This window comes from Paenibacillus sp. VMFN-D1, from assembly GCF_003386155.1.
GTDB lineage: Bacteria > Bacillota > Bacilli > Paenibacillales > Paenibacillaceae > Paenibacillus_AQ > Paenibacillus_AQ favisporus.
The window spans coordinates 115,344-171,564 of sequence record NZ_QRDU01000004.1 but is presented as its reverse complement, the minus strand read 5'-3'; the positions used below and the strand labels follow the sequence as shown (position 1 = coordinate 171,564).

The 56,221-nt window shown below is 53.7% G+C and carries 56 protein-coding genes (2 of these 56 only partly in view); 17 read left to right on the top strand and 39 right to left on the bottom strand.

Annotated features, from left to right (window positions below):
• A protein-coding gene (locus C7820_RS24680; RefSeq protein WP_181909187.1) for a methyl-accepting chemotaxis protein crosses the window boundary here: on the top strand, positions 1-1,359 show its 3' portion. It extends 195 nt beyond the left edge of the window; the window shows 1,359 of its 1,554 coding nt (coding positions 196-1,554); its start codon lies beyond the left edge, outside the window; its stop codon occupies positions 1,357-1,359.
• Positions 1,360-1,516: 157 nt separating this feature from the next.
• Here the strand turns inward: C7820_RS24680 and pdxA are convergent, their stop codons facing one another.
• From pdxA to C7820_RS24625, 11 genes are all read right to left on the bottom strand, one after another.
• Positions 1,517-2,524: a 4-hydroxythreonine-4-phosphate dehydrogenase PdxA gene (gene pdxA / locus C7820_RS24675; RefSeq protein ID WP_116233544.1), complete on the bottom strand. Its 1,008-nt coding sequence runs from the start codon at positions 2,522-2,524 to the stop codon at positions 1,517-1,519.
• Between the two features lie 2 nt (positions 2,525-2,526).
• The gene (locus C7820_RS24670; protein WP_116233288.1) at positions 2,527-2,940 is read right to left on the bottom strand and encodes a nucleotide-binding domain containing protein; all 414 of its coding nucleotides are present in this window, start codon (positions 2,938-2,940) and stop codon (positions 2,527-2,529) included.
• Complete coding sequence (locus C7820_RS24665) at positions 2,870-3,823, bottom strand: four-carbon acid sugar kinase family protein (RefSeq protein ID WP_116233287.1); 954 nt, start codon at positions 3,821-3,823, stop codon at positions 2,870-2,872. Before C7820_RS24665 ends, C7820_RS24670 begins: the two co-directional genes overlap by 71 nt.
• 39 nt (positions 3,824-3,862) lie before the next feature.
• The gene (locus C7820_RS24660; RefSeq protein ID WP_076172238.1) at positions 3,863-4,825 is read right to left on the bottom strand and encodes a 2-keto-3-deoxygluconate permease; all 963 of its coding nucleotides are present in this window, start codon (positions 4,823-4,825) and stop codon (positions 3,863-3,865) included.
• 177 nt (positions 4,826-5,002) lie between these two features.
• The gene (locus tag C7820_RS24655) at positions 5,003-6,697 is read right to left on the bottom strand and encodes a sigma-54-dependent transcriptional regulator (RefSeq protein WP_116233286.1); all 1,695 of its coding nucleotides are present in this window, start codon (positions 6,695-6,697) and stop codon (positions 5,003-5,005) included.
• Between the two features lie 211 nt (positions 6,698-6,908).
• Positions 6,909-7,400 carry a GNAT family N-acetyltransferase gene (locus C7820_RS24650; protein ID WP_116233285.1) on the bottom strand — a complete coding sequence of 164 codons (492 nt, stop codon included), beginning with the start codon at positions 7,398-7,400 and terminating at the stop codon, positions 6,909-6,911.
• The gene (locus C7820_RS24645) at positions 7,381-7,755 is read right to left on the bottom strand and encodes a MerR family transcriptional regulator (protein ID WP_116233284.1); all 375 of its coding nucleotides are present in this window, start codon (positions 7,753-7,755) and stop codon (positions 7,381-7,383) included. The genes C7820_RS24650 and C7820_RS24645 overlap by 20 nt, the downstream gene beginning before the upstream one ends.
• Positions 7,756-7,818: 63 nt before the next feature.
• Positions 7,819-8,559: an SDR family oxidoreductase gene (locus C7820_RS24640; RefSeq protein WP_116233543.1), complete on the bottom strand. Its 741-nt coding sequence runs from the start codon at positions 8,557-8,559 to the stop codon at positions 7,819-7,821.
• A 64-nt stretch (positions 8,560-8,623) separates the two neighbouring features.
• Positions 8,624-9,028 carry an ester cyclase gene (locus C7820_RS24635; RefSeq protein WP_116233283.1) on the bottom strand — a complete coding sequence of 135 codons (405 nt, stop codon included), beginning with the start codon at positions 9,026-9,028 and terminating at the stop codon, positions 8,624-8,626.
• Positions 9,029-9,075: 47 nt separating this feature from the next.
• A complete protein-coding gene (locus C7820_RS24630) occupies positions 9,076-9,426 on the bottom strand; it encodes an ester cyclase (RefSeq protein WP_116233282.1) in 351 nt (116 codons plus the stop codon).
• Positions 9,427-9,541: 115 nt separating this feature from the next.
• Entirely contained in the window at positions 9,542-10,093 is a 552-nt protein-coding gene (locus C7820_RS24625; RefSeq protein ID WP_116233281.1) for an NADPH-dependent FMN reductase, read from the bottom strand.
• Between the two features lie 193 nt (positions 10,094-10,286).
• Here C7820_RS24625 and C7820_RS24620 point away from each other — a divergent pair, with 193 nt between their 5' ends.
• Complete coding sequence (locus C7820_RS24620; RefSeq protein WP_258875383.1) at positions 10,287-11,057, top strand: ArsR/SmtB family transcription factor; 771 nt, start codon at positions 10,287-10,289, stop codon at positions 11,055-11,057.
• Between the two features lie 185 nt (positions 11,058-11,242).
• Positions 11,243-11,485, top strand: coding sequence for a hypothetical protein (locus tag C7820_RS24615; RefSeq protein ID WP_116233279.1), 243 nt, complete (start codon positions 11,243-11,245; stop codon positions 11,483-11,485).
• Between the two features lie 92 nt (positions 11,486-11,577).
• On the opposite strand, the gene C7820_RS24610 is transcribed toward C7820_RS24615, so the two are convergent.
• The 8 genes from C7820_RS24610 to C7820_RS24575 form a co-directional block, all read right to left on the bottom strand.
• Positions 11,578-13,458, bottom strand: a complete 1,881-nt coding sequence (locus tag C7820_RS24610) for a bifunctional diguanylate cyclase/phosphodiesterase (protein WP_309545782.1) — start codon at positions 13,456-13,458, stop codon at positions 11,578-11,580.
• 322 nt (positions 13,459-13,780) lie between these two features.
• Positions 13,781-14,206 carry a DUF1801 domain-containing protein gene (locus C7820_RS24605; RefSeq protein ID WP_116233277.1) on the bottom strand — a complete coding sequence of 142 codons (426 nt, stop codon included), beginning with the start codon at positions 14,204-14,206 and terminating at the stop codon, positions 13,781-13,783.
• A 70-nt stretch (positions 14,207-14,276) separates the two neighbouring features.
• Complete coding sequence (locus tag C7820_RS24600) at positions 14,277-16,052, bottom strand: DUF5050 domain-containing protein (protein WP_116233276.1); 1,776 nt, start codon at positions 16,050-16,052, stop codon at positions 14,277-14,279.
• Positions 16,053-16,186: 134 nt separating this feature from the next.
• Positions 16,187-16,552: an MmcQ/YjbR family DNA-binding protein gene (locus C7820_RS24595; RefSeq protein WP_116233275.1), complete on the bottom strand. Its 366-nt coding sequence runs from the start codon at positions 16,550-16,552 to the stop codon at positions 16,187-16,189.
• A 14-nt stretch (positions 16,553-16,566) separates the two neighbouring features.
• Positions 16,567-17,232, bottom strand: coding sequence for a YdeI/OmpD-associated family protein (locus tag C7820_RS24590; protein WP_116233274.1), 666 nt, complete (start codon positions 17,230-17,232; stop codon positions 16,567-16,569).
• A 203-nt stretch (positions 17,233-17,435) separates the two neighbouring features.
• On the bottom strand, positions 17,436-19,979 hold the full coding sequence (locus tag C7820_RS24585; RefSeq protein ID WP_116233273.1) for a carbohydrate-binding domain-containing protein: 2,544 nt from the start codon (positions 19,977-19,979) through the stop codon (positions 17,436-17,438).
• 19 nt (positions 19,980-19,998) lie between these two features.
• Positions 19,999-20,679, bottom strand: a complete 681-nt coding sequence (locus C7820_RS24580; RefSeq protein ID WP_116233272.1) for a DUF4956 domain-containing protein — start codon at positions 20,677-20,679, stop codon at positions 19,999-20,001.
• Positions 20,676-21,425: a polyphosphate polymerase domain-containing protein gene (locus C7820_RS24575; RefSeq protein WP_116233271.1), complete on the bottom strand. Its 750-nt coding sequence runs from the start codon at positions 21,423-21,425 to the stop codon at positions 20,676-20,678. The genes C7820_RS24580 and C7820_RS24575 overlap by 4 nt, the downstream gene beginning before the upstream one ends.
• 299 nt (positions 21,426-21,724) lie before the next feature.
• Between C7820_RS24575 and C7820_RS24570 the strand changes: the two genes are divergently transcribed.
• Both C7820_RS24570 and C7820_RS24565 read left to right on the top strand, forming a co-directional pair.
• Complete coding sequence (locus C7820_RS24570) at positions 21,725-22,402, top strand: response regulator transcription factor (protein WP_076172272.1); 678 nt, start codon at positions 21,725-21,727, stop codon at positions 22,400-22,402.
• A complete protein-coding gene (locus C7820_RS24565) occupies positions 22,402-23,793 on the top strand; it encodes an ATP-binding protein (protein ID WP_116233270.1) in 1,392 nt (463 codons plus the stop codon). The genes C7820_RS24570 and C7820_RS24565 overlap by 1 nt, the downstream gene beginning before the upstream one ends.
• A gap of 177 nt (positions 23,794-23,970) precedes the next feature.
• Here C7820_RS24565 and C7820_RS24560 read toward each other — a convergent pair whose 3' ends face one another.
• Complete coding sequence (locus tag C7820_RS24560) at positions 23,971-24,258, bottom strand: alpha/beta-type small acid-soluble spore protein (protein WP_076172276.1); 288 nt, start codon at positions 24,256-24,258, stop codon at positions 23,971-23,973.
• Between the two features lie 128 nt (positions 24,259-24,386).
• A complete protein-coding gene (locus C7820_RS24555) occupies positions 24,387-25,286 on the bottom strand; it encodes a LysR family transcriptional regulator (protein ID WP_116233269.1) in 900 nt (299 codons plus the stop codon).
• 158 nt (positions 25,287-25,444) lie between these two features.
• Between C7820_RS24555 and C7820_RS24550 the strand changes: the two genes are divergently transcribed.
• Positions 25,445-26,536, top strand: a complete 1,092-nt coding sequence (locus C7820_RS24550; RefSeq protein ID WP_116233268.1) for an oxidoreductase — start codon at positions 25,445-25,447, stop codon at positions 26,534-26,536.
• A 57-nt stretch (positions 26,537-26,593) separates the two neighbouring features.
• Here the strand turns inward: C7820_RS24550 and C7820_RS24545 are convergent, their stop codons facing one another.
• The 4 genes from C7820_RS24545 to C7820_RS24530 all read right to left on the bottom strand — a co-directional run bounded on the left by C7820_RS24545 (position 26,594) and on the right by C7820_RS24530 (position 30,835).
• Positions 26,594-28,072 carry a protein adenylyltransferase SelO gene (locus C7820_RS24545; protein ID WP_116233267.1) on the bottom strand — a complete coding sequence of 493 codons (1,479 nt, stop codon included), beginning with the start codon at positions 28,070-28,072 and terminating at the stop codon, positions 26,594-26,596.
• A 293-nt stretch (positions 28,073-28,365) separates the two neighbouring features.
• Positions 28,366-28,575: a twin-arginine translocase TatA/TatE family subunit gene (locus C7820_RS24540; protein ID WP_076172284.1), complete on the bottom strand. Its 210-nt coding sequence runs from the start codon at positions 28,573-28,575 to the stop codon at positions 28,366-28,368.
• A gap of 66 nt (positions 28,576-28,641) precedes the next feature.
• The gene (locus C7820_RS24535; RefSeq protein WP_116233266.1) at positions 28,642-29,202 is read right to left on the bottom strand and encodes a RidA family protein; all 561 of its coding nucleotides are present in this window, start codon (positions 29,200-29,202) and stop codon (positions 28,642-28,644) included.
• Positions 29,203-29,230: 28 nt separating this feature from the next.
• Positions 29,231-30,835: a flavin monoamine oxidase family protein gene (locus tag C7820_RS24530; protein ID WP_116233265.1), complete on the bottom strand. Its 1,605-nt coding sequence runs from the start codon at positions 30,833-30,835 to the stop codon at positions 29,231-29,233.
• A gap of 279 nt (positions 30,836-31,114) precedes the next feature.
• Here C7820_RS24530 and C7820_RS24525 point away from each other — a divergent pair, with 279 nt between their 5' ends.
• Positions 31,115-31,366, top strand: coding sequence for a MerR family transcriptional regulator (locus C7820_RS24525; protein ID WP_105445415.1), 252 nt, complete (start codon positions 31,115-31,117; stop codon positions 31,364-31,366).
• Positions 31,367-31,398: 32 nt separating this feature from the next.
• Positions 31,399-32,169, top strand: a complete 771-nt coding sequence (tatC, locus tag C7820_RS24520) for a twin-arginine translocase subunit TatC (protein ID WP_116233264.1) — start codon at positions 31,399-31,401, stop codon at positions 32,167-32,169.
• A 147-nt stretch (positions 32,170-32,316) separates the two neighbouring features.
• Here tatC and C7820_RS24515 read toward each other — a convergent pair whose 3' ends face one another.
• From C7820_RS24515 to C7820_RS24500, 4 genes are all read right to left on the bottom strand, one after another.
• Positions 32,317-33,345 (bottom strand): SMI1/KNR4 family protein, encoded by a 1,029-nt coding sequence (locus tag C7820_RS24515; protein WP_116233263.1) that lies wholly within the window; start codon positions 33,343-33,345, stop codon positions 32,317-32,319.
• A gap of 271 nt (positions 33,346-33,616) precedes the next feature.
• On the bottom strand, positions 33,617-34,117 hold the full coding sequence (locus C7820_RS24510) for a DinB family protein (RefSeq protein WP_116233262.1): 501 nt from the start codon (positions 34,115-34,117) through the stop codon (positions 33,617-33,619).
• Positions 34,118-34,330: 213 nt separating this feature from the next.
• Positions 34,331-36,433: a TerD family protein gene (locus C7820_RS24505; protein WP_116233261.1), complete on the bottom strand. Its 2,103-nt coding sequence runs from the start codon at positions 36,431-36,433 to the stop codon at positions 34,331-34,333.
• 311 nt (positions 36,434-36,744) lie between these two features.
• Positions 36,745-37,824: an ankyrin repeat domain-containing protein gene (locus C7820_RS24500; RefSeq protein WP_116233260.1), complete on the bottom strand. Its 1,080-nt coding sequence runs from the start codon at positions 37,822-37,824 to the stop codon at positions 36,745-36,747.
• Positions 37,825-37,979: 155 nt separating this feature from the next.
• Here C7820_RS24500 and C7820_RS24495 point away from each other — a divergent pair, with 155 nt between their 5' ends.
• Entirely contained in the window at positions 37,980-38,360 is a 381-nt protein-coding gene (locus C7820_RS24495; RefSeq protein WP_258875382.1) for a hypothetical protein, read from the top strand.
• Between the two features lie 198 nt (positions 38,361-38,558).
• On the opposite strand, the gene C7820_RS24490 is transcribed toward C7820_RS24495, so the two are convergent.
• Positions 38,559-40,067 carry a malate:quinone oxidoreductase gene (locus C7820_RS24490; protein ID WP_116233259.1) on the bottom strand — a complete coding sequence of 503 codons (1,509 nt, stop codon included), beginning with the start codon at positions 40,065-40,067 and terminating at the stop codon, positions 38,559-38,561.
• A gap of 454 nt (positions 40,068-40,521) precedes the next feature.
• Here C7820_RS24490 and C7820_RS24480 point away from each other — a divergent pair, with 454 nt between their 5' ends.
• A complete protein-coding gene (locus C7820_RS24480; protein WP_089549529.1) occupies positions 40,522-41,013 on the top strand; it encodes a pyridoxamine 5'-phosphate oxidase family protein in 492 nt (163 codons plus the stop codon).
• A gap of 104 nt (positions 41,014-41,117) precedes the next feature.
• On the opposite strand, the gene C7820_RS24475 is transcribed toward C7820_RS24480, so the two are convergent.
• The 6 genes from C7820_RS24475 to C7820_RS24450 all read right to left on the bottom strand — a co-directional run bounded on the left by C7820_RS24475 (position 41,118) and on the right by C7820_RS24450 (position 46,632).
• The gene (locus C7820_RS24475; RefSeq protein WP_116233258.1) at positions 41,118-41,855 is read right to left on the bottom strand and encodes a GntR family transcriptional regulator; all 738 of its coding nucleotides are present in this window, start codon (positions 41,853-41,855) and stop codon (positions 41,118-41,120) included.
• A 70-nt stretch (positions 41,856-41,925) separates the two neighbouring features.
• Positions 41,926-42,708, bottom strand: a complete 783-nt coding sequence (gene frlD, locus C7820_RS24470) for a fructoselysine 6-kinase (protein ID WP_116233257.1) — start codon at positions 42,706-42,708, stop codon at positions 41,926-41,928.
• A gap of 63 nt (positions 42,709-42,771) precedes the next feature.
• Positions 42,772-43,785 carry an SIS domain-containing protein gene (locus tag C7820_RS24465; protein ID WP_116233256.1) on the bottom strand — a complete coding sequence of 338 codons (1,014 nt, stop codon included), beginning with the start codon at positions 43,783-43,785 and terminating at the stop codon, positions 42,772-42,774.
• A gap of 79 nt (positions 43,786-43,864) precedes the next feature.
• The gene (locus tag C7820_RS24460; RefSeq protein WP_116233255.1) at positions 43,865-45,235 is read right to left on the bottom strand and encodes an amino acid permease; all 1,371 of its coding nucleotides are present in this window, start codon (positions 45,233-45,235) and stop codon (positions 43,865-43,867) included.
• A gap of 25 nt (positions 45,236-45,260) precedes the next feature.
• Positions 45,261-46,079: a TIM barrel protein gene (locus C7820_RS24455; RefSeq protein ID WP_116233254.1), complete on the bottom strand. Its 819-nt coding sequence runs from the start codon at positions 46,077-46,079 to the stop codon at positions 45,261-45,263.
• Between the two features lie 199 nt (positions 46,080-46,278).
• On the bottom strand, positions 46,279-46,632 hold the full coding sequence (locus C7820_RS24450; RefSeq protein WP_116233253.1) for a winged helix-turn-helix transcriptional regulator: 354 nt from the start codon (positions 46,630-46,632) through the stop codon (positions 46,279-46,281).
• Between the two features lie 120 nt (positions 46,633-46,752).
• Here C7820_RS24450 and C7820_RS24445 point away from each other — a divergent pair, with 120 nt between their 5' ends.
• The 3 genes from C7820_RS24445 (at position 46,753) to C7820_RS24435 (ending at position 50,329) form a co-directional block, all read left to right on the top strand.
• Entirely contained in the window at positions 46,753-47,172 is a 420-nt protein-coding gene (locus C7820_RS24445; protein WP_116233252.1) for a YybH family protein, read from the top strand.
• A 110-nt stretch (positions 47,173-47,282) separates the two neighbouring features.
• Positions 47,283-48,356: a hypothetical protein gene (locus C7820_RS24440; RefSeq protein WP_116233251.1), complete on the top strand. Its 1,074-nt coding sequence runs from the start codon at positions 47,283-47,285 to the stop codon at positions 48,354-48,356.
• A gap of 266 nt (positions 48,357-48,622) precedes the next feature.
• Positions 48,623-50,329, top strand: coding sequence for an RICIN domain-containing protein (locus C7820_RS24435; protein WP_258875381.1), 1,707 nt, complete (start codon positions 48,623-48,625; stop codon positions 50,327-50,329).
• Positions 50,330-50,447: 118 nt separating this feature from the next.
• Here the strand turns inward: C7820_RS24435 and C7820_RS24430 are convergent, their stop codons facing one another.
• Positions 50,448-50,804: a winged helix-turn-helix transcriptional regulator gene (locus C7820_RS24430; protein ID WP_116233249.1), complete on the bottom strand. Its 357-nt coding sequence runs from the start codon at positions 50,802-50,804 to the stop codon at positions 50,448-50,450.
• A gap of 164 nt (positions 50,805-50,968) precedes the next feature.
• Here C7820_RS24430 and C7820_RS24425 point away from each other — a divergent pair, with 164 nt between their 5' ends.
• The 3 genes from C7820_RS24425 (at position 50,969) to C7820_RS24415 (ending at position 52,722) form a co-directional block, all read left to right on the top strand.
• Positions 50,969-51,559 carry an NAD(P)H oxidoreductase gene (locus C7820_RS24425; RefSeq protein ID WP_116233248.1) on the top strand — a complete coding sequence of 197 codons (591 nt, stop codon included), beginning with the start codon at positions 50,969-50,971 and terminating at the stop codon, positions 51,557-51,559.
• A gap of 139 nt (positions 51,560-51,698) precedes the next feature.
• Positions 51,699-52,055 carry a hypothetical protein gene (locus tag C7820_RS24420; protein ID WP_116233247.1) on the top strand — a complete coding sequence of 119 codons (357 nt, stop codon included), beginning with the start codon at positions 51,699-51,701 and terminating at the stop codon, positions 52,053-52,055.
• Between the two features lie 283 nt (positions 52,056-52,338).
• Positions 52,339-52,722 (top strand): Dabb family protein, encoded by a 384-nt coding sequence (locus tag C7820_RS24415; protein WP_116233246.1) that lies wholly within the window; start codon positions 52,339-52,341, stop codon positions 52,720-52,722.
• A gap of 158 nt (positions 52,723-52,880) precedes the next feature.
• Here the strand turns inward: C7820_RS24415 and C7820_RS24410 are convergent, their stop codons facing one another.
• Entirely contained in the window at positions 52,881-54,020 is a 1,140-nt protein-coding gene (locus C7820_RS24410) for a 5-methyltetrahydropteroyltriglutamate--homocysteine S-methyltransferase (RefSeq protein ID WP_116233245.1), read from the bottom strand.
• Between the two features lie 245 nt (positions 54,021-54,265).
• Between C7820_RS24410 and C7820_RS24405 the strand changes: the two genes are divergently transcribed.
• On the top strand, positions 54,266-55,543 hold the full coding sequence (locus C7820_RS24405) for an MFS transporter (RefSeq protein WP_116233541.1): 1,278 nt from the start codon (positions 54,266-54,268) through the stop codon (positions 55,541-55,543).
• Between the two features lie 129 nt (positions 55,544-55,672).
• Here the strand turns inward: C7820_RS24405 and C7820_RS24400 are convergent, their stop codons facing one another.
• A protein-coding gene (locus C7820_RS24400; protein ID WP_116233244.1) for a nitroreductase family protein crosses the window boundary here: on the bottom strand, positions 55,673-56,221 show its 3' portion. It continues 114 nt past the right edge of the window; the window shows 549 of its 663 coding nt (coding positions 115-663); its start codon lies beyond the right edge, outside the window; its stop codon occupies positions 55,673-55,675.

Below are 56,221 nucleotides of genomic sequence, written 5' to 3'. Positions count from 1 at the left end.
GTCATTCCGTTCGCACTTTGGGGATCCGGACTGATGCTATTTCTTCGAAAAGCAAGCCATCGCGGGATCCCGATCCTGCTGACCCTGGCGCTGACCTTCGCCAGCATTTCCATCATCGCCGGCGGCGGAGGGCATGTCGAACTGCATTTTTCAATCTTTATGGTGGTTGCCATTCTGGCTTATTATGAGAACATTTCGCTTATTATTGTGATGACGGTCCTGTTTGCACTGCAGCATGCGGCCGGATACTTGATCCTTCCGGAAATCGTTTTTGGCGCTTCTTCCTACAGCTTTGGCATGGTCTGCGTCCACGCTTTATTCCTGATTCTAACGGCAGGCGCAACCATACTGCAAATCAACTCGTCCGCTCACATTCGGAGGGCCTTGGAGTCAGATAAACGGCACGAGAGGAAACGGGCCGTTCAGGACGTCGTCCAGCGGCTCTCTTCCGCCTCAAGCCAAATCGTCAGCTCCGCGGGACAATTGTCCGCCGCCGCTGCCGGGAATACAGAGTCCAACCACCGGATGGTCCAATCCATGCAGGACATTGTGGAAGGAACCCGATCCCAGGTTATCGGCTCCACCGAAAGTACGCTGGCCATGCAGGAGATTGCCACCGGGATTACACGCATTGCCTCCTTTTCAACCGAGGTGTCCAGCTCAGCCCAGCAATCCGCTGCGCTTGCGGAGGAGGGAAACGAATCGGCCCGCCGCGTGAGCGAGCAAATGGACCGGATTCAGCTTGCGGTCAACCGTTCCGATCAGATGGTACGTACGCTGAACGAACGTGCTTTGGAGATCAGCAAGCTGCTCGGTTCGGTCCAGGCAATATCCAGCCAGACTGAGCTGCTCGCACTCAATGCCGCCATCGAAGCGTCCCGGGCCGGCGAACACGGGCGGGGCTTTGCCGTGGTCGCTTCCGAGGTCCGGAAGCTGTCTGACCAATCCAGCAAGATGGCCGGGGAGATATCGGAGCTTGTGGACACCGTCCGGCAGGATTCCATGGGCGCATTACGGGCCATGGATGAAGTGCAGGATAATGTCCGAAGCGGTATGGATATCACCTTGAATGCCGGCAGGTCGTTTGCACAGCTGCAGGTTTTGTCCAAGCAGGTAGCGGACCACATTCAGGACATTTCCGCCACCGTACAGGAAATATCCTCGGGCTCCGGCCAGGTGTCGGCAGCTATCGGGGACTTATCTTCGATTGCCAGCCGCAATGAAAATATATCGCAGCAAGTGTCCTCCGAATTCAAATCCCATGCCTCGTTCATCGATGAGATGCAGGACACCGCCCGGCTGCTGCATACATCATCCCGCGAGCTTGAAGCGATTATGGTTCAAATACAGGAGGAATGAATCGGTTGAATATGTAATAGTTGCTGAAAATAACAAAGAAGATGGCCCTTATAAGTAGGAGCCATCTTCTTTTGTATTTCAGATTGTGCCTGGCAGACGAATTCCGATCTTAGACCATCATAAGTCGGCCACTGCACATTTTTGGCCGAACTATGGCTTATCGTTTCTTCGGTGCCAGCTCAACCGCCTGGCGGATCGCTTCCATCATGCTCTTCTCTTCCACGATCCCTTTGCCCGCAATGTCAAAGGCGGTGCCGTGGTCTACGCTTGTGCGGATAATCGGCAGGCCGACGGTGATGTTTACGCCTGCGTCGAGGCCGAGCACCTTGACCGGTCCGTGGCCTTGGTCATGATACATGGCAACAACAATGTCGAAGTCGCCGCGGACGGTGCGGAAGAACAGCGTGTCCGCAGGCAGAGGTCCGACGACGTCGATGCCCTCGTCCTGGGCGCGCTGCACGGCTGGCACGACCTTCTCCTCTTCCTCGCCGTATCCGAACAGACCGTTCTCGCCCGCATGCGGATTGATGCCGCAGACAGCAATGCGCGGCTGCGCGATGCCGGACTTCGTCAGTGTCTCATGCGCCAATTGGATGACGCGGTATACGCGCTCCGGATTGATCATTCTCACCGCATCGATCAGGCCGACGTGAGTGGTGACGTGGATCACCTTGAGGTTCGGCGCGGAGAGCATCATGGAAAATTCACTCGTTCCCGTCAGATCGGCCAAAATTTCCGTATGTCCCGGGTATTTGTGGCCGCCTTTGTGCAGGGCTTCCTTGTTCAGCGGAGCGTTGCAGATCGCGTCGATCTGCTGCTTCTTCGCCAAATCGATCGCTTTGGCTAAATACTCGAACGCCGCGTGGCCGGCTTCAGCCGATACCTGTCCAAGCGGAAGGTCTTCGCTAAGCAAGTTCAGGTCAAGGCAGTAGACGGTGCCGTGCTCATAGTTCAGACTGCCGAGCTGGTCCTCAGTCACCGCTTCAACGTTCAGGCTGCTGTTGACATAAGCCTTGGCCCGGTTCAGAATTTTCGCATCCCCGATCACCAGCGGATGGCATAGGTCGTAAATCTCCTGATTCTGCAGGCTTTTCAGAATAATTTCGGGGCCAACACCGGCTCCGTCCCCCATCGTAATGCCAATGACAGCTTTGGTTTCGCTCATTTTCATTCATCCTCTCCACTCATATAGATCAACGCATTCATCAAAGAACGCTCGTTACCGAATCCTCCGGCCTTCGTTACGGCCCAATACTCTCTTGTATCCGCTCCGCCGCGCAGCTTCCCGAGCGGAAGCCCGGCCTCCACTTCGGTGCAGAGCTGCATCTGGTTCATGTTCAGCTGATTGCATACCGCCTTAGCGGTATCGCCGCCGGTCAGAACCAGGCCGTTAATGTCCTCGTATGTGCCTAAAACCTCCCGGGCGATCGCCCCGAGCTCTCTGGAAATCGTCTCGCCGATTTCGGTTTTTCCGATGGAGAGCTCGGTTTCCAGCCGCTTCGTCGCTTCTCTATTGTTGACCGACGAATCGACAAACAATACAAAATGCTTCTTGTCCGATTCCTTGGCCAAGGAAGCCATGACGTCCGGCAGAGCGTACGTACGCTTGATCAGCTCCACCGGGTCCAGCTCTACAAAGCAGGTGTCCGGCATCGACCGCACTCTCCAGCTGCTGCTTGGTCACCTGCGACAAGCTGGCGGACACGGTCAGCGTCTTGGCGACCCGGAGCCGGTCCTCCGGACGGTCTGCGGTTCGCTCCAGCTGAAGCGCCTCCGGCAGGTGCTCGATCAGGCCGGCCGAACCGGCCCATACCGTCTTTTTACCCGCCCGGGCGAAAACGTCGGCGATTCCTTTCAGATCTTCATCCGTCGCCGCGTCGCATATAAACCAGGTCCGCCCCAGTGCGGTATGTTCCTCGATCGTCTGCATCAGCCGTTCCGCCGGCCCGTGCAGCTGCGCAAGGTCGATCAGGACGATGCTCTGCTGACCCGCATACGGCCGGAACAGATTCGCAATGAAGCTGTCCTTGACCGGCGTTTTGGGATCGCGACCGAATTCGGTCTCCGAGACGCGCTGCCCGTGGACATGCTGATAACCGTCAAGGGTTTGACGGTTCATCTTCGGATACGCCGGAGCAATCACGACCACTTCCGGCTGATGAACGGAAACGACGGCTGCCAGCTCGGCAGCCACGTTCCCCCGTAAGGTCGAGTCCATTTTTTTATATACTTGATGATACCCTTGCTGATAAAACAAAGTGCTTGCTTTAGAAACGTTGTCGTATGCTTCCTGCTCACCGGCAGCCCGGGTGTCTGTATCGATAATGGCAACATCCCCGTTCGGCTTGGCCGGAGCAGCTTGGGAATCGAGATACACGGTTGACGTGATCCCGATCTTGGACAGCTGCACACCGGCATCGTTAGCTCCCGTCAAATCATCTGCGATAATGTACATATGCTGCATGTTGAACGACTCCCTTACTTGATTCCTTGTCCATGCCACTTACGCCTGTGAACTCCGCCGCTGCGCCCTTCTTGCGAACCAGGTCGTCAGAAGCGGGGTCAGAATCGCCGTCACAATGACGCATGCCGTTACCTGGAGCGTTGCATCCGCAGCAATGCTGCTGTAGCCGGAGTACACTGCGGCAACCGCCATCGGAACTGCCGAAGCGTTGCCCGCTGTAGACGATGCCGCGATCCCGGCCACGCCGTCGCCGCCAGTCAGACGGTCGATCAGGAACAGGACGATGCCTGTGATCACGACAACACCAATCCCCAGAATGACACCGGAGAATCCGGCTTTGACCACGTTGGTCAGGTTAATGCCAGCGCCGATCGCCAGCGAAAAGAGCGGGATGATGACATCCTGTCCCTTGCTCAGGAACTCGCGCATCTTCTCATCGAGGTTTCCGAGGATCATGCCGAGCAGAAGCGGCAGAATCGCAAAGACAAACGCCATAATCGGGAAGCTGGCCAGGCCGGCAACGCCGAGAATGAGCATCGTAAAGAACGGACCGGATTCCAGCGACATGATCGAATATGCGGCGACGTCTTCCTTTTTCTTGCCGAGCTGACCCATCAGCGCCATGTACAAGCCGCCGTTGGTGTCGGAGAATGCCGCGACGATGGCCAGAGCCGACAGCCCCAGGAACAGATTGTTCTGATCCGGGAAAATCGCTTTGATCAGCAGGGCGATCAGGAAGGTCGTACCGATTTTACCTACCCAAAGGCTGACGCCCTTCTTCAAAATGTAACCGGTTGCCTGAAACCGAATCGTCGATCCTAAGCAAATATAAAAGGCGGCAAGCAGCGCGGATGTACCGGTCAATAGACCGCCTGTAAACGAGCTCTTGAATTCCGGCATATCGAATACTTGCGGAAAGAACGTCCGAATCAGGGCGCCGATCAGCAATGGGATCAACATCATCCCGCCGGGGACTTTGTCAATGGCTGCCTTTATTTTCATGGCTGTGTCATCTCCTGTGTTGTAAATTTAAACAGTTCGTTTTGTAAAAGCGATTACATAAAACGATTACATCGATTATGATAAACGTTTACAAAAAATAATGCAACACTTTTTAGCTAAATAAATTTCATTTAACCAAAAGTGTTGCATATTTAAACAACAATGAAGAATCCAATATCAGTCCTTAAGCTTTCTCCACAATGTCGACCGGTTGATGTTCAGGCGCTTCGCCGCTTTGGTCTGGTTAAAGCCCTCCTGCTCGAGCACCTTCTCAATGATCGCCTTCTCAATCTGTTCCAGCGTGCCGTTCAGCAGTTCTCCGCCAATCGCTCCGGCAGCCTCGCCTTTTCGCTGCAGCAGCTGTTCGATCAAGGCGTGCTCGATGACGTACCCTTTCTCCAAAAGCACCGCCTCCTGAAGCAGCGCCCGCAGTTCCGATACGTTGCCCGGCCAGCTGTAGTCCATCAACAGGGCCAGCCCTTTGTCCGTCATTTTAATGGCCGAGGTGCCCTGCGTTTGGTTAAAATACAGCAAAAACGAGGTGACCAGCTCCCGGATATCCTCTTTTCGCTCCGCCAGCGCAGGAACATGAATCCGGACGATTCCGTCCTCATAGGCTCCCCATAAATGCTGCTCTTCAACCATCGAGAAGATGAGGGTGATTCCCTTTCCCTGAAAAGCGTCCATTCTCCGCCACAGCTCGGCCCTCAGGCTGCTATCCATCATATCGAGCGCGTGGATATGCAGCGTCTTGATCTCTGCGTCGACTTCGTCGGGCTCCAGGGCCAGCATATCCGCAGCCTGGACGGAGGCGAGCAGGCCCTCCCCGCTGAACTTGCGGTCATGAATATAACGCGCGATCAACTCCTTGCCGGCCCCCCTCGGCCCGATCAGGACGAACCGGGGTGCAGAAAGGCACCGGTCGATCATCGACAAACAAGCGTCCATCGCTTCACTCTGATGAATGATCAGCGGCGGCGTGCCCGTCTTCACCTGCAAAACCGCCTCGGCCGGCGAATTCATATGGACGCGCGAAAATTCGCACACCAAATAAGCCCCATTTTCCACCGTGACCCGGGTTTTGACGATCTTCAGCGGCCTGCCCTCCGCATCGCTCGCATGGCTGGTCTCCCGGACCGCCGCCGTCTCCCGGAAAGCGTGGTGATCCCAGCCGACATGCGGAACGGGACGGGAATCGAAATGCTTCCACTGCTCGTACACGACCTGCCCGTTCTCCGCCAGAACCATCACATCCCCTGCCGTGACCTGCAGCACAGCTTTGAGCCTTTCGATTTCCAGCCGGTTCTTCATCATCCACCGGGAGACGGTCTTCGCCTCCTGAAAGGCATCGAAAATCGCTTCGCGCCCGGACTGGATCAGAATACCCACAAGCCCCAGCCGGGACGCCGTTTCGAAGGTCACCACATCCCCCATAATCAGCTGGTAGCCTTCCTCCTTGAGCTTTCTGAGCAGGCTCTCCGTCTCGTCCTCGTCATGAATCGTGAAGATATCAATCGGAATTTCCAGCAAATCGATGATGGCCTTGGCGCCGAGGGTGATGGCGGGAAAGCCGACAATCGCCTTTTTCCGTGGAAAATCGTTCGCCAGCGTCAATACCCGCAGCATGTCATAGCCGGATACATGCACGTCGACGACGGGAATATCGACGGCCTCCCCGATCAGCTTGGCCGTTCCGCCGCGGCTGATGATGACGTCGACCCCTTCGGCCTCCGCCTGCTTGGCGATGGCAACCCCTTCTTGAAGATTTCCGACCCGGATCTGAAGGTCCAGATCCTTCTCTTCCGCACGGCACGTCTCGATCAAGTTTTCCATGGCTGCATATGGAGCTATAAACAGGGCTTTTATTCTCATCTGATCCCACACCTATATTCCTTTAAGATTGTAGTTCAGTCATAGCATATAATCGGGTGGTATGCAATTTTAGTCTTGTCTGCGGGTAGTTTGGGGAAGGCGATGCCAGGAAAAGGTCGTTTTATGGAGGAGGGAATTCAGAGCCGGCAGCTGCAGCCGCGCTTGAAAAATACGGCGCAGGCCAATGGTTCAGCCTGCGCCGCAAAGTACTTTATGAGATCCCGAGTACCAGAATGTGCTGCGGACCCGCCGGCCCGATCCGGGTGCGTCCCTCATCACGGAAACCTGCTTTGAGATAGACATGACGCGCGGCAGCGTTTCTCATATTAACGGCAAGGACCACCTCATCGGCCGCCGGGAAATGCTGTTTGACAAACGCCTTCAGGCCGAGCAGAGACTGCGTCGCGTACCCTTGTCCCTGATGCCTGTGATCGATGGAGAAAGCCCGCAGCAGCAGGGCATTGGGGTTGTCCGAGTATTGCCCCCGGTCTTCCCCTGCATCCAGAATGAAAAAGCCGACCGGCTCTTCATCCCCCAAAATGACGATCGGATGCCGCTCCTCCCGCTCCAGCGCATTCTGTATGACTTCAAACGGCAGTGCGGTGAATTCATGCTGCTCCTCCGGCAGCGTAAAAGCTTCAAGTCCAGCCTCGTAATCCCGCTGATATAAGGCGAGCCGGACGTTATTCATGGTGTTTTTCATCGGAGTCTCCTTGGGCCATATCTTCATAAAGGCCGATTTTGCGATTCAGCATAGCCTCATATTTTCTAAACCGGGCCATTTGCTCCTGGACGTTCTGCCGTTGTTCCCGTAGCCGCTCCAGCCGCTCCTGAATGGTGGTCGCGTGGTTGACGAATTGTTTAATGTCAGCGATGCCCATCCCTGTTTCCCGCAGGCAGCAGATGAACTCCAGCGCTTCGATATCCTTCGCTTCGTACAGGCGGATGCCGCTTTCGTTGCGCTGAACGCCCGGCATAATGCCTTCTTTTTCATAATACCGCAGCGTATGGATCGACAAACCCGTTTGGGCCGACACTTCCCCGATCGAGTAACTCATGCCTCCAAATCCCTCCTAAGCGAAAAAGCCCACCTGACGACAGGTGAGCCATGGTTATTCGTATTATAATTCCTGCCTGGTGGGCCTTACAATGATTTCATTGACGGCCGTTTGCGGCGGCTGGGATATGGCGTAGGCAATAGCGTTAGCGATGGCCTCCGGGGTTAAGGCGATGTCCATGGAAGCTTCGATGTCCCGCTTCACTTCTTCGTTCGTAATCGTGTGCACCAGCTCGGTGTCGACGCCTCCCGGACAAATAATCGTCGTGCGGATGTTATTGTGCGCTTCTTCTTGGCGCAGTGCTTCGGTTATTGCCCGAACGGCGAATTTGGTGCCTGAGTAAACCGCCCACGTTTTGCGGACGATGTGCCCGGTCACCGACGAGACGTTGATGACGTGCCCCTGCCGGCGCTCCCGCATATGCGGCAGCACGGCCCCGATCCCATAGAGCACTCCCTTCACGTTTACATCGATCATCCGGTCCCACTCTTCGATCTTCTTCTCGTGCAGATAAGACAGCGGCATGATCCCTGCATTATTCACCAGCACGTCGATTTGTCCGTATGTGTCAAGGGCGAGCCGGGCCAGCTCCTCCATCTGCGCCTGCACGCTCACATCCGTCACTTGGTAGACCGCCGTACCTCCTTCCTGCTCAATCGCCGACTGCAGCTGCTTGAGCCGTTCTTCGCGCCTTGCTGCGAGCACCATTTGGGCTCCGCTTCGGGCGAGAACCCTGGCTGTTGCTTCACCGATACCGCTGGAGGCTCCTGTTAAAATAACTACTTTTCCTTGCACCGCGTTCATGATCATGGGTACCATCCTTTCTTTACGGGTAAGATGGTTCCCAGTATAGGACCTTGAGCGCGCTCTAGGTCAAGGCTTGAATTTGGCTCCACATCGTCACCATATCGATCCAGCCGCGATGTTCCGCGATTTTGCCGTCCCTAAGGCGGTACTGGCGGTACAGCGTCACATTCATCGTGCGTCCGGTCGGTGCGGTGCCGAAGAATACGCCCTGATGGGTGCCCCGGACCGTCATTCGAACGAGAACCTTCTCGTCTTCGGCGATGATTTCCTCTACCGTATACTGCTTATCCGGAAAGGCCTCCAGGATTTTGGCGGCAAACTGCTTCAGCCCTTCTTTCGATTGATAGCTGAGCTCCCGGTAATCTTCAGTCGTAAACGTATCCGCTGCACTCAGATCGTTGTTGTTCCAGAACGCCTGAATAAAAGCTTCAACCACCCCGGTATTTTTTTGCTCCGTCGTTGTCATAGGATCCATCTCCTCTAATTTATATTTGCCGTATCATACAGGTCATGTCAGGCACCAGCTTGCAGCTGGGGAAGCAGCGTACCGGTGTCATACCATCCGAAGCGATGAACGATCCGCCCATCGCTCACCGTGAATTCGTGGAACTGCGTGATCCGTGCCGTTTTTCCCGTAGCGGTAATTCCTGCGAATATCCCGGTGTGCTTGCCGGTGATGACGACCCTTGCGATGACCTTCTCTCCCTGGACCATCACGTCATCCACTTTGTATTGCCAGTCCGTAAATGCCTCCTCCAGTTGACCGATAAATGCTTGCCCTGTTTGGCTCAGTGTCCCTGCCTTCCATGCCTCTTCGATCCATTTTACTGCTGCTTCCACCTGCTGCTGCCGCGTTGTGTTCATAACGATTCGTCTCCTTTTTTGTTGGTCATATTCAAAATAGTCCGGCGCACTCGTCTAATGGTTGCAAATCATAACGTTACCATTTAGTCACATATTGTGCAAAAAAATATGCTTTCTATCCGGTCACCCCTGCCGTCTCAGCGGAAAGCAGCCGGGTCATCTTTATAAATGGTCCAAGAACTGTGGTGACCCGTTCTCTCACTCCTGCATCCAAAGGCGCGCCATCCGGGCCAAATTCGTTCGAACCGTACCCTACGGAAATCCATTCCGGGCAATTGACGCCATGCAGGTTGCGGACGATCGTCTGCAGATGCGTCAGCGAGCTGATGCCGAGCGGCCCACCTGCCGAGCTTACGGAAAGAACCGGCTTGCCTTCCACATGTCCCGGCGTCAAATAATCCAGGGCATTCTTCAGCGCACCCGAGATAGATCCGTGGTATTCCGGTGTGGCCAAAATCAGCGCATCTGCATGAATGATCTCATTTTGCAGACGCACAGCCTCCGGATTTTGCCCTGCTTCCGGCGAATACAGCGGCAGTTGAAGCTCCCTCATGTCCACGAACGAAACCGTAATTCCGCTGCTGACCAGTTGGCTTTCCAAATAACGAAGGAGCCTGGTGCTTACGGATCCCGCATCGTTGCTTCCGGCAATCAAGGTCATTTTCATTTCCTACATCCTCCTCTGGATTCCCCGGCGCTGCATCAGCACTTAAACACCTGCCGGCTGACAAACGATTTGGGGTATGATAATATGTGACTATATTGTCACTCTTGATGGGATTATAATACGTTACTATATGGTAACATGTCAAGGGCATTGCTCCACTTTTTCAATGCATGAGGTAAAGGAGGTGTTACGATTGGAGGACAATCTAATATTTAAAGCCCTCGCCGACCCCACGCGCCGCACCCTTCTGGACCTGCTGCAGGCGCATGACGGGCGGACGCTGAACGACTTGTGCGCCCCGCTCGACATGTCCCGGTTCGGCGTGATGAAGCATTTGAACCTGCTGGAGGAAGCCGGACTCATTACGACAAGGAAGGTCGGCCGGGAAAAGCTGCACTACCTTAACGCCGTGCCCATCCGCCAGATATACGAACGATGGGTCAGCAAATACGCCGAACCTTGGGCGGCAGGATTAACATCACTTCAATTCGAATTGGAGCGTGAAACGCAAATGGAAACCAAACCGAAGCATGTCAACCGGATCGCCATTAAATCGAGTCCCGAGCAGGTGTGGCAGGCGATTACTGACCCGGCCAAAACGTCAAAGTTTTGGTTCAATTGTGCCATTCAATCCTCCTGGGAAATCGGCTCTTCCTTTGAACTGCTGGGCCCGGAGGGGGAAACGAAGGTCAAGGGGGTCATCCTTGAACTGGATCGCCCGCATAAGCTGGCCGTAAGCTGGCAGTTTGTGAATCTGCCCGGCACGGAGAACGATGCGCCTTCCCGCGTCACGTGGGAGATCGCACAGCATGAAGAATTACCCGGCGTTACGCTCGTTACGGCCGTCCATGACGATTTCGAACAGGCGCTCCCTACCGCGGGCGTGCTGGAGAACGGCCTGCCGCTGGTCCTTTCGGGAATGAAAACGTTCCTCGAAACGGGGTCTACGCTGGCGGATATGTAAGGAGTTTCATCGAACATGTTAATCCAAGCCCATAGCCAGCAAACTTCTCCATACTTCTCTAACTTTTGTGCTTCCAAGGCGTTGTTATAAATAGATGTCAACGAGCGTCCTTTATAAGCTGTGTGAACTCCACCCTGCTTATTTAGCAGATAACCGATAGCGAAGGAGAAGGGAGATGAAATGCTATGATGAGTGGTGCTAGTATGATAGGTATGGGCGGCGTGGTAGCGGTCCTGATAATGTGGGGAGTTTTTGCGGCTATTTTCTTTTTGCTGGTCCGTCTGGCCGTGGATAAATCCAATATGCGTACCGAGCTGCGGCATTTGCGCCGGGAGGTTCGAGAGCTGAAATCCTTGGTTCAGAACCAACGGAACGATTCTATCAACCCTGTTGAGAATTTCACCTATAACCATCCCGAAGATGATTAAGTTAACGGAACATTAAATCTTCCGGGTCACCAAAAATATAATAGCCCGTAAAAAAAGGATGCCAGCTACAACCGGCATCCTTTTTGTTTTATTCAAACCAACGTTTCTCCGATTGGCCTGCCCGCATTCTGCTGCAGCCACTCGTCCATCTGTTCGATATTCATCGGTTTGCCGTAGAAATATCCCTGCATCACGTTGCATCCGGATGCGCGGAGAAAATCGATCTGCTCCCTCGTTTCCACACCCTCAGCCACCAGCTCCAGATGAAGCTTGAGCGCCATATCGATAATGGCGCCCACGATCGCCCGTTTGGAGGGTGAATCGCTTTCCCGGACAAACAGCTGATCGATCTTGATCGTGTCGATCGGAATTCGATCCAGGGATCCGAGCGAAGAATAACCCGATCCGAAATCGTCCATCGATATCCGTACCCCGATCTCGCGCAGCTCATTCAGCTGCCGGATCATATCGGGCACATCGTACAGCATGGTCGATTCGGTGATCTCCAGCTCGAGGTACCGGGCCGGAAGCCCGGTCGTCCGAAGCGCATGCTCCACCATGTACAGAAGATGCTGGCTTTCGAACAAGCGCACAGACACATTGACCGACACGATCATCGAAGGCATGCCTTTGTCGAGCCACACCTTGTTTTGGCGGCAGGCCTCTTCCAGGACCCACCGGGTCATCGGGATGATCAGTCCGGTTTCTTCGGCGATCGGGATGAATTCATCTGGTGAAACGACGCCGAATTTGGGGTGCGGCCAACGCATCAGCGCCTCGAGTCCGACGGGAGTATCCGTCTGGGCATCCCACTTCGGCTGATACACGACATAGAACTCCTGGCGTTCCGACGCTCCGCGCATATCCTTTTCCAGCTCCAGCCGGCGCAGCAGCCTTTTATCCATGTCGTCATCAAATACGCAGTATCGGTTCTTGCCCGCATTCTTGGCATTGTACATGGCCGTATCTGATGTTTTCAACAGCGACGCCCGGTCCGTTCCATGCTTGGGCGCCAGACTAATGCCAATGCTGGCCGTAATGTACAGCTCATTGCCCTGCAGGACAAACGGTCGGGTGACGACCTCCAAAATGCCGGATGCAAGCTCCTCTGCCAAGGCCTGGCCGCAGTTTTCCGCAACTACGAGAAATTCATCCCCGCCTAGGCGAAACACCTTCTGGCCTTGCTGCAGATACCCGCTCAGACGTCTTCCCACCTCCTGAACCAGCATGTCGCCGATGTCATGGCCCAGCGTATCGTTGATCGTTTTAAAGCGATCCAGATCGATAAACAATACAGCCGTTTCCTTCGAGGTATCGACTCCCTCGCCAAGCAGCCGGTTCAGGTCATGTCGGTTAGGCAGCCCGGTTAACGGGTCGCTGTAGGCCATTTTCTCCAACACGTGACGGTCGAAAAACATCGCTCCCCACGAAACCATCAGGATAAAAAACGTCGTGATCGTCACACCGGCCAGCAGCAAAAGGTTCATCTCCCCGGTATCGGTAGAAACAATCGCATTCGGGTTCCCGCACCAAAAATCGGCCGCCTTCATGCCGGTAAAATGCATGCCGCAAATCGCCAGTCCCATAACCAGAGCCGAAACCCACTTCCACCAGCTGACCTCGGTATGATCGCGAAAGCGGAGGAACAGCAGCAGCGCCACGTAAGAAGCCGCCAGAGCAATGGCTGCCGAGAGCAGCCAATAAGACCGGTCATAGATAATCTCGGCCGGAAGAAGCATCGCGGCCATCCCGGTATAGTGCATCGCAACGATTCCGCTGCCCATGCAGAACCCGCTCAAGGCAAACTTGTGCCAGTTCACGCCTTTGGACAGCAGCATTTGGAATGCAATAAATGACGCCACAATGCTGCACAGCATGGATAACAGCGTAATCGGAATATCGTAATTTACTGGCACGTTCAAATGGAAGGCAAGCATGCCGACGAAATGCATGGACCATACTCCGCTGCCCATGACGCACGAGCCGGCTACCAGCCACCATTTCTGCGTTCTACCCCGTGCCCTTGATATCTTGGCCGCTAAGTTGAGAGCCGAATAGGACGCAAATACGGCGATGATGAACGAGAGCATAACGATCCATAAATTATATGATTCATGTAGCAGGACGATGGGGGCTCACTCCTTGTTGTCGGCACAGTAAAGCTCATACAGCAAGTATAAAGGAGCGTCCCGCCAAAACGAAAGAAGTATTTTAGCAAAATTCGCTAATTTTCGCCACCTTCTGCACGAGTTTTACCGCCTATCGATACGGCTCTGTGACCCCGGCAGCCTGCCGTCACTCCCCAGCCGGATAGGTTTCTTGCAAGTGCTTTACCGACTGCTGGATCAGAGCCTTCAGCACGTCTGCATCGATATCCGCAACCTTGTTGATATAGACGCAGCCTTTGCCGGAGGTATGCTTGCCCAAATCCTTCAGAAGGGCTTCACGCTGTTCTTCACCAGGAGCGAAGTAGAGGCTGATTTTGGCTTTGCGGGGTGAAAAGCCGACGAGCGGCGCATCCCCTTCGTGACCTGACGCATACTTGTAGTGGTACGAACCGAAGCCGATGATGCTAGCCCCCCACATTTTCGCAGGATACCCCGTCGTCTCTGTAAAAAAGTCCAGCAGCCAATACGCATCCTGCTTCTTGCCGGGATGCTCCACCTGTTCAATAAAGTCGAGCACACTGTCATCGGTTTCTTTCGTTTTCAGCTCGTACATCGTTACCACTCCTTTTGGCAGGAAAATAAAATGGCCTGCCCGTTTACCCGGGCAGACCAACGGAATCGGTTTATTTTACCGAATAAACCCCTTCCTTGTAGGTCAAGGTGTACACCAAACCTTCATCCGTAAGCTTTGCCGTTTGAATCCGGTCGGATACCAGGCGGGTATTCCCTTTCGCATCAATCTTGTAGATACCAGGATCATAGCCTTCCGACAGATAGTAAATCGCATTCTTTCCAATGTAGTAAGAGCTTACCGGCTTGTCGCTGCGCTTGATTTCCTTGCCAGTCGCGAAGTTATATTGGTACAGGACGCCCGGATCGTAGGAACTGCCGGCATCGTTCGAGGTGTAGTACAAGCTGCCGTTCAAAAGCTGGGCACTCATGACTTTTCTGGACACCACAGTCTTCGGCTGCGCCCCGTTCACATCGGTCTTGGCTAAGTATCCTGTCGCACCGTCGACGTAATAAATCTGGTCATCAACCATCCAGAACGGGCCGGCGGCAGGAGTGAGCTTCACCTGCGTCTGATCTGCCGGATTGATCTTATACACAGATCCCTCATCCTTCGGATCGCTGTCTTTGTACCCGAGTACGAACAAATTGCCGCCCTTGACGTACATAGAGTTATTGACACCGAAGCTGATGCCTCCCTGGGTATCCTGCTTCCGGGTTATGCCATAGGCAAAATCGGCCTGGCCGATCGCCTTCCGTTCTCCAGTCTTGAGGTTTATCCGGCTCAGATTATTAACCGCGCTGCCCATGACGCTGAAATCGGCATGATACAGGAAGTCGCCCGACTTGACAGGACCGATTATGCTATGGGCATTCGTAACCTTTTTCAGAACGCCCTTATCGACCCGATACAGGGTCTCCGATCCCATCGTGAGATCGCCGCTATGAAGGTTCAAATACAGCTCATTGTCCATCATAGAAATACTCTCAAGCCATCCGTCCGACGGCTTCCAATCCGCAAGCGTGCTCACCTTCCGAACTTTATTGTTGGTAAGGTCCAAAGCATACAGCACACCCTGATTGTTCACCGTCGATACGAAATACAGATCGTGCCCGATAACCCCGTCACTGCCCAACATCGGCTCTCCAGGAATGTCAACGAGGATTTCCTTTTTGCCATCAGTCTTACGGTATAGACGCTGCAATATGCCGCTGCTTTGATAGATCGGTTTCGTGTAGTAGATCGTGTCTCCAAATTTGGTGATCGGCGTCAGCCTTTTCTCGTCCACTACCGGCTTCCGGGTATCCTTCAGTTGGGTCAGGATGCGGTCTTTGACAGCCCGCGTTTCAGCGCTCTTCTCGTCAACGACTTCGTCTCCCATCACGATCAGACCGTCCAGCCACTGGATATTTTTGCCCAGCGCCTCCGCTGCGCTTCTTAGGGGCAGAACGACCCGGCCGCCGATTTTCTGCGGAGCCACGTCCATCTTTTTGGGCTCGTTATTCACCAGCATCGTGGTGCTGTTCACTTTGAATTTGATTGTCTTCTTCAATCCGGTGTTCATAAAAATAACGTCATCCGGGTTTTGCGCCTGCCAGACCGTATCCCAGGTACCCTGGGAGCGGAACTGCGAAGCCAGCGTTCCCATCAGGCGGATCGGCACCAGGACCCTTCCGCTGCGCTGGACGATGTCATAATCACCGTAAAGGTCGGTCTTCTCCCCATTAATAAAAGCTTTTCCGTGATAATCATAAGGAATGATGACCATCTGGTCGAAGGTCTGGCTCAAAGGCTTGGGAGCCGCCTTCTCCGCGGCAAAAGCCGGTACCGCCCCGCATACCAAAGCCGCAGACAGCAGTAAACTCGTTAACTTGAATTTTGTCGACATCGAAACTTCTCCTTACCCTCAGAAATTTAATCTCATCTCAGACGAACCTAGCTCAATCGATCTGCCAGGGACCGCCTAGATTATAGACGTCCGGAGAAAGGAATATGTTTCTAGTTCTGTGCTAAACTCCAAAATTATGCGCCTTCGATGACCTGCTTCACCAACCGTTTGGGCGCCGCCAGCAGATACGCCTCCTTGATCAGCACGGCCAGCTCGTCCCAGTCCGGGACGGATGATTTATCCACGGAAACCCAGCCGTGTTGTCCGATATAAGGTGTTTTAACGTAGCTTTCCTGCTGCAGCAGCAGGAACTGCTCTTCCTTGGTCGATTTGAACGAAAGGCTCGGAACGCCCTCGTTTTCCCCCATCATGACAAATGTTTTGCCTCTGACTTTCATGACGTTGTGGCCAAAGCCGTCAACAATCTCCTCCACCTCCGGCAGCGGACGGCAGATGCCCCTTACCCGCTCCAGCATGTCCAAGCCCTGCTTCGACTTCATCCCAAGCCGCCTCCCTATCTTCTCCGATACAAGTCCATCGTTTTATAGCCCGCCGCCAGAGCCGTTTTCATATCCTCGCGCCGCTTCTCCCGGGTCTCCTCTTGTACCGCGCTGTAAATGTACCGGGCCCAATCCCGACGGTATCCCGGTGTAAGGGACTGGTAGAAGGCGAGCACCTCCGGGGCATCCTGAAGATCCTTCTCCACCTCCGGAATCAAGGCTTCATAATCGCCAACGGATTGGCTCGGTTTGGAGGACGGCTGCTTTTTGCTTGGCTTCTCCGCTTTGAGGCCGACGACCGTAAACACGTCATTCAATCCGACCATACGCGCAAATTTGATGCTGCTTGTCCCTATAAATCCATTTTCATCCGCGCCTAACCCTTCCAGAAGCTCGTCCCTGTGAATATAGGTGGAGTACACCTTGTTTCCCTTTTTCGGATACGCTGCGTACAAATATCCCCCTTCGTTCAGATGATCGCCGTCAATCACCTTCCGCACAAGCCCTTGCAGAGACTCCATATCGAGCACAAAGGCGAAAATCAGATCGTAACCGCCGTCCTTCAGCTCGGTATCATACGACTCCAGACCGGCCAGCAGATCCTCCCCTTCCGGTTGATGCAGTACCGCCGTCTTATTATATTTTTGCAGGTTCAACTTCTCCACGATCGTTTTCGCCATTCCCAAGGACCTCCGTAAATCAATCTATTATATATAATATTCTGTACTTTTTTCGTATATAGTAAAGCGAACATTCGGGGAAAAAGCAACCTCCCTTCGGCAGCACCCAGCCACACCCATGCAAAAAGAACCCCCATTAAAAATGGGGGGCTCTTCGTTACCCGTGCATATCACTGCATGTTCTCGTTACTTCGTGCCGGTCATTAGATCGAGGATGTGCCTGTGTCCGCATTATCCGAGCTGCCGGAGCCCGACGTTCCGGACTGTCCGGTACTGCTTGTTCCGCTGCCGGACGTGCTGCCGCTGGAGTTACCGGATGTGCTGCCGCTGGTACCGGATGCGCCGCTTTGAACGCTCGCGCCCGATCCGCTACCGTTCGCTCCTCCTCTGCCTCCCGGACCCCGGCCTCCGCCGAAGCTGCCGCCAAATCCACCGCCGCCAGTGGTTACGCCGGACTCGTTCACATACGTGACCGTGTCACCGAGCTTGAAGCTGACGACCTTCGTACCGCCGGTCAGCTTGCCGCCCGTGTACAAGCCGTCCTTCAACGTGCCTGTCGAGGTGCCACCCGTGTAGAAGGCGTAGGACTCTCCGGACTTCAGATCCGGCGTGGAGATGACGATGGTCTGGATGTCTTTAGCCGGTGCAAAGCTCAGGACCGGTGTGCCTGCGCTGTCGGCCAGCGTCACCAGCGTGCCCGCCTTCACCGTGCTCGGGAACGTCATGAGCACCGAGCGCTGCGACGAGCTTTCCGATGGCGCTTGGGCCATACCGGCGCTGCCCGCGGCAACCAGCAGACCGCCGGACTGCTCGAACGTACCGTCATAATCAAGGGCGCCGTTGCCGCCCGATGTCGGACCATTGACGATCGCGGTGCCTCCGGTCATCGTGATGGAGCCGTTGGCGTCCAGACCGTCGCCTTGCGCATTCACCGTCAGGTAGCCGCCGCTGATCGTCAGCTGCGCGGTGCCGGCGTTTCCACCCGGGCCGCCAGGCATCCCTTGGCCATCCGGACGCTGCTGGGCGCCGTTTTGGTCAGCCGAGCCGCTTTGCGCCGCCTGGCTGCCCGCATTCGCCTGTGCATCGGACTGCGCCGAGCCCGTGCCGGACGACGAGCTGCTGCCCGTTTGCGCAGACGTTCCGGACTGCGCCTGATCGCCCGTCTGTCCTTGGCCATCGGCTGCTTGATCCGGCGCCTGTCCCGGCATGCCAGCCGGCGGTTGTCCGCCGAACATGCCGCCCGGCCCTTCCGAGCTACCGCTGCCGTCGGAAGCATTCACGCCGTCATCGCTCGCGACGACGTTCACTTCGCCGCCGGCGATGCTGATATCCGCGGCCTCAATACCTTCGTAGCTGTTCTTGATGTTCACTTTGCCGCCGGAAATGACGATCGATACGTCGCCGTGAATGCCGTCATCACCGGTCGTGAGATCCAGCTGGCCACCGGAAACGAGGATGCTGCCATTGCTGTGCAACGTATCGTCCGCCGAGTCGATTGTGAACGTGCCGCCCGAAATGGCGATGCCTGCCTCTGCCTTGAGCCCTTTCGAACTCGTGGACTCGCTTTCCTCATCCTCCGTCTGAGCCGCATCCGCGTCTGTTCCACTGCTGCTGTTCGCACTAGCAGCGGTGTCATCCTTCACCTGGGATGCGGAATCCTTAGCCGATGCCGATGCCGAGGTGCCGTTCACCGAATCCGCAGCCGCACCGCTGTCTGTGCCTTGGGCACCGGACTTACCTCCCTCTCCGTCCGCTCCTGACTGGCCGCCGAAATCAGGGCGCTGCATCGGCATTTCTTCCTGATGCGGTTCGGCGTTCGCGCTGCCGCCGCCGGTTACCACATCATAGGTACCGCCGGCGATCAGCAGAGAAGCCGCCGCCTGAAAGCCGTCGCTTCCGGATTCAACATGGAACGTGCCATCCTCGATAAGCAGGTACCCTTTATCGGTCTTGTCCCCATCATAAGTCGTCTTGAAGCCGTCCCCGCCGGCGTTGACGTTGATCGTGCCCGCTTTGACGGCGGCCAGATCGCGGCCGATGATGCCGTCGTCGGCTGCGTTGACGCTCAGCGTGGCGCTGACGATTTTCAGATCGTCCTTGCTGGTGATGCCGTCCTTGTAATTCCCCTGCACGGTCAGCTGGCCGGTGCCGTTAATCGTCAGATCGTCCTGGCTGAACAGGGCCGCTGTCGGCGCCTCATCGGACGTATCCGCATACTTCGTGCCGTCCGACAGTGTGTTCTGCGTCCCTTTCGGCAGCGTCAGCACCGTTTTGCCGGCTTGCTTAACCTGGATCGCCGGGCCGTCCGAGCTCGCGATTTGTGCTCCGTTCAGCACCAGACGCACGACGTCGTCTTTACCTGCATCGACCACAATACTGCCGCCTTGCAGCTTGCCGCTGATCACATACGTTCCGGCCGAGGATATGGTTACATCGCCTCCGCTGGATTTTGCGCCTGCGCCCGTCACGGTCGCGTCCGTCCCGTTCAGCTTGATGACCGTGGAGTCGCCGGCTGACCAATCTACCGTGGTATCGTCGGCGTCATACTCCACTAGGTCCTTGATTTTCAGGCTGGCCAGCTTCGCGTTCGCTTCGCTCGCATTCACCGTCGTCGTTGCCGTCGCGTCGGTCGCCGTTCCGTCCGCCGCTGTCGTCGTATTACTCGCCGCATTGGTCGTGCATCCGGAGGCCAGCATGGCCGAAAGGATCAGAATCGCGGCAAATTTTGTTTTATAGGAATGTTTCATCGGATCAACCTCGTTTCGTTTAATATTCCTGCACCGCAGGGTTCATCGTCAGCGTAATGTCCAGATTGCCGTTGCGGGTCCGGATCGCGTCCAGAAATTCCTTCTGGTTCGTCTGCGGCCCCATTTTCACCGAGTAGACCACCTCATAGAGGCTGCCGAGCTCCGTGGTCTTGACCTTTTTCAGTTCATACTCAACGTTGTGCTTACGGAAAATCTCCTCAAATGCCTCCTCATAACCAAGGTTTTCAGGGATGGTCACCTTAAGCGTTTTGATCGCGTCTTTGCGGGTACCGAATTTGATCAACTTCAAGACGTACATCAGCGTGCAGAGGATCACTGTAAACAGCACCGCATAGCCAAAAGCGCCAACGCCTGCGGACAACCCGGCTGCCATCGAGAACAGAACATAGGAGATGTCCTTCGAGTCTCCCGGCGCGCTCCGGAACCGGATGATCGAGAAGGCGCCGGCCAGACTGAACGCCCGGGCGATGTTGCTGCCGATCAGCATAATAATGATGGCCACGATTGCCGGCAGCACCATCATCGTTAGTGTGAAGCTCGGCGAATAGGCAGGCTGTGTTTTCATGTAAGTAAAGCTGATAATGGCACCCAGCACGATGGCGATGGCCAGCGTCAGAAGCGCATGAGATAACGATAAGGTCGTGTCCGCAGCGGACGAATTCAAAATAGAATCGATCATAAAACAACTCTCTCCCTTTCCACAACTGGTGCATTAGCATGGCGTATCGATTTCTTATACTCGTTCCCGTATTTGGAGAAGCTTGTACGGTACATCTGATGCTCGGAGAGCATTTTGGACAGCCAGACCGGAACGGTCTTCTCGGCCTTGACCTCCATCAGCCACTGTCCCCGCTCCATCAGCTGATCCCCGTAATCCCCGGCCTCTAGCGCAAGATCGTAACGCCGCGAGCGGATGTTGGTGTCGAAGGTAATCCGCAGATCGCGGTTCCCCTTGCAGAACAAGGCGATGCGGTCGTATGCCAGATACACCATCGGTTTCAGCTCGTACCGGCTCAGAAAATACTCGATTTCGCTGACCACCTGGCGGTTCATGCCCTTCCGGAACTCCGGCGGCACCCCTGTACGGACGAATTCGTATGCCTCATGAAGCTTGAGCGAAGTTCTTCTTTTGTTCACCAGGCCGAACACCTTCTTCTTCAGCTCCAGATATACTTTGGCATCGCTCTCCGGCACGCCGTACGACCGGATCCGCAGCTTTTCCCGGTATTTGGGCTTGGCCAAACTCGTTCGGATGAGCGTATGATGCTCCGTATCGTAGTACAAGTTGCTGATGGTATAGAACTTGTTATCTTTGTTGTTTTCATCCGGTTCCATATATGCCATCAGATCGTTGTAAATGTTGTAAAAAGCCTTGGTGTCCATCAGATACTTGTTCTCATACCGGTTAAACACTTCAATAGCCATCGTCATGTCGCTCCTTTCGTTTATACAGGTTCACCCGGGCTCATCGCCCTTCATGTTTGTAGCTTAATGGCTTAACCTTTAACGAATCTTAAACATTGCGGTAACATTCCGTTTACATGCCGATTACAAAACAAGCTCACCATTGTACAATAAGGGACAAGCAAAGGAGCTGAGGTTCAGGTCCGTCCGGCCGCAGCCCGAAAGGCCGCCGTTCAAGGCGTTAAAGGTTGATTAAAGGTTCGCTTCTTATAATTAAGGGACAATAACGCTGCACTAGAGGTATGAAGGGGATTACGATCATGCGGATATTAATTGTGGAAGACGAGGTTAACCTGGCCGAGGCACTGACCCAGATTTTGAAGAAAAACCATTACTCCGTCGATGCCGTCCACGACGGCCAGACGGGACTGGATAACGCCCTCAGCGGGATCTATGATCTGCTGCTGCTCGACATCATGCTGCCGGGGATGGACGGAATTACACTGCTGAAGACGATCCGGGCCGAAGGCATCGCAACGCCGGTCATCATGCTCACTGCCAAGGGCGAAATTTCGGACACGATTACGGGGCTGGACTGCGGGGCCGACGATTATGTCGCCAAGCCGTTCTCGACGGGTGAGCTGCTTGCCCGGATCCGGGCGGCGCTGCGCCGCAAGGGCGAGGTTGTCCCCGAGGATGGCCTGAAATTTGGCGATATCGAGCTGAACACGTCCACGCTCAAGCTGAGCTGCAACGGGAAGGAATTGAAGCTGATTTTGAAGGAGTGCGAGCTGCTCGAACTGCTGATGCTGCGAAAGTCGGCGGTGACGTCCAAGGAGCAGATGATCGAGAAGCTGTGGGGTTTTGACTCCGATGCGGAGCACAATAATGTGGAAGTGTATATTTCGTTTCTGCGGAAAAAGCTGGCGTTCCTGAACGCCTCGGTGCGGATCAGCACGATCCGGGGCGTCGGCTATGTATTGGAGGCGACTTCTTAATGTTCAAGAAGCTGCGCAACCGGTTCCTGCTGATGAACATGGTCATCATCACCATCATCATGCTGGTCGCCTTTGCCACGATTTACGTCATTACTTATCAAAACGTGCGCCGCGACATCGGCATGGAACTGGATCGCGTCTCGGAGTTTTACCACAAGGACGGCGGGCCCGGAAAGCAAAGCCCGGGGAAAGGCTCCGGGCAGGGCGGGGCTTCGCTGGCGCAGACCGGAAGCGGCGGTAAAACGGGCAGCCTGTCCGGCACGGGCGGCAGCGCCGCACAGGCCCAAGGTTCCGGAGGCATCGGCGGAGAGCTGCCTGCCACGGGAGATACCGATCTACGCCGCCCCCGGGAAGGGCAGATCCCCCCTCCGGAGCTGTCGGTATCCTTCGAGCTGAAGACCGACCGGGATTGGAACCTCCTGTCCAAGAACACGAGGTTTGATATGGAGGATACGTTCTATGAGACGGCCAAGGAAGAGGCGGCTTCCAAGCCCGTCCGCAACGCCCAGTTTACGCTGGAGGGAACGCGCTGGGCTTACAGCGTTCAGCAGACTCCCAGCGGCTATTCCATCGTATTCCTGGACGTGACGGCACAACTGAAAATCATCACCAACCTGATCTACACCTTTTCCATCGTGGCGCTGGTCATGCTGGCGGTCATCTATCTGACGAGCCGATATTTCGCCAACCGGTCTATCGAACCGGTCCGCGAAGCCTTCGACAAGCAGAAGCAGTTTATCGCGGACGCCTCGCATGAGCTGAAGACGCCGCTTGCGGTCATCAACACGAACGCAGATGTGCTGCTGGCCAACAGCGAGGAGACGATCCGGTCGCAGTCGAAATGGCTTCAGCATATTAAATCAGAGACCGAGCGCATGAAGACCCTAACCAACGACCTCCTGTACCTGACTCAGATGGACGATGCCCGGGGCCTTATGATCTTCGTGCCGTTTGATCTCAGCGAAGCCGTCGAAAGCGTCATTCTTACGATGGAAGCGGTCATTTTCGAAAAGGAGCTGTCCCTCACTTACGATATCGAGCCGCGTCTGACTTTGACCGGCAGCAGTGAGCAGATCAAGCAGGTCGTCATGATCCTGCTGGACAACGCCATCAAATATACCAATCCACGGGGCTCGATCCATCTGAGCCTGAAGAAGCAGCATAACCATCTGCTGCTGCGGGTAACGAACACGGGTGAGGGCATAGCCCCAGAGCATTTAGACAACATCTTCGACCGGTTCTACCGCGTCGACGCCTCCCGCTCCCGCAAGCATGGCGGATATGGCCTTGGCCTGGCGATTGCTAAATCGATCGTCGAGCAGCATAAAGGGAAAATATCCGTGAAGAGCGTGCCGAACGAGAAAACGACGTTTGATGTGCAGCTGGGGTGAGACCCTTAAACCATTGACATGGGACTGGTACGCAGCTGGCTATAAACGGTAGTGAATAGCATAAAGGCACCCTTTGGGGTGCCTTTATTACATCATAAAAAGTATAAGCTTCGGAGACTCAACGCAATTCTTGCTCACGTAAGAGAAGCCGCCATGCCATGCCACAGCCTAATGCAGCTACTTCTGCCCGTCCTTCTCCGCCAGCTGCTGCTGGGCCAGCCGGATCATCTCGCGGACCATCGAGCCGCCGATTTTGCCCCCGACATGGCCGACCGATTCCGTCGTGAGCTCGCCGTTGCCGTCCGGACTGAGCGGCACGCCGAGGTCTTTGGCCACTTCGTACTTCACGTCATCTGGCCGGTTCGGATCCACGTCATACCCTTCACGCCGCATGACTTCTGCTTTAAACGTCTGCATGTCCCTGGCAACCCCTGGCACCGCGTATTTTCGGTTTCTTCTGGACATCCTAGCTTCATCTCCCCACTTGTTTTCCCTTAACATGCCCGGAGACAGCCAGGTCCATCCTCCCTATGCGCTGCCTGATCCTGCCTTTCTGTATAGTATGGGATCAAACCAGAAGGCATCTTGTACGCTTAAACGTTTGCATAGCCTGCCAAGTTAAACCGCTGTCCTGCCCTTTGTACACATGCGGCGAAAGCAAGGAACGCTTGGCTCTGGAACTGCTCCTTCCGGGTCACCAATCGCGTGGTCACAAATTTGTATTGTTCGGGGACCGGATACATGCGTACACCATCTTCATCCGCAGTCGCAGTCACAGCCATCCGGGTGAGAAACGCACTGCCGATTCCCGCACGAACGCAATTTAGCATGGTCTCCAATGTGCTGACCTCAATCATATTCACACATTGTTCCTCTAGGCTATGGAGCCAATCTTCGTTCGCAGCACGCAGTGGGCAGCCCTTCGGAAACACGACCCATGCAGGATTTCCCGTCTTAGCAAATGCTTCTGTTCCTTGACCTGCAGGCGTTAGGAGCACCACTTCTTCCTGTATTTCAAAGGCTACCTGCAGTGAAGACAGTTCAAACTCTCCGGTCAAGAAGGCGCCGTCCAAGCGCCGATCCAGAACTTTCTCGTAATTCTCCTTCGAAGTTGCAGTCACCAAAGACAGGCTCACCTCAGGGTATTGGGTCTGAAATTCGGACAGCGCCTGAATAAATGGGGCGGTTGAAGCTATCGTCTCCACCACGCCGATCGACAGTGGACCGCAAGGATAGTCAGGTTCCTTGACAGCCTTGGCTGCCTCCTCAGCCAGCATGAGAATGTCCGAGGCATATTGATACAAAACAAGTCCTTTCTCGGCGAGGACTACCCCCTTCGGTGTCCTAAGAAACAATTGCGCCCCCAACTCCGATTCCAGCTTTCGCACCCTTGTAGTGAGGTTGGACTGTACATAGCCCAGCTTCTCAGCCGCGCGGGTAATGCTGCCTTCCCTAACGATGGCCATAAACACTTTCAAGTCGGTTAGCTCCATCCCTCAAAACCTCCGGTTCAATCCCATCAATTTTTTTAATGAGCTCATCTATAGCAATCATTTTACGGTATTGAACCGGCAGGATACAATCATCTCAGGTCAACAACCAGGTGTAAAAGAAGGTCCGCAATCAAAAAAATAAAGGGAGGTTTTTAAATATGAAGCAGTATCCGAAACTTTTTAACGGTTATATGCTGGGTACCCTACCGCTTCCAAATCGGGCGGTTCTGGCGCCGATGACACGCACCAGTGCGGAGCCGAACGGAGTGGCTAACGATCGTATGGCACGTTATTATTCCCGTTTTGCAAAAGGGGGATTCGGCTTGATCATCACGGAGGGCTTGTACCCGGATGAGGAATTCAGCCGGAGTTATCATCATCAGCCCGGTATCGCCAGCATAGCACAAGCTGATTCGTGGATACCGATCATTCAGGCCGTGCACCGGGAAGGAGGAAAAATCATTGCCCAGTTGATGCATGCAGGCGCGTTAGTCCAGCATCATGCTTTCACTCCGATCGCACCGTCTGCGGTGCAACCTGTTGGAACGATGCTGGAGGATCACGGGGGCAGCGGCGAGTTCGCTGTTCCAAAGGCTATGACGCTGGCAGAGATTCGAAGAACGATCGAAGGCTTCAAGCAGGCCGCTCTCCGCGCGAAGTACGCCGGATTTGACGGTGTGGAGATTCATGCGGCCAACGGCTATCTGCTCGATCAGTTTATTACGGATTATACAAACCGGCGCACGGATGATTATGGCGGCCCGACAAGCCGGCGTATCCGCTTCGCAGTAGAAGTCCTTAGAGCCATCCGCTCCGCCGTTGGCCCGGATTATTTGGTCGGCGTTCGCATTTCGCAAGGGAAGGTGAACGATTTTGACCACAAATGGGCTCATGGAGAAGAAGATGCAAAAATCATCTTCGGGGAATTGGCCGCAGCTTCCGCCAGTTACCTTCATACGACCGAGTATAAAGCATGGATGCCCGCCTTCTCGGATGGGGGGCCGACCCTTGCAGAGCTCGCCAAACGATACAGCGGCCTTCCCGTGATCGCCAATGGAAAACTGGGTGATCCTGAAAGGGCCGAACAAATGCTTATTGCAGGATCAGCCGATCTGATCGCCGTCGGAACCAGCGCACTGGCCAATCCGGATTGGGTGAACAAGATACGGGAGGGGGGCACGCTGCGGGCTTTTGATCACCGTTTTCTCCAGCCGATGGCCACATTAAAGGAAGAGGAAGTATTGGGCTAAGAATTGTTCCTACAAAAAAAGGGCCAGCTCCGCTGGTCCTTTTCTCATGATCTTGTATCAGGTACCGCAATAGGTCCGATATCCATACGTCGTCTCCGGTACGATGGCATACTCGGCCTGTTCCGGCGTATGCGCGTAAGGATCGGCCAGAACCTGCAGCAGCTGGTGCATCACTTCGTAATCGCCGTCCTGCTCCGCCGCCTCCAGCGCTTCCTCCACCCGGTGGTTCCGCGGAATGACCGCCGGATTGCTGTCCCGCATCAATTGATGCGCAGCCTCTTTGGTTTCGGGCTGCCGGTCAAGCCTTGCCTGCCAGCGCGTATGCCAGGCCTCGAATTCTTCGATGCCATGCAGCGGAGTTCCCTCCAGCCGGTCAAACGTTAAGGCAAGAAACGTATTGGTATAGTCGGCGCGATGCGTCTTCATGAGCTCCAAAAGTTCTTCGATGAGCGACTCGTCCTCCGGTTCTTCCTGGAAGATCCCGAGCTTCGCCCGCATCCCTGCAAGCCAATATTCATTGAACAGTCCGGCAAAAGCCCCGACCGCGTTTTCCGCCAGTTTAACGGCCTGCTCCTCGTCCTCATGGAGCAGCGGCAGCAAGGCTTCCGCCAATCGGGCGAGATTCCAGGAGCCGATGTACGGCTGGTTGCGGTAGGCATACCGGCCCTGAGAGTCGATGGAGCTGAACACGGTGGCCGGATCGTAGGTATCCATAAAGGCGCACGGACCGTAGTCGATCGTTTCTCCGCTGAGGGTCATGTTGTCCGTATTCATGACGCCGTGAACGAATCCAACCAACTGCCACTTCGCGATCAGAGCGGCCTGGCGCTTGATCACTTCCTGCAGCAATATAAGGTAGCGATTTTCGCCGGAAGCAAGATCCGTATCGGGATAATGCCTCTGCAGGGTGTAATCGGCCAAAGCCCGCAGGTCATCCGTCGTGCCTGCTCCCCGCGCGAACTGAAACGTGCCGACACGGATATGGCTTGCCGCCACGCGGGTCAAAATCGCGCCCGGCAGCTCTTCCTCCCGGGTAATCGCCTGGCCGGTGGACGTCACGGCCAAGCTGCGGGTCGTCGGAATGCCAAGGCCATGCATGGCCTCGCTGATGATGTATTCACGCAGCATCGGCCCCAGGGCCGCCCGTCCGTCGCCACCGCGGGAGTATGGCGTGCGGCCCGCTCCTTTGAGCTGAATATCCACTCGCTTGCCATCTGGCGTGACCTGCTCGCCCAGCAGGACCGCCCGCCCGTCGCCCAGCATCGTAAGATGGCCGAATTGATGCCCGGCGTATGCCTGAGCGAGTGGCTGCGCCCCTTCCGGAATGCGGTTTCCCGCCAGTTCCGCAGCTCCTTCATCGCTCATGAGCGCCTGAGCGTTTAAACCGAGCGACACCGCCAGCGGCTCATTAAATGCCACGATCCGCGGCGAACGAACCGGCACCGGATCCTGCCGGGTATAAAACAGATCCGGCAGCCCGGCGTAGCTGTTGTCTAAATGCCATCCCGTCTCCAGCTTTCCTTGTGTATCCGTCATAAAGGTCTCCTTTTTCAATCCTAGTCAAATCATTCTTCGCATGATGACAGCCTGATGGTCTTATGGCCAAGTACGGTTCCACTGCTTCATATCCTGTGCCGTATCCAATTTATTATGCGGCCCAGAACTTCAGCGGCCAAACGATACCTGGTTCTTCCATTATAAAAGAACACAGCGGTGGAAACCATGATGCGCTTCGGCGGCTGGGCGCAAACAGCCCCGCCATTCGCATTGAATGACGGGGCCGGCTATACAGGGTGGCCGTTGATCGGCGCATACGTTGCTCCTACCCTTTATCCTTTGATTTTAATAATACCGGACTCTCGCTCACGCTCTTTGTCTTCTTCTTTATCCTCACCGACGAGGTCCCTTGCGGACGACTTGAATTCGGAGAGCGTGCGTCCCACCGCACGGCCCAGCTCCGGCAGCTTGGAGGGCCCGAACAAAATCAGAACGACGACCAGAATCATCATCAACCCGGCAAACCCTACGTTTTGAAACATCGCCAATCAGCTCCTTCTCATTTGTCATGGAGAACATTCCGCCTTAGCGAAATCCGTGCTCCCGCCTCACTTCTTCTTCGAATCCGGCTTCACGGCCACCGCTTCGATCTCGATCAGCCAGTCGGAATTCACCAGGCTCGCCACGCCTACCGTTGAGCGGGCCGGCTTAACCGGGTTAGCTTCGGTATTAAAGAACTGCGCATAGGCATCGAACCAACCCGTATAGTCAAACGTGCCGCCCTTCTGGGCATCAGGAGCGATGTATACCCGCAGGTAAACGACATCTTTCAGGCCAAGGCCCTGCTCCTTCAGCTGCTTTTCGATTTCCTTCAAAATGCCGATGCCCTGCGTTTTCGTATCCCCATAGCGTTCATAGACCGTCTTGCCGTCTTTGTTCAGTACCGGCGGGACGGTGCCGCTCGTGAACAAGTACGATGCGCCTTCGGGAACGACCACACCGCTGGATATGGACGACGACGGGCTTCCGTAAAATACCGGCGCCGGCGCCGTCTTGATCGGCTTGGCCGGTTTCGCCGGGGTATGGGCGGCGCTGTCGGCATATGCCGTGACGCTGACGGTGCCAAGCAGAACCGTCATCAGCAGCGCCGTTTTCATTTTTTTCATCATAAAAGACCAGCCCCTTCTAGATATGAATCTATGATTTCATGACACGCTGATGGATATCGGTGACCACCTCGCGGGCAGACTCGATCGCTCCGGCCTGCCAAGCGGTAATGTAGCTGATATGCTCACCGGCCAGGTAAATCCGGTTGTCAGGCTTGCACAGTGTCGGATAGTACGTTTTGCGGTCGTTTGCTGAGTAAGAAACCCACCCGCCCTCTTGATACTTGATCGTTTTCCAGTTGATCGAATAGGAGGATTCGAACTCTTTTGGATACTGCGGATGGATCTTGGCCCCCTGCGCAAGCGCCAGCTTCTCCCGCTCCGCATACGACATCGCTCCGAGCTTGTCGGCAACCCCGCCGTAGGCATAATAGCCGAGGAGGACTCCCTTTTTCCCGAAATAATCGGTCGGCGGGTAATAAATCTGCGTAATGTCCATATTCGTCAAGCTGCTGCCCCCGTACAAGTGCTCATCCTCCTCCCAGAAGCGCCGCTTGAACTGCAGGCCGATCTTTCCCGCAGAGGCGTAGTTGATGCTCTGAATCGCCTTGGACATTTCGGGGGAAAAATCGGCGGGGATCTTCTTCAGCACGGATAATGGAATGGTGCAGATGCAGTAATCCCCTTTGACCTCCTGCTCCCGGCCGGATGCCATGTCGGTGTACACGATTCTCACGCCCGACGAGGACTGGCGGATCTCCTTGACCTCGGCCCGGAATTTGATCCGATTGCCAACCCGCTTCTCGAACGCCTTCGCAATAGCGTCCATCCCGCCGATCGGGTGGAACATCATCATCTGCTGGTCGTATTCGTACTCATTGCTGAAATACTTGCCGAAGCCGGAGTTGATGATCGACTTTAGATCGAACGGATCGCGGAGAACCCCGGCATCAAGCCGGCTCCCCGGCTCATCCTTGTATCCGCCGCGCTGCGAGCCTTTGTAGAATAAATCGGGGTTCAGGTCCCCCTCCACCTTTAAGTAATCGACAAGCTTCATCTTCTCTTCAGCCGTGAGCGGAAGATCGAGCGCGTTCTGGTCAACCGCCTTGGCGAGCATTTCCGCGACGTAGCCGCGTACGTCCGCTTTGGCCGCCCGTTTCGGCACCTTTTGACCGGATAAAGCGCCGACGTTTTCGTTGTAGTAATAGCCGCTTTCATTCACGTTGTTGAACGGTTCGATCGCAACGCCGAATTTCCGGCAGTACTCCAAGGTGACATGGAACTGCGGAATACGCATTGGGCCGGCATTGAAATACAACCCCTTATCGAAGCGGGACGTCTGGGTACCCGAACCGATTTCTGCCTCTGACGTGCCGCCGCGAACAGTCCAGCATCGGCCGCCAGCCCGGCTTTTCGCCTCGAGAATCGTGCAATCGTACCCGGCCAATCCCAGTTCGTACGCTGCCGTCATGCCGGCGATCCCGGCGCCGAGAATGATAATTTTTTTGCCGCCCCGTCCGCTTAAGTGCAGATCATTCGGGCCCGGCGGCTCATATTCGGCGGCCTTCATCGTCTCCGGCGACAGCAGTCCCATCGTTCCCATCAGGCTGAAGACGGCAACGGATCCCCCTACTTTGCCGACGGTCGACAGAAATTGTCTGCGGGTCATCTCTTTCGGTTGCTCCTTGATTGTCACCTCGATCACTCCTTCGCTAGTGGAATGGAACCTCTTGAGGCGATCTTAGCAAAGAAATTTAGTTTTCGGTGAATTTGTGTAAGGATTTCTTACAAGAATTTTTTATTTTCAAAAACGGATTGCATTTTTAATGGGTTTTCCTTAAAATCATGTCATAATTCCTTCCACAAACATCTGTTGGTGTGTCTCTTCTCTTTGTTTTATCTTCTTCTAGGTTTCAATCCTGGCTGTTTCTGCAATGGTCCGGGGTTAACTATACTTGCACAGGAGGTAAAAAGCATGGAGAGCAAGGTGATGAGCATTGGCGTCGTCTGCGAGCTGACCGGCTTGTCGGAACGCCAAATCCGGTATTATGAGGAACGGAAGCTGATCTTCCCGGAGCGGACGAAAGGAGGTAACCGCCGATATTCTTTTGAAGACGTAAAGGCCATTCAGGACATCTATCAAAAAATGCAGGAGGGATTTAATACGCTGGAGCTGAAGGAAATGAAAAAATCGAAAACGCCGCGCTGCACGCCGGCCTTCCGGTAACGGACATGACTTGGGAGGAGTGATCTTCGCCTATGGAAGCGAAAAATACGATGACCCTGCTCGGGCATATCGCCGAGCTTAGAAAACGGCTCCTTTGGATCGCCGCCGTATTCATCGTCAGTATGGCAGCCGGCTTGTTTGCAGCCCCTCATATTCTGACGCTGCTGCGGACGCATTCCCCACTCCACGTCGCATGGAACGTCTTCTCGCCATGGGACGGACTGCGGATTTATATGAGCATTGCCGTGGTACTGTCGCTGCTGCCGACCATCCCCTTTGGCATGTACCAGATTTGGCGGTTTGTCAGCCAGGGACTCAAGCCTGGCGAGCAAAAGGCGGCGGTCCGCTACATTCCGTTCTCCGCATCATGCTTTCTGGTGGGCGTGGCCTTTGCATATTTCGTCGTCTTTCCGATGAGCCTGCGCTTTACAGCCGGCATCAATCGTCAGATCGGCCTTGTGGAGACCTATGGGGTATCCCAGTACTTCGGGTTTATGTTCAATATCATGATCCCGCTCGCCATTGCCTTCGAACTGCCCGTGATCGTTATGTTTCTGGCCCGGATCGGGATCTTAAACCCGTCGATTCTAAAAGGAATGAGGCGTTACGCGTACGTCGTTCTCGTTGCCGTGGCTGCACTGATCTCGCCGCCTGATCTCGTCTCCCATCTCATGGTGGCTGTTCCGCTCATCGCCTTGTACGAAATCAGCGCTTGGCTGACCGGTTGGGTGCATCGCAAGAAGCAGCGTGCGAAAGAAGCATTGGAGCATGCCGTCACGGATGGATCCTATTCGGCAACTTAAAAGTACGAAAATGGAACTACCCCCTATGACATAAAAAAGGAAGCTGGCTCCCCTACGTGGGAACCGCTTCCTCTTGATTTTTTGGCGCGATATTGCTGGGATTCCATCCCCGCTCACGCGTTCATGGCGGTTTTGTTGTCACGGGTCCTAGGCGTTAACTAGTCCGCGGACAAAGGTTTCAAAATCGGGCGCGAGCCGGGTGATCTTACGCCCGTTTGCCTGATCCACATGCACAACCTCAGGCTCTCCATCGTTGCCGGAGCCGCGGTAATCCAGCATGACCACGCCGGACTCCTGCGGGCAGTCGCAAATGACGACGCCGAACTCCGGATAACCACCGTTCTCGATGATAGACCGGCTGCCGGAGGCCCCGCAGAGCGACTTGGCTTTGTCCCGGCCAATGCCGAACATGCCGTGAATCCGGACCCCGCTTGGCGCTCCATCGGCGGCTTCACCCAGCGGGAAGTACCTGCTGCGGGGAATGCCCCCGTTATGTATTCTCATCATCTGCACATAAAACACCGGCAGCTTGAACACCAATTCCTCCTGCACGGAATCGATCAGATCATCCATCGGCGGAGCCGAAACATACGATTCCGCATCGGGATCGGCGTCGTTCCAGAAGTTGTTGATATCGAAACCCTCATTTGGCGAGCCATACTGCACATCTAAATTGGCTTCGTCCGATGGGATGGCATTCACCGCAGCCACGGCCGCCGCGGCACCGTCCGTTTCATCGGTTTCCCCGGCTTCATCCGAGCCGCTGTTGTCTTCCGCCGAATCGTCCGAATCTAAATCCTCATCTGTCTCTTCCTCGAATTCCCCGGCCTTCTTGGCACGGATCCATTCCAGAAACTCCAGGGTATCCTCATCCCCCGGCTCCAGCTCATCGGCACGGGTAAACTCCCGCTCGGCATCATCGTACTGCTCCAGATAATAATAGGCCAGTCCAATCCGGTAATGCCAGAGCGGATCCTCCGCCCCTTCCTCGGCAACGGTCAGAAACTGCTGCACCGCCTCCTCGTAATGTTCCAGATTGTTCAGCGCCCGGCCTAAATGGCCGACCAGCTCATAATTCCGCTCCTCCGCAGGAATTTCCGTTACGGCCTCTACGATGCGTTCGTATTCATCCTCTTCATGCCATGTCTCCAGTTGTTCCAACAGATCCTCGCTCATCCTCATTCCCCCTGCGATATACTCTTGCTGTGATTATAGCATTTTCCGAAGGCGGTTCTCCAGGCCGCGGCAGCCTCAAGGAGTTGCATCGCATTTATGAAAAAAGCGTCTATGATGTTAGACGCTCGTTTCGGCCAGGTTTTGCTGCTGAGGGCTTCTCATCCCACACAAAAAACCTACCGAAGGCATGTTGGATTTCACTCTACATACCTGCCGTAGGTCCGTCAATACCATTTTGTCATTCACAAGGGCAAAATGGCACCCAATGATTTTACAGCGGTGGCTGCTGTATCCCCAGCTTCACCCATCCTTCCTTCGATGGCCCGTAGACGGCCGGTATGCCCAGTCCCGCTTGACGCATCAGAACCGTCGCTTGACCCCGATGATGCGCAATGTGCTTGATCAGCCCCATCAGGATGGAGGCATTGGATTCCATTCGGCCAAATGCGTTTTGTACCTTGCTAAGTGATTCATCGGTCCACTGCTCTTCCAGTGCCTTAGCGGCTGCTGAGCTGACCGTCCGGAAGGTATCTGCAATTTCCTTGGCGGAAGGGACTTCATCCGGATTTGCGACCTTATCCATCTTGATGCCGAATTCGTTCAAATAGTCAGGGATATTCGAGACAAAATGCCAGGCGATCCTGCCCAAAGTACGTCCTTCCGAATAGACCTGCTGCCCCAGCGATTCATCCGTCAGCGCATTCAGAACCCCCTGCGTCAATTCGGCTTCCTTGTTCCATTCCTTAATAAAATCCTGTACCGTCACATACATCACATCTTCCTCCTTTTGATGGTTAAAGTTTCTTACGACCAGCCTCTGCTTCCTTTTGGCCTTTCATACGTCCATCTTAGCCCATATTGGTGACAGGGATTGTCATAGTTGCGAATTTTATTAAAAAAAAAATCAGGAACACAAAAAACCGACGCATGATCACCATGAGCCGGTTATCGGTTAATCTCTTTACGTTTTTCTGTATATCCGAATCTACACCATATATTCCGCCATAATTTCCTCGATATCGTAAGGTGTTACCCCTTGCTCAACAGAGAACAACGCATCGGCCTCCCCCGGAGTTTCGGTCAGCACCCCGCGAGCCTTGGCATGGAGCATGAACAGATCATACAGGTCCGGTTTCCGCAAAGTCGTCATCGCTTTGCCCATCAGAACCATCCCTTTTTGGTTCCCCTCGATGTTGTTGTAATAGTACGGATGCCGGGCTAAAGACAGGTCTGTCCAGATTACCGTGCGTTCCACCAGATCCAAGATTACGGGGATAGCAATCTGCGTATCGGCGGTGACATCGATTTTGTTCGCAACCGTACCAGGCTCGAAAATTTCGCCGGACCCGGGCTTCTTCCGCATCATCCAGCCCGTAAAGCACTCCGGCAAATCGCAATACGGCTGGCTTGTGAACGAATGCAGCGTCGCCACAATATACCGTCCGCCATAATCGACGATGGAAGGAATGTGCAGGTCGATAAACTCGCACGCGCCTTGAGGGGCCGAAACGATATCTCCGCTGTGCACAGCCCGGTACTTGGACGACCGCAAGTTCGTATACGAAATATGCTCTACATACTGCCAGTCACGGTCATACATTACGGCGGACAGGTCGATGTCCACGCGGCCCGTCGGCTTGCCGTCCACCAGGCCCTCTTTCCACCAGCTGAAGAAACGGATCGTATCTCCTTCCGCCATCGGCACCCGGCTGCCGCGCACGATCGTATGCAGCGCTTTGCTGGCAGAGCGCCCGGAGAACGGCACGAGGTAGCTTTGGAGCCGCTTGTCGACATACACCTTCCCGAGCGGCGGCAGGGCAGAGAAGCGCCCGATCAGCGCCTGCTCGCATAGCTGTACGATGTCCCGGCATGCCTCCTCGTCAATCTCCGGCAGGTTGTTCCGAAGGGCAAACGCTTTGGCGACATTCCCTTTTGGAAAAAAGACGCGCAGTTGCTGCCGCTCCCGGCGGCGGGCAAAATGGTTCTTCACCTGCAGCAGCACCGGCGTCGATACTTCCTTAACCACCTCGCCAAAAGCCAGCACGACATACTCTGTATGCTCGGTGGACCGGAGCAGATGATCGAGCCTTCTCGCCAGTTCGCCCGGGCGCTGCATCAGGAGATCGATCAGCGTCCAAACGTTCCGGAATTGGAAGGCCAGCTCCACGCTTCTATTAAAGGTCGTGAACGGCTTGTCGTTGCGCAGGACGTCAAAGGCTTCCTCGCACCGCCGAAACCGGTGCTTATATTCGGAAGGATGCAGAATTTCGCCCAGCCGAATCCAGCGCTCCTTGTACCGCAGCATATCTTCCGTGATGGATGGGCACTTCTCGAGCAGTCCCAGCAGCAGCCGCCGCTCGCGCCGTTTGAATTTGCGGAAGCGCGTCGCCTCAGCCAGACTAACGTCGCCGTCCGACCATGCGGCTGCCAGCCGAAGGACATCGGTCGCCGTCCGGAAGTACCGTCCGATCTGCTCCAGATTGGCTTTGTCATGCTTCATTAAGGACGCTGCGACGAATGCCGCATTTTCCTTGAACGGGATGTCGTCCGGTAGAAGCATTTCCATATCATCCGCGCCGGCAAACGCAATGACGTCATCAATATCCTGTTTGTCACGATCGGAGATGGAGCCTGTGGCTTGAATCAACCGGGAGATCAGGCTCATGAATTCCGCACGGCTCCCCAAACCAATCACTTTCAGGTTACCTTCATCCTCCAAGGGCAGCCGGTCCGCATGCCCATACGCCGGTACATCCAACGTCAGGTAATGATAAATCGCATTCAGATACAGCTCGGCATCGCTATGCTCCATGACCTGCATCGGAAAATCCGGGTACATCGGTTTAAACTTCACATGAGCCCCGACCATAACCTGTAAATCCGCAACCAGCTGTTGGTATAATGCTTCAAACTGCACTTTAGATAAGTCCTTTACCGCGCGCAGCAGCGCATGCGAAAACGTATATCCCAGCGCTTCGATATTTTTCAGGGCGGATGCCAAATAGGCCTTCGGGAGCGGCTCGCCCCCCTGCCCTTGTTCCACGATCAGATGACTAGCTCTTCGTAAATAGATGGTATTGATATTCATATTAAAGAGTCCAGGAAACCCATGCCCCTAATTTTTTAATAAGGGTTAAAGAAGGAAGGAGCATGATAGCCTGGACGCCTCCTCTCTGAATCGAAATCCTTCAGGGAAGCGGCGGCCCTATGTTCGCCAAATGAAGTTAGAAGGAAGGACCGCCATAGCCTGATGGTCAAGGGCTTCGGGTTTTGCTGAACCCGAGCCTTTGATGTCCCCATCTTCCCATACTCCGCAGCGCGTCAACAGGGCGAAAGTATTACGATGTATGAAAAATCATCCAGATTCGTCCGGATCATCCTCAGGCACCAGTCCGGTTTCTACAGCTCTCCATCCAGAAAACGAACGAGATACGTACCAGGCTGCTCGAGGAACTCTCCCAAACGGCACAGGTCCGAATAGTTGTCATGCTCGACGTCATAGCAGCCGATCCATCCTTTTTTCTTCGGATTCCACATGAGCTGAAGATCCGAGTAGTTGTCTATGTCTGCAGACAGGCGCAGCAGCTTCTGCCGCCCGACCTTGACCGGGATCGTGTCGGTCAATGTGAAGAAATCGATATGCCGGATATCGTACTCATTGGGGGCTAACTCAAGGCGCAGACGGTCACCGGTTAACAGATCGACCAGCTCCTCCGGTAATTTATACGCTCTCAGCTCATGCTTCTTATTCGCCACGTCATGAAATTCCAGCGGTTCCAGCGATTTTAAATAATCGGCCAGGACTGCGTTCTTTTGGCTGACCGCGATCGTATACGGCCGTTCACCGTCCTTTTCCGCTAACGTCACATCCGCGCCCCGCTCGACCCAAAACTTGACCATGTCGAAATTTCCGATTCGCGCGGCCACGGTTAACGGTGTTGCTTCGTATGGATAGACTTGATCCGGCTGGTTGTAGTTAATGTCCACCCCCTGATCGAGCAAGTAATTGAGGGTCTTATAGTCATGATCGGACACCGCCTGGCGAAGTACAGCTCCGCCGTGCTGCTTGATATCGAGGCCCAGCTCCTGAATGAGCGGGATGTTGCTTTTGTTGCCATAGTAGGCCTGCGAATACGCGCCGGAGCCCACTCGATTAAGCATGTCCATTCTGGCACCCTGCTCGGCGATGTAGCGTACCATCTCCTCTTTTCCGTAACGGACAGCCCGCAAAAAAGCCGGACTCTGTGCGTCATTGAGATTGACGCCGTGCCCTACCAGCAGCTTAACTACATCCAGCCGTTCCGCGATCACGGCAAGGTCAAGCGGACTTAACGCGGTATACCGGCTAAGTACGATACCCTCCTCCATATCCCAACCCTCCGCGATAGCATTCCGCAAAGCCGGAATATTGCCTTGATAGATATGCATTGCGATTGCTGGAAGCTCCTTGAATTTCCCGATATCTTTCAACTGAATCATGGTTTCCTCTCCCCTGCCCGAATGATCAAACTTAGTTCCATTTATGTAGATGATTTATTTGTAAATCGTAGACGGATCCCCTTGGCTGCATTAAGCTTAAAATATATTACTTGGAGCCATTTACCTGAATTATATTAAAAATGGAAGCGAGGTGCATGCCATTGACGACGATTGTTATGATCATCATTATCTTTTCTTTACTTACCGCCTCACTGACGATCACTTTTGCCATCAGAACGGTAAGCCGTCAACGTAAAGGGCTATCGCAGCGCAAAACCATCCTAACAAACGGCACATCCGCGCAAGCTGTCATCCATTCCATTCAGCAGACGAATGCGCAGCTGGGTAATCAACCGGAGGTGCTGCTTGATTTAACCGTCACCATGCCGGATGGCGAATTTCATCATACCATCGTAAAAACGTTTATCCCGATCGTGAATATACCCTCCTTTCAGAAAGGCTGCGTCGTCGAAGTGAAGTATATGACGATCGCTGGCGAGCCAAAGTTTGAAGTCGTCGGTGCTTACGTACCTTGACCGGTGTCCTCTGCGAATGCAAAACGGCCCTCATCCCTTGAAACTCAGGATGAAGGCCGTTTTATTTAAGATTATAGAATTTATAAATTTCAGCGAAGCTGAACCATTCTATAATCGCAAGAAAAACTTCAGTTAAACGCGGTCTGTCTTCTTTGAAGGTACGTCGATAGACGTTTTTCTTATCATATATCGCTATATTTACATCACGTTGGCCGAATGCAGTCCACGGTTGAGACCGAGCGTGCGTGCCGTCGACGTATGAATTTCGCGGATCAGCCCCGGATTTTTCATCAGAGGCGCGCCATAAGACGGAATCATTTCCCGAATCTTCGGCTCCCACGCCTTCGCATGCTGAGGGAAGCATTTTTCGATGACCTCAAGCATGACGGAAACGGCGGTGGAGGCCCCGGGAGAAGCCCCCAGCAAGGCAGCGATGGATCCGTCCGCGGCGGTCACGACTTCCGTACCGAACTGGAGCGTGCCTTTGCCGCCAGCTTCCGTATCTTTGATGACCTGCACGCGCTGGCCGGCCACCAGCATATCCCAATCCTCGCTCTTGGCGTTCGGGATGAACTCACGCAGCTCTTCCATACGTTTTTCCTTCGACAGCATCACCTGCTGGATCAGGTACTTGGTCAGTGACAGGTTTTTGGCGCCTGCAGCCAGCATCGTGAGCACATTGTTCGGCTTGACCGAACCCAGCAAATCAAACATGGAACCGGTCTTCAGGAACTTTGGCGAAAAGCCCGCAAACGGTCCAAAGAGCAGCGACTTCTGATTGTCGATAAAACGGGTGTCCAAATGCGGAACCGACATCGGCGGCGCACCTACCTTGGCCTTGCCGTACACTTTGGCATGGTGCTGCGCTACCACTTCCGGATTGTTGCACACCATAAAGAGTCCGCTGATCGGGAATCCGCCGATATGCTTCCCTTCCGGGATGCCGGATTTCTGAAGGAGCGGAAGGCTTCCGCCGCCACCGCCGATAAAGACGAACTTCGCCGTATGGCGTTCGACGCTGCCGCTGCTCAAATTGCGTATTTTCAATTCCCACGCGCCATCGCTGGTGCGTTTAATATCGTCCACACTGTGCTTGTAATGAATATCAACGTTTTTGCTCTTCAAGTGCTCAAACAGCATACGCGTTAAAGCGCCAAAGTTGACGTCCGTTCCCGAGTCCATTTTGGTGGCCGCGATCGGTTCATCCGAGGTCCGGTCCTTCATAATGAGCGGAATCCATTCCATCAATTTTTTCGGATCGTCGGAGAATTCCATCCCTTGAAACAGCGGATTTTTGGACATCGTCTCAAAACGTCTCTTCAAAAATGCCACGTCTTCTTTCCCCTGAACCATACTCATATGGGGGAGCGGCATAATAAAGTCCTGCGGATTGCGAATCAAATTACTTTTGACAAGATAAGACCAGAACTGCATGGAAACCTGAAATTGCTCGTTGACGCTAATCGCTTTGCTGATATCTATGGATCCATCCGGTTTTACGGATGTGTAGTTCAGCTCGCACAGGGCGGCATGCCCCGTTCCTGCGTTGTTCCATTCGTTCGAGCTTTCCTCTCCCGGGCTTGCCAGCTTCTCAAACACTGTAATTTTCCAGTTCGGTACTAATTCTTTCAACAGTGTCCCCAAAGTCGCACTCATGATTCCGGCACCAATTAAGATAACGTCTGTATCGGTTTGTCTGTTGCTCATAATTACCGTCCTTACACGCTAGTATTTGAAGAAAAGATGTAGGCGCTCTCAAGAGGCAAGCCAGAGTGCGACCCGGTTATCCACCTTTTCTGATGAATGATTACTTAATTTATAGTATAGCACTATTCTCTGGAGTGTTAAATGATTGTCGTGCGAACAGCTCGGAAATAAACAAAAACCAAAGGCCATCGCCCGGCAGCATACCGGAATAGCGGCTTTGGTCATGGGATAGTCTCCTAATCTAATGAAGTTGCCCACCCCTCTGCGGTAAGCACCCCGGCCTGCTTCGGAAATACCTTCTCCGTTAAGACGCGATGAACCTCGGGGGTCTAGGTATAGGCTTGTGCATAAGGGGATTCAAATTAGGAGTGGAATCAGCCCAATTCTCCTGGTTTGGCTGAGTATGAATAAGTGTAATACTAATATAAACACACACTAGGAAAAGGTGAACAAAATGACAAATCCAACTCCGGACAACCAAGAAGCGATCGAGAAAGTACGCGATTTGATTAAGGGCATCGACACGGCCATGCTGACGACCGTCTCGGAAGAAGGGCTGGTTTCACGTCCCATGAAGACCCAGGACATCGAATTCGACGGCGACCTGTGGTTCCTGACCAAGAAAGACACGGAGAAGTTCCATGAACTGCTGCAAAACCGGCAGGTCAACGTGGCCTATGCCGGCAAGTCCTTCGTCTCCATCCGCGGTGAAGCCGAGCTGGTCAACAGCACCGAAAAGCTGAAGGAATTGTGGAACCCCGTTTACGAGCAGCTGCTGGAAACGAACTATGACGATCCGAACCTTGTGCTCATCAAGGTGCAGGCCGAAGCGGCCGAGTACTGGGATGCCGGCAACAAGTTCAAAATGGCCAGGTTCCTGTTCCGCAGACTGATGGGTAAAAGCAACGAAGGCACCAATATGAATCGGACTGTGGAATTGGATTAGGATAAAAAAAACGGACGCCGGTTGAGAACCAGCGTCCGTTTTTATTTTCAGATCACAGAGCAGTCTCCGCCCGTCCCTGTCCGCATGAGCGTTCAGCCCTAAGTCTACTGCCCCTGCTTCGCCCGGTGAACCGTCAGCGTGACCCGGTTGGTCTCACACATAAAGGTAGAGAGATGCACCGGCTCATCCTTAGCGTCAAAGGCCACTTTCAAAATCCGGAACAGATTCGCCCCGATGTCGCATTCCAGCAGCTTGGCATACTCCTTCGTCGCGCCGATCACATCGATCTCTTTATCGTTGCTAACGATTTCCGTTCCGTAATCCTCGGACAGAATTTTATACGTCGATTCGTTCGTCGTAATCTTCTTCTCGAGGTCGGGAAAGCGGGTCAACGAATAATGCGCGATGTCGTAAAACAGCGGACGGTCATTGACGTACATGAGCCGCTCCAGCTCGAGCACCGGGCTGCCTGCATCGATGCGAAGATGTCTGGCCACGTCTTCGGTCGCTTCGATCACGTCGCTTCGGAGAATCCGGGAATTCGGAATCATCCCAAGCTGATGGCTGAATTCGGAGAATCCGCTTACAGACAGCAGCTCATTATGAAATTTGTTGGAGGCCACGAACGTCCCCCGCCGTGGAATCCGGGTCAGCGCCCCTTCCCGGACCAGCTCCTCGATCGCCTTGCGGATCGTAATCCGGCTCACGCTATAAATATCGCAAAGCTCGGCCTCTGTCGGGATCTGCTCATCCGGTTTGTAGCGCCCCTGCTGTATATCATTCTTCAACATTTGCCTGATCTGCATGTACAGCGGCTGAGGGGTTGAAGGATTCAAATTCATTGAACATTCATCCTTATCCATCAATGATCAAATTTGTATCTCTCTATTATACATTGATGGCTACGTCCAGTCACCATGCAGCAAAGTAGCTGATCGTCTTTGCGGCTTTATCGGCGCCCTGCTCCAGGCAGGCTGCGACCGGAAGCCCTTTCAGAATACCGTATATAAATCCGGCGATAAATGAATCACCCGCTCCCAGCGTATCGACTACCTCCACCTCCGTAATTCCGTGCTTGTAGAACCGTTCTCCATCGTAGGCCAAGGATCCATTCTCTCCAAGCGTGGCCACGACGATTTTGGAGCCCCGGTCCTTGATCTCCCTCATGAGGCGGCGGATATGTTCGTCATCCTGTGTATAGGACAAGAATGGATAGTCCACGTAAGGCGTCAGTGTCGTCACCAGCTCATGATCCAGCTTATCGGCAAAGTCGAAGGAAGTCAGCAGTCCTTTTTCTTTAAAATAAGCAAAATACGAGTCGGCATGGCCCCAAATCGCGGAATGCACCAGCTGGAATGACTCCATAAAGCGCAGATCCTCGGAGTTCAAGGCAAAATCAGCCATCACGCCTTCTTCATAATCGCCCAGCTTTCTTTCGCTGCCTACCATATCGACGTAGGTCACCGCCGTGCTGCCCTCTTGGACCGAGACCCTGGATGTATCTACGCCCTTGCCCTGAATCGCCTGAACCATAATCTTCCCATACTGGTCGTTGCCCACCCAGCCGATATAGGCTGTCTCCGCACCCAGTTCGGTCAAATAGACGGCCACGTTTACCGGATTTCCTCCGGGACAGGCTTTCCCCGAGGATCGGTAGACATCCATACAATTGTCTCCGACTGTAACGATTCGCATTTTGTCTCACCTTCCCGTTTAAGGAAGGAGCTCTGCCGGAATAGGCAGCGCTCCCCGTACGTATTAGTATTCCATCTTGCGATAGTATCGTCTCAAAGTCAGCGGATGGTTTCTTTCGCGCTCCAGGTAGACGCTGATCCGGCTGAGCAACGCCCAGTTGATGCTCACGGCAAAATGCTTCCGGAACTCATCGCTGATCCCTTCCATCGCAAAATCCTTCGTGTCGATCACCGTCAGCCGTTTGGTGAACTTCTCGGCAAATCGCTCTACACGGTCCGCCAGGGGTCTCGTTTCATCCTCACCCTTCAGCAGAATGACGCTTGTATCTTCTACGACAAGCTCCAGGGTGCCGTGGAAAAACTCAGCCGCATGGATGGACTTGGCGGGAATCCACTGCATCTCTTCCAGCACGCACATGGCATAGGAATAGGTGTTGCCCCACAGGTTCCCTGAGCCGACCATCATATGGTAGTTCGTATCTTTATGCTCAACGGCAAAGGCCTCGGCCCGCTTGTCAAACGCTTTGACGGCATCCAGGATCGCTTGCGGCAGCAGGGCGACTTCCTTGGTGAATTGCTCATACTGAGGGAACTCGTTATTGTTATACATGAACCGGAATACGACCATGTACAGCAGCATGAAGAACGTATCGAAGGAGTGCTTCTCCGACCCGGTCGTAATGCAGTGATCGACCAGCTTCGTGGTCGGCGTGTCCGGCTCTGCCACCAGGGCAAAGGTCGTTGCACCCCGCTCTTTGCAGTACTCGATCGCTTCGATGGTCTCCTTCGTCGTTCCGGATACCGAGGTGAAGATGCACACGGAATCCTTGCTGAAATGCCTGTTGTTCATCACCAGAAATTCCGCGGCGATTTCGGCGTGCACGTCGATCTTGGAGCTCGATTTCAGGATATATTCATACGGATACATCATCGCGATGGTACCGCCCGCGCCAATCATGAAGATGTTGCTGTAACCTTTGCTGCAGATCCCGTCGACGATGTCCTCAATCTGGCTTCGGTAAGCGAGGCCTTCCTTTTCCACCAATCTTAGAAACAGCTCTTCGTCAAAATTAAACATGTAGCGTTCCCTCCTGTGCTGGAGCGGTTGCCGCCCCTCTATTTGTTATGTCTTGTATTATAACTAGATATTACTAAACTTACAATTCTTTTTTTGCGGGCCGGGCCATCATTGGGGGGCTGCTTTCCTGGTTTCGAAGGCGTCCGTATTTCTTTTCCCAATAGTAATAGACAGGCAGGCCGGTGACGATCACAATCAGCGCCGCAATCATCCCCTCGAGCGGAGCCCAGGTGAAGGTCCCCCACGCCAGCCAGGCTGCGCCCAGGATTGCCAGCACCGTTGTGATTCTCCAGAAAGGCATGCGGTAGATCGGCTTGTAATCCTCTCTTTTCCGGCACTTATAAATCGCAGCAAAGTCCAGGATGTTAATCACCAGCTGAATCAGTGTAAAGTAACCCAGCAGTGCGGTTAAATCGCTGAAAAAGACGAGAATGCAGGCATACGTAACTTGGGCCAGAATCGAGAAGCTCGGCGTTTCATACTTGGGATGGACCTTCGCAAAGCGCTGAAAGAACAGCCCGTCCTTGGCCATGGCATACTCGAGACGCGGCTGGAACATGATGCACGAGCTTAACGCGCCGAGGATGACGATTATGGCCGTGACCGCCACGAAAGACGAGGCGATGCCGGAGAACCCCGGAATGTAGCTGACCGCATCGGACACGGCCGCGCTGGAGCCCATCAGCTTATCAAACGGCATTAAGCCAGTAATGCAAACGGACAGCAGCGTGTAAAGACCAAGAACGATCAGCACCGAGCTGATGAGCGCCTTCGGCAGCACCTTCCCCGGATTCCGGATTTCCCCTGCCATAAAGCAGATCGACGCCATTCCCGTATACGCCCAGGTTGTGGCCGATACTCCTCCGATCAAGCTGCCGCTGTGCGTTCCCGCCGCAGGAGTATACGAAAAGTGATCATAGTTCATATACATCAATCCCAGCACGATGACGATAAGGAACGGAATGATCTTGAGCAAGGTGATGATGACTTGAAAGCGGCCGCCCTCCTTTACGCTGCGGTAATGAATGGAGGTAATGAACAAAATAATGGCAATGCCCAGGAGCTTGCCCGCAATCCCGCTAAAGAACGGGAAGAAGCTTGCCAGATAAGTGACGATCGCGAGTGCCATGATCGAGATCGACGGAGGATCGAGCGCCCAGAACGTCGCCCATCCGTACAGGAAGGCAAGCGGACGCCAACCCGCTTTGTTCAGATACACGTAACCGCTTCCATTTTCCGGGTAAGCAGTAGACAGCTCGGCCAGCACCATGACCTGCGGGATGGCAATAACGCCGCCGATAATCCAGGCCAGGATGGACATGGAAGGCAGACCCGCAGCCCTCGCCACGTCCCCGGTCGAGACGAAGATCCCGGAGCCGATCGTTGTTCCCACCGCTAAGGCCAAGGCTGACCAGAAGCCCAGCTTTCTTGTAAGTGTGCCATTACTCATCGTGAGTTCCTCCCAATCCGAATGATCAGATGCCCAGTTCCCTAAGTTTTTGAATGGATTGCTTAACCGTCTCGTGCGGGTGTTGATAATAACGGTGTCCCATAATCTCCAGCGTGCAGGTCCCTTGGTAGCCCCGGCTTTGAAGGTCGGTGACATACCCTCTCCAATCCTGAGTCCCGTCATCCAGAGCCAGATGCGCATCCGAAGTTCCGTCGCCGTCGATCAGATGAAAATGACACAAGTCCGGCAGTACGGAGAAATAATCCTCCGGCGTTTCGCCGGCGAGCTGCATAGCTACCGAGTCGATCATTCCCTGAAGCGCCGGGGACCTGATCTCATCCAGCAGTCTCCGGATTCCCTTGACGTCCATCATCAAGTTCGATTCGAAGCGGGTCAAGGGCTCCAAAGCAAGCGTCACGCCTTCCTGCTCCGCCACCCGGGCCAGCTTGCCGATCGAATCGGCTGCGTACGTCCATGACTGATCCTCAGACAGATGGAAGTCTCCGATCCCTGAGGTGACCAGCATCATGCTGCAGTCCAATTCTAAAGCGGCGTACATATTTTCGATAAAGTAATCTACGCTCTTCTGCCGCAGATCCGGGTCGGACGCCGCCAGATTGTAAGGGTACACGCACTGTTCCGGCGTATAGCAGACCACCTTCATCTGCCTGGAGCGAAGTTCCTGACGGATACGCCTTACTTGGCTGAGGCCGCCCCGATACACATAGAAATGCGGCTCACCTGCCCACAGCTCGATGCGATCCACCCCGAGCTCCGTCATGGAATCGAGAAAGTGTTCAAAAGGAAAATGCCTGTACGTAATATTCATGCCTGCAAGATCCATCGCTTCACCTCCAAAATGATAGCGCTTTTAATTGTTATGTCTTGTATTATAATTAAGTAATACATAATGTCAACCCATTCGTTTAAAATAAAAAATCCCGCTGTGGCACACGCCCTAGAAAAAGGGGGTGCTGCGCGGGATATTTAGAGAAAAGAATATTGCTTAGTGGTATTCATAGCTTACATCGACATGACTCAACTCAGCCTGGCGGATCAGCAGCCGTCTCCTGTTTTTGCTGTGAAATATAGTGCTCTCCCACTTTCATGATCTGCTCCAAAATGGGCTCCAAACGTTGGCCGAACTCCGTCAGCGAATATTCAACTTTTGGCGGCACGGTCAAAAATGCATTTCGCTGTACAATACCGCCTTCTTCCAACTCACGCAGCTGTGTCGTCAGCACATGCCTGGAAACGCCGGGAATTCGCCGGTGGAGCTCGCCGAAACGGCACGTTTGCTGAAGCAGCTCGTAGATAATCTTCGGCTTCCATTTCCCGTTGATCAGCTGCAGTCCCACATCTACCGGACAACCAAATGTTCCATCCTGATAGGGCATCTTTTTCCTCCTGCTGGTCAGGTTTTTATGACTAAGTCATCTATTTCTGCGTACTTCAATACCGGTGAAGGTTCGTATAAGCTACCTGTATATCTCCATTATACGAAAAGAGGCGATCTTATGAAGCCACCAGCGAAGTTCAATCCGGTCTTGCGGCCGGAGGACATGAATGCTGCTTTTGCCGAGGCCTTCAACTCCGGTGATATCAACGCGCTGCTTTCGTTATACGAACCAAACAGCATTTTGGTGAACCCGGCCGGCGGGTTTGACCAAGGAATTGAAACAATCCGCGGAACGCTCGAGGATTTGCTGCGTCTGCAGGGCCGCATGACGTCCAGGAACATTTACTGCATCCCATTCGAAAATATCGCTTTGCTGCGTGCCCATTTCATCCTTCATACACGGGATGGGAACGGCCATCCGACTCAGGTGGAAGGACATACGTCCGAAGTGATAAGACGCCAAACTGACGGAAGCTGGCGGTACATCGTAGACCACCCTTCGGGCTCCGACCTTTTGGAACGAATACGTTCATGCTGAGGATGTTTGGCAGAAGGTTATACCCGCTTCACGTCGAACCTCTAAAGCAGCGTGTTAGCGGTCAACACGCGAATGCAAGCAGAATGATTAAGGAACCGAGGAACAATCAAATGACACTTCAATCACTATATAACGAATATTTGAACATCAAATTCAATAGAGAATTCGAGCTTGAGCAAACGGGGGGCTTTGAATACGGCCTTTTCGAGGATGGCAGCGCCGAATTATTTTTTGCCGGTCATGATGACGAGCCGTTTGTGGAATGGGCAGACGCATTACAGCCGAAAGATCCCCGGTACACGGCTAACCCTGACTGGAAGCCGCTGCTCTCGGGTTACTTTCCGGACCTCGATGTCTACGATGAGCAGATCCTTTATTTTCTCCTGTATACGATCAATTCGACGACGTCCGTTGCAAGGCCCCATCCTTACCGTGCAATGAATGATTTCATGAAACATTACTGCTTTTTTCAAATGGGACAGTTGACAGATGCGGCCCGGTTGAATGATGTGCAGAAAGAGCAGCTGAGGGACTTTTTCTTCTTTTTCTACCTTTATGCCCACCCGGTTAACGAGGAAACCCTGTACGGCTTTTCTTTCCGCGGCCGGGATTTGGTTCATACGAAAACGGGTTTCCGCGTAGAGCGCTATTTTTCCTTATACCACGATTACTACTGCGACAAGCACGATGAGTATAAGGATCGATTGCTAATCACTCCTCACGAAATTCAGGCCGGTAAACACCTCACACTGGAGCTGCTAAGATCGATTGAGGGTAAATCATCCAGGCTGCTTATGCCTTCGGAGGAAGGGTTTGAGACCGTACTCCGGCTGATCAATGACGTGGATGAGCTGCTCCAGATTCACTCGGAACATCAAACCAGATTTTTCGATTTGTTGAGAGACGCTCTCTTGGATGCCGGAACCAACCCGTATCGAGAGTACGGCTTCCGCATGCTGCTTCAGAACTATGTCTGTTATATCCTTTATTTTCAGTTTGATGACATTCATGATTTGGTCGGCCATCTCAAGGACACCCCGTTAGTATGCGAAAAAATCGTCAACATGCTCTTTGCAGACACCATTTTCATTCAGAGGATCATGCGGCAGCACCGGATCGATATCGCCGATTATCAGGACGTAACCGGATTTTTTGGAGAAGAAACCCGGGAGATGTATTTGTAGGCAAGGGCCTTTTTCATGAGCAATGGATGAGAGGCTGCCAGACATTCAGGCAGTGCGCTTGTTCATGCTGTTTTTATGTTGCCGTACACCTCTCACTAGCGCTGGCTTCAGTCATACGTTACCCTATAAATCACTAAAATTACCCATATTTTGGCAGGTTGTCTTCTTTCTTCCTCTGGAATACACTCTTTTTTGAAAACGCATTCATAGAATCATGCCCCGTGATTTCATACCGTCATTGATTTTACGTAAACCAAAAAAAGGAGATGTATCATGTGAAGAAAATGAGATGGACCATCAAGTTACTACTGGCCCTATTGCTCGTAGTCCCGACGCTCATGAACAGCCACCGCGCGGATGCATGGAACGGAATGCCCATGTCCAAGCTCCATGTGAGCGGCAACCAGCTGGTGAACAGCAGCGGGCAGCCCGTCCTGCTAAGCGGTTGGCATCAGCCCTCGGGCTCCTATTGGACATACCAGTCCAGCAGCTACTATCTGGACCGGAACGGAGGGAACCGGCATGCGGCAATTCTGGACTATTTGAAGGATATCACCGATACCTTTACCGGTACCTCTGCCAAGTACGGCAGCAGCCACGGCTGGTATATGAATCAGGTCCGGCTGTTTATCGACCGGGAGGATATGGGCGACGTAGCCGCCGGGACGTATAATTTTGCCGGTTTGCAGAGCGTTACGCAGGACGTCATCATTCCGTATATCGCCTATGCCAAGACCAAGGGCCTGTATGTCACGCTGGGTCTCGATTTTACCCTTTCAAACAACCAGGCAACCACCCCATCCAATCTGAACAAGTTCAACGAAATCTGGGGTTACCTTGCCTCCCAACCGGCGATCAAGAGCGCGGACAACGTGATGTTCGAACTGATCAATGAACCGGTCCTGTCCGATGTCAACGGGCAATGGGGCGGAAACCCCTCTCAACCCAATTTCGCTGACTACTGGAACTCCCTTAAAAAATTTCAGAACTCCCTCATATCCACGATACGCAGTAAAGGTGCCGACAACGTGATATGGGCCGCGGGGCTTGGCTGGGATCAATACTACCAGCTCTGTGCATCCAGTCCGCTGACGGATCCCTTGAACAATATCGGGTATTCCGTTCACTGGTACCCAGGGTACGGTGCCCATGACGATTATGCGACTCTGCAGCAGCAGTGGGATACGAATATTAAGCCCTGCGCCGATCATTATCCCATCAACATTACGGAGACCACCTGGTTCAAGACACAGCCCGGGGATTCTTCCTACTGGGAGCTGTTCAACGGGTCCAATGAAGGTTTCGGGAAAAACACGAAGGCTATTTTCACAGCGGCCGGCAATGTCAGCATGACCGCGCATATGAACGGATTTTTGCTGGAGCCCGGCACAAGAAGTTCTTTCGCCGATCCGACCGCAGGCCTCAAATATGACGGCAATACCGCACGGGACGGCATGGCCCGTTTCCTCTTCGAATGGTATTACGAACGCGCGCAGTTGAACCCTTGGAACGGTATATGGAACGGAGTCCTGTCCGGCTCGACGTATAAGATCGTGAACCGCGCATCGGGTAAAGCGATTGACGTGCCGGGCGGTCAGAATACCAACGGGCTGCAGCTTCAGCAGTGGTCAGACAACAATGCAACAGCCCAGCAATGGGTTGCTGATGATCTGGGGACTTACAACAACGTGTACAGGCTGCGAAGCGTCAGCTCGGCCGACCAAAAAGTCATGGATATCCGAAACGGATCGAAGAACAACGGCGAAGCGGTCCAACTCATGCAGGATCTGGGGAATACCGCACAGCAGTTCAGACTGATCAAACTGAGCAATGGGTACTGGAGCATCCTCAATGTAAACAGCAACAAGGCCGTCGAGGTTGCCGGAGCCTCCTCAGCGGATGGAGCGAAGCTTCAGCAAAATCTCTACCGGGGCGATCTGAACCAGCAATGGCAGCTGGTGAAAATCAATTAGTGCCTGATACCGAATATGCTGATGATGTTTCACTAAAAAACGAGCGCGAGCCTTCATAGGCCAACGCTCGTTTTTTAGATCCGCCCGGGACGCTGAGTCATCTGGGGCAATCTTCTCCTCATTCCGAACAGGAACATCTCCAATCACGCAGATTCATATACTTCTCGCCCCACTCATCCAATTGATCCAATATCAATTTCAGCGACTTCCCCAGCTCGCTCAGTTCGTAGACGACTTTCGGCGGAACCTGATTGTAAGACGTCCTCGTTACGATGCCGTCTTCCTCCAGCTCCTTGAGCTGCTGGATCAGCATCTTTTGCGTAATCTCGGGAATTGCCTTTTTTAATTCGCTCGTTCTTTGCGGTCCTTCCCCACAGTTCAAATGGCATAAAATCAGCAGCTTCCATTTTCCGCCGATCACCTGAAGCGTCGCCTCTGCGGGGATGTTAAACGTCCGTGTGGTCTGCATTTCCATGGGATTACCACCCTCCTGTCGATTCCGATGAACGATTACTTTCCGGTGAGTATATCACTTTAAAGTGTCTATATCACAAAAAAGTAAGTACTTCCCATTTATCACAGCATACCTGATAATTTTACCGTACTCTTATGAAATTTTAGAGAGGGAAGGTGACATCGATGAAAATTTTGACGGTTGTATCGCATCCGCGGGTGAACTCCTTAACCTTTTCCGTGACAGAGAGATTTATCCAGGGGCTTGCCGATTCCGGGCACGAAACCGAGGTACTGGATCTGCATCGCAGCGGCTTTAATCCCGTGTTGTGGGAAGCCGACGAGCCGGATTGGTCTTCGGATCACAAAGTCTATTCGCCTGAGGTGGAAGCGGAGATCGCACGCATGAAACGGCATGACGCGCTCGCCTTTATTTTCCCGATATGGTGGTACAGCCTGCCCGCAATGCTGAAAGGATATATCGACCGGGTATGGAACAACGGATTTGCTTATGGCGCAAGTCACCTGCATCATCAACAAGTGCTATGGCTTGGTCTGGCGGGAGCCCCGAAAGAGCACTTCGAGAAGAGGCAGTACGATACATTGCTCTCTCAGCTTCTAAACATCGGCATAGCCGACTACTGCGGAATCTCGAACAGCCGGGTTGAGATCCTATACGATACGCTGGATTCCAGGCCGGAAGTTTTCGATAACCTCCTGACGCGAGCTTATCATTTGGGACGGCATTACGACAACGTTTCAGAAGCTGTGAATTAATCGGGAAGCGCTGCGGAAATCCGGGTCCGGCTCGAATTGAAAATGTACTGCCTTTGCCTTGGTGGTATGACCTGCAGTGCCGTGTCCAAGCTCACCCTCTATGAATATGTTGTAGGAATTTCGTTAGAGAGGTGAGAGCATGATTCAACTTAGCGGGATTGTAGGCGGAAAAACGCCGGTCAAAGTAGGGCCGCGGAAGACGCTGCTGCTGCAGCAAATCGTCATCCGGGTGAAAAAGGGAAGAAAATTGGTGTTAAACAACCTCAATTTTTTGTTCAATAATGAAGCCTTTGCGATTAAAATCGAGGCCCAGCCGTCTCCGGGAAAGTTTGTTGCCCGAGGCGGTGCCGGGGATTTAACGCCAAACAAAGTGTTATTTAACAACAACACCGGCGAAGATCAAACTATTTTCCTCTTGGTCAGCGCCGTGAATACCTCGAGAACCTCCACGGAGCTCAGCCGCTCGGACAGCTGGCGTATGAGCCTCAAGCGGTGACTTTTCAGGTTGCGGTGGAGAGACGAAGTACCGTATCAAAAGACAGAATTTAGCCCTTTTCGGCAATTAGCCGGAAGGGGCTTTTACTTGTTTCAAGAGGTTTCCCTCTTAGATACGCGTTTCAAGTTATTTTAACTTTAATTAAGTAAGCTGATCCATAATAGTTGACTATATCCAAGTGAGTTGACTTCTTACATTCGGTAAGTGACCTTGATACAATATCGTTGAGGCATCAATGGAAATCCAGGGGTGTTCTAATTAGACGATATTCGGAGGGACGGAGATGATCACAAGCATTTTGCGGTTTCAATTCAAGGATGGCGTCAATGAAGCGGAAATACAGAGGGTCCTTTCGATTATCGAGCGTACAGCCACGGCGGAATCCGTCGCGTTTTATTCCCTTGGGCGCTATTTCGGTGATCCTCAGGAGGGATTCACGCATGCATATTGTGTCAGCATCCCTGACTTGGCGTCGCTCGACCGGTATTTTCGTGAGCCTGCCCATCGCGAAGGGGATTTTCAGTTCATCCCTTTATTGTCCAAACTGTCCCAAATGACGGTGTTGAATGATCCGGACCCAGATATTTTGGCAAAAATCGCCGCTTGCCGGAACGCTGCGGTTGACCCGGAATGGATGGCGTTGTTTGACCGGATCGGCCTAACATGACCATTCCTTACAGCCTCCCGGCTTTCTTTAGTATCCGTTCTATACACGCAGACTCGAGGCAACCGCCTCATTTCGTGAAGTACTTAGAGAGCATCGTTAGCCGTACGGATCATCATCCATACGGCTATATTGGTGCTCATTCTATTTCGATATATGGATTACTTCCAGATCTCTTCCGCGATTTCTTTAATAAAAGCAAGCTTGCGCCATTGCTGCTCCTCGGTCAGGTGGTTGCCCTCTTCCGTGGAGGCGAAGCCGCACTGCGGACTCAGGCAAATCCGGTTCAGGTCGACGTATTGCGTCGCTTCCTCAATCCGCTTCAGGATATCTGCCTTATTTTCCAGCTCACCAAATTTCGAAGAGAACAGGCCCAGCACGACCTGCTGATTGTCCTTCAGGAAGCGAAGCGGCTTAAAATCGCCTGCCCGCTCGGTATCGAACTCCAAATAATAGCCAGAGTAGTTATCGATACCCAGGAGCGTTTGCGCGATCGGCTCGTAGCCTCCTCCAACTCCGGCATAAGTCGATACATAATTACCGCGGCATACATGCGTGGTGACGACGAGGTCTTCCGGAAGACCCGATACCACTTCCTCATTCAATCTTGCAAATTCATTCGCATATTCTGCCACGTTGACGCCGGCCTGCTTCATAAACGCCATAAACTGTTCGTCGCAAAGCGCTCCCCACGTGCAATCGTCGATTTGGAGGCTGCGGCAGCCGGCTTCATAGAGTGCAAGGATCGCTGCTTTGTAGGCTTTGGCAATATCCGTAACAAGCTCTTCCCGATTCGGATAGATGGCTTGCGTGCTCTCCTGATTTTCTGCCCGGTCCAGCTCGAACAGAAACTGGGCAGCCGCAGGAATGGATTGACGCGCAACCACGTCTTCACCTGCAACCTCTTTTAAAAACGCATAATGCGATACAAACGGATGGCTGCTGTAACCCACTTTACCGGTCAGGCGGGCGGTTTCGGGTCTGGACTGCGCACCGTTAAATTGGTAGCCTTGATCAACAATGGTCCGCTCTACGCCATCCAAGCCCCAGAAGAAGTCCAGATGCCACCAGGAACGGCGGAATTCGCCGTCGGTGACTGCTTGAAGCCCTACTTCTTTTTGCTTCTGCACGAGCTTGATGATCTCGGCGCTCTCTACTTCTCTCAGCTGCTCAGCGGTGATTTCACCGTTCTTAAATTGGGCTCTGGCTTCTTTCAACGCTTGGGGTCGCAAAAAGCTGCCGACGATATCATATCGAAACGGAGTAACGGTTCGTTTTGTAGGTTTGGTTTGTGTGCTCATCGGCTAATCTCCTCGGAAAATAATATTAAAATCACTATAGCATATCCCCTTGGGTATAACGTTCTACTAAAAGGTTATAGCCTGTTATAGCTATTAGCTATAGCTAATTTTCTTTTTCCAGGAGGCCTCTGTGCTTGCCCTCTTAGGTGTCTTTCCTTCATTGTAAAAAACTTCAAGTTCCCGTATCCTTAATCTTGTTACAAGCTTTTTGCATCATGCACGTAGGAATGGAGACTATGACCGCCATGAAATCATCCTTCTTAACCCGGCCTTTCTATTTCCTGTGGACCACCCAGACGGCGGCAAACGCCGCGGATGTGCTCTACATTATGGCACTTACGGTGCTGGTGTTAAACCAGACCGAATCACTCATATCGGCGGCGTTTATGCCGCTGATGCGCAGCGGAGCCCAAATGCTGAGCGGCCTGATCGCGCCGCTGCTGTTGAACCGCTTCAAACTTCCAGCCCTGCTGCTCCTCTCGCAGACGGGTCAGTTTCTGCTGTTCGTAGGCTTGGCCGTTTACCTGCAGCTTACCGGAAAGGACGCTGTGTTTGTTCTGGTGTTTGCGCTGGTCTTCGCGATGTCCTTCCTGGACGGCTGGACGGTTCCCGCCCGCAACGCGCTTGTTCCGCGGCTCGTCGCACATGAGCAGGGCTTGCTCAAGGCCAACAGCTTGATCAGCGTCAGCGATCAGGTGGTACAGTTTGCCGGCTGGGGGCTCAGCGGCGTTATTGTCGCCTTGCTTGGACCCAGTCCAACACTGTTGGTGACGGCCGTCGTCTACGGGCTGGCAGCGGCTTTTACGCTGGGCGTCAAGGAGCCGGCGGAAGCCCATCTTGAACAGCAGCCGACCGACGCAGCGCCTGACGACAGCTTAGCAGCGGCTCCAGCTTCCAGATGGCACACCTTGACCGAGGGCTGGAAAATCATCTGGCAAATGCCGCGCCTGCGGCTGCTGACCTTCATGGACATCATCGACATGCTGGGCGGTTCGGTATGGGTCGGCGCTTTTACGCTGGCCTTCGTTCAGACGGCACTTGGCCAAGGCGAAGAGTGGTGGGGCTTCATTAATGCGGCTTATTTTGCGGGGACAGTCGGCGGCGGACTGCTGGTTCTGGCCATTTCACGTGCCATCGGCAGCAGCCTTCTGGCCGCCATGCTGATCGGCATGGCGGGGTATGGCATCCTCACCGCCATATACGCCCTCAACACCCAGCCCTTTATCGCGCTCATTCTCGTCCTGCTGATGGGACCATTCGCCGAGCTCTCGGTAATCAACCGCCGCACCTTGATTCAGCGCAGCGTTGACAAAGGGGTGCTGCCCAAAGTGCTGTCCGCCCAAGCCTCCTTGCTGAATCTGGTGTTCTGTATTTCGCTGCTCGTTATGGCTGCCCTTGCCGAATGGCTCGGCATTGTGAACCTATACTTGTTAGCAGCAGTCCTAACCTTGCTGGCGCTGGGAGTCGGCCTGATCGGCCGCCAGGCTTTCCGTAACGAATCTGCTCCCGGCGCACGAATGTAAATTCCGCTAAAAAACCACTCCATGATCAGGAGTGGTTTCGCCTTTAATATGCTGATGGAACGGTATCGTCCAAACCGCTGAGATACCGTTCATATCCTTGGGTGTTTTTTTCATGCTTGAATGATGATATTATGCCTTGGGCATTTCGTTGTAGAAAGCGACATCCTCAATCGGCAGTCTTAACGTCGGGTGTCCGGGATTTGCCGCCTTGCCGATGGCGATAAGCATAATAGGAGCGTATCTCTCTGGAATATCGAACGCTTCTGCAAATTTAGCATGATCAAAGCCGCCCATCGGAACCGTATCATATCCTTTGGCACGGGCGACTAGCATAAGCTGCATGGATACCAATCCACCATCAATAGATATTTTCTGGAGAACAGTCTCTGAAGGCATGCTCGCGAACATCGTTTGATAGCGTTCCACAAACGATTTAGCCGTCTCTGCCGGCATGTAACCCGCATCGACCGCCATTCCGTAAATCTTCTCGGCCAGTTTATAGCCCTCCAAATCTCCGAGTACCGCAATGACAGCCGAAGCCTCGATCACCTGCTGCTGATTGAAGGCAATCGGAAACAGTTTTTGCTTCAGCTCCTGCGAGTCGATGACGAGGAATCGCCACGGCTGCAGATTGGCGGCTGAAGGAGCCAGCGCAGCTTGCTGCAGGATTTCGTTCAT

What these genes read in the sequence shown, in the direction of transcription:
- C7820_RS24550 (WP_116233268.1), top strand. Translation starts at nt 25,445, where the DNA reads ATGAAGCAGTATCCGAAACTTTTTAACGGTTATATGCTGGGTACCCTA.
- C7820_RS24540 (WP_076172284.1), bottom strand. Translation starts at nt 28,575, where the DNA reads ATGTTTCAAAACGTAGGGTTTGCCGGGTTGATGATGATTCTGGTCGTC.
- C7820_RS24490 (WP_116233259.1), bottom strand. Translation starts at nt 40,067, where the DNA reads ATGAGCAACAGACAAACCGATACAGACGTTATCTTAATTGGTGCCGGA.
- C7820_RS24505 (WP_116233261.1), bottom strand. Translation starts at nt 36,433, where the DNA reads ATGAATATCAATACCATCTATTTACGAAGAGCTAGTCATCTGATCGTG.
- C7820_RS24410 (WP_116233245.1), bottom strand. Translation starts at nt 54,020, where the DNA reads ATGAGCACACAAACCAAACCTACAAAACGAACCGTTACTCCGTTTCGA.
- C7820_RS24600 (WP_116233276.1), bottom strand. Translation starts at nt 16,052, where the DNA reads ATGTCGACAAAATTCAAGTTAACGAGTTTACTGCTGTCTGCGGCTTTG.
- C7820_RS24560 (WP_076172276.1), bottom strand. Translation starts at nt 24,258, where the DNA reads ATGTCCAGAAGAAACCGAAAATACGCGGTGCCAGGGGTTGCCAGGGAC.
- C7820_RS24640 (WP_116233543.1), bottom strand. Translation starts at nt 8,559, where the DNA reads ATGAACGCGGTGCAAGGAAAAGTAGTTATTTTAACAGGAGCCTCCAGC.
- C7820_RS24480 (WP_089549529.1), top strand. Translation starts at nt 40,522, where the DNA reads ATGACAAATCCAACTCCGGACAACCAAGAAGCGATCGAGAAAGTACGC.
- C7820_RS24585 (WP_116233273.1), bottom strand. Translation starts at nt 19,979, where the DNA reads ATGAAACATTCCTATAAAACAAAATTTGCCGCGATTCTGATCCTTTCG.
- C7820_RS24445 (WP_116233252.1), top strand. Translation starts at nt 46,753, where the DNA reads ATGAAGCCACCAGCGAAGTTCAATCCGGTCTTGCGGCCGGAGGACATG.
- C7820_RS24455 (WP_116233254.1), bottom strand. Translation starts at nt 46,079, where the DNA reads ATGGATCTTGCAGGCATGAATATTACGTACAGGCATTTTCCTTTTGAA.
- C7820_RS24665 (WP_116233287.1), bottom strand. Translation starts at nt 3,823, where the DNA reads ATGCAGCATATGTACATTATCGCAGATGATTTGACGGGAGCTAACGAT.
- C7820_RS24630 (WP_116233282.1), bottom strand. Translation starts at nt 9,426, where the DNA reads ATGAACACAACGCGGCAGCAGCAGGTGGAAGCAGCAGTAAAATGGATC.
- frlD (WP_116233257.1), bottom strand. Translation starts at nt 42,708, where the DNA reads ATGCGAATCGTTACAGTCGGAGACAATTGTATGGATGTCTACCGATCC.
- C7820_RS24420 (WP_116233247.1), top strand. Translation starts at nt 51,699, where the DNA reads ATGATTCAACTTAGCGGGATTGTAGGCGGAAAAACGCCGGTCAAAGTA.
- C7820_RS24610 (WP_309545782.1), bottom strand. Translation starts at nt 13,458, where the DNA reads ATGGGCAGCGGAGTATGGTCCATGCATTTCGTCGGCATGCTTGCCTTC.
- C7820_RS24565 (WP_116233270.1), top strand. Translation starts at nt 22,402, where the DNA reads ATGTTCAAGAAGCTGCGCAACCGGTTCCTGCTGATGAACATGGTCATC.
- C7820_RS24440 (WP_116233251.1), top strand. Translation starts at nt 47,283, where the DNA reads ATGACACTTCAATCACTATATAACGAATATTTGAACATCAAATTCAAT.
- C7820_RS24595 (WP_116233275.1), bottom strand. Translation starts at nt 16,552, where the DNA reads ATGAAGTCGAAGCAGGGCTTGGACATGCTGGAGCGGGTAAGGGGCATC.
- C7820_RS24525 (WP_105445415.1), top strand. Translation starts at nt 31,115, where the DNA reads ATGGAGAGCAAGGTGATGAGCATTGGCGTCGTCTGCGAGCTGACCGGC.
- C7820_RS24605 (WP_116233277.1), bottom strand. Translation starts at nt 14,206, where the DNA reads ATGTACGAGCTGAAAACGAAAGAAACCGATGACAGTGTGCTCGACTTT.
- C7820_RS24430 (WP_116233249.1), bottom strand. Translation starts at nt 50,804, where the DNA reads ATGGAAATGCAGACCACACGGACGTTTAACATCCCCGCAGAGGCGACG.
- C7820_RS24460 (WP_116233255.1), bottom strand. Translation starts at nt 45,235, where the DNA reads ATGAGTAATGGCACACTTACAAGAAAGCTGGGCTTCTGGTCAGCCTTG.
- C7820_RS24415 (WP_116233246.1), top strand. Translation starts at nt 52,339, where the DNA reads ATGATCACAAGCATTTTGCGGTTTCAATTCAAGGATGGCGTCAATGAA.
- C7820_RS24660 (WP_076172238.1), bottom strand. Translation starts at nt 4,825, where the DNA reads ATGAAAATAAAGGCAGCCATTGACAAAGTCCCCGGCGGGATGATGTTG.
- C7820_RS24405 (WP_116233541.1), top strand. Translation starts at nt 54,266, where the DNA reads ATGAAATCATCCTTCTTAACCCGGCCTTTCTATTTCCTGTGGACCACC.
- C7820_RS24590 (WP_116233274.1), bottom strand. Translation starts at nt 17,232, where the DNA reads ATGGCGAAAACGATCGTGGAGAAGTTGAACCTGCAAAAATATAATAAG.
- C7820_RS24475 (WP_116233258.1), bottom strand. Translation starts at nt 41,855, where the DNA reads ATGAATTTGAATCCTTCAACCCCTCAGCCGCTGTACATGCAGATCAGG.
- C7820_RS24650 (WP_116233285.1), bottom strand. Translation starts at nt 7,400, where the DNA reads ATGAAAAACACCATGAATAACGTCCGGCTCGCCTTATATCAGCGGGAT.
- C7820_RS24510 (WP_116233262.1), bottom strand. Translation starts at nt 34,117, where the DNA reads ATGTATGTGACGGTACAGGATTTTATTAAGGAATGGAACAAGGAAGCC.
- C7820_RS24625 (WP_116233281.1), bottom strand. Translation starts at nt 10,093, where the DNA reads ATGAAAATGACCTTGATTGCCGGAAGCAACGATGCGGGATCCGTAAGC.
- C7820_RS24515 (WP_116233263.1), bottom strand. Translation starts at nt 33,345, where the DNA reads ATGAGCGAGGATCTGTTGGAACAACTGGAGACATGGCATGAAGAGGAT.
- C7820_RS24670 (WP_116233288.1), bottom strand. Translation starts at nt 2,940, where the DNA reads ATGGCTTCCTTGGCCAAGGAATCGGACAAGAAGCATTTTGTATTGTTT.
- C7820_RS24575 (WP_116233271.1), bottom strand. Translation starts at nt 21,425, where the DNA reads ATGGCTATTGAAGTGTTTAACCGGTATGAGAACAAGTATCTGATGGAC.
- C7820_RS24655 (WP_116233286.1), bottom strand. Translation starts at nt 6,697, where the DNA reads ATGAGAATAAAAGCCCTGTTTATAGCTCCATATGCAGCCATGGAAAAC.
- C7820_RS24555 (WP_116233269.1), bottom strand. Translation starts at nt 25,286, where the DNA reads ATGGAGCTAACCGACTTGAAAGTGTTTATGGCCATCGTTAGGGAAGGC.
- C7820_RS24580 (WP_116233272.1), bottom strand. Translation starts at nt 20,679, where the DNA reads ATGATCGATTCTATTTTGAATTCGTCCGCTGCGGACACGACCTTATCG.
- C7820_RS24645 (WP_116233284.1), bottom strand. Translation starts at nt 7,755, where the DNA reads ATGAGTTACTCGATCGGGGAAGTGTCGGCCCAAACGGGTTTGTCGATC.
- C7820_RS24615 (WP_116233279.1), top strand. Translation starts at nt 11,243, where the DNA reads ATGATGAGTGGTGCTAGTATGATAGGTATGGGCGGCGTGGTAGCGGTC.
- C7820_RS24450 (WP_116233253.1), bottom strand. Translation starts at nt 46,632, where the DNA reads ATGCCCTATCAGGATGGAACATTTGGTTGTCCGGTAGATGTGGGACTG.
- pdxA (WP_116233544.1), bottom strand. Translation starts at nt 2,524, where the DNA reads ATGAGCGAAACCAAAGCTGTCATTGGCATTACGATGGGGGACGGAGCC.
- C7820_RS24435 (WP_258875381.1), top strand. Translation starts at nt 48,623, where the DNA reads ATGTATCATGTGAAGAAAATGAGATGGACCATCAAGTTACTACTGGCC.
- C7820_RS24570 (WP_076172272.1), top strand. Translation starts at nt 21,725, where the DNA reads ATGCGGATATTAATTGTGGAAGACGAGGTTAACCTGGCCGAGGCACTG.
- tatC (WP_116233264.1), top strand. Translation starts at nt 31,399, where the DNA reads ATGGAAGCGAAAAATACGATGACCCTGCTCGGGCATATCGCCGAGCTT.
- C7820_RS24500 (WP_116233260.1), bottom strand. Translation starts at nt 37,824, where the DNA reads ATGATTCAGTTGAAAGATATCGGGAAATTCAAGGAGCTTCCAGCAATC.
- C7820_RS24495 (WP_258875382.1), top strand. Translation starts at nt 37,980, where the DNA reads ATGCCATTGACGACGATTGTTATGATCATCATTATCTTTTCTTTACTT.
- C7820_RS24465 (WP_116233256.1), bottom strand. Translation starts at nt 43,785, where the DNA reads ATGTTTAATTTTGACGAAGAGCTGTTTCTAAGATTGGTGGAAAAGGAA.
- C7820_RS24635 (WP_116233283.1), bottom strand. Translation starts at nt 9,028, where the DNA reads ATGACAACGACGGAGCAAAAAAATACCGGGGTGGTTGAAGCTTTTATT.
- C7820_RS24535 (WP_116233266.1), bottom strand. Translation starts at nt 29,202, where the DNA reads ATGATGAAAAAAATGAAAACGGCGCTGCTGATGACGGTTCTGCTTGGC.
- C7820_RS24425 (WP_116233248.1), top strand. Translation starts at nt 50,969, where the DNA reads ATGAAAATTTTGACGGTTGTATCGCATCCGCGGGTGAACTCCTTAACC.
- C7820_RS24545 (WP_116233267.1), bottom strand. Translation starts at nt 28,072, where the DNA reads ATGACGGATACACAAGGAAAGCTGGAGACGGGATGGCATTTAGACAAC.